The organism is Streptomyces sp. NPDC048696, from assembly GCF_043198895.1.
In the GTDB taxonomy this organism is placed as follows: domain Bacteria; phylum Actinomycetota; class Actinomycetes; order Streptomycetales; family Streptomycetaceae; genus Streptomyces.
On record NZ_JBICVJ010000018.1, the window covers coordinates 57,672 to 114,665 of the forward strand.

The following is a 56,994-nucleotide window of genomic DNA, read 5'->3' on the forward strand; positions in this document are numbered from 1 at the left end:
GAACCGAGCGCGATGATCCTCGAACCGGTGCAGGGCGAGGGCGGGGTGAACCCGGCGCCGGACTCGTGGATGCGCCGGATGCGCGACATCACGGCGGCCCGGTCGATCCCGCTCATCGCCGACGAGGTGCAGACGGGCGTGGGGCGCACCGGGGCCTTCTGGGCCGTCGAGCACAGCGGGATCGTCCCGGACGTGATGGTCCTGTCGAAGGCCATCGGCGGCTCGCTGCCGCTGGCCGTGATCGTCTACCGCGACGACCTCGACGTCTGGCAGCCCGGCGCCCACGCCGGCACCTTCCGGGGCAACCAGCTCGCCATGGCGGCCGGCGCCGCCACTCTCGCGTACGTCCGTGAGAACCGGCTCGCCGAACGCGCGGCGCTGCTCGGCGACCGGATCCTCGACCGGCTCGAAGGCCTCGCGGCGGACCATCCCTGCGTCGGCGACGTACGCGGCCGGGGACTGATGATCGGCGTCGAACTCGTGGACCCCGAGCGCCTGGACGCGGCCAGCGGCGTCCCCGTGGCCGCGCCCGCGCTCGCCACCGCCGTCCAGCGCGAATGCCTGCGGCGCGGCCTCATCGTCGAGATCGGCGGCCGCCACTCCAGTGTCGTGAGGCTGCTGCCGCCGCTCACCCTCACCGACGAACAGGCCGACGCCGTCCTCGACCGGCTGGCCGACGCGCTGGCCGCCGCCGAGCGAGCGACGCACCACCGGACCGATCCCGGGCCGTCCCACTGACCCGGACCACCACACAAGGAAGCCCACCGTGACCCGCATCCCCGCGCCCGAAGCGCCCGACGGCTCCGGCCGTCCCACCGCCCCCTGCGGTCCCCTCGTGGCAGAGGCGGCGACGGTGCCGCGCCAGAAGGCGGGGATCCACGGTGAACGGCTCACGCCTCCCGACGCGCGCGGCGCCGACCTCCTGGACGACCCGGACCCGGCGATGGCCGCCGAAGCCGCCGCCGTGGAGAACCTGCTGCGCTGCTGGGTACGGGAGAACGACCTGGCCGAGCCCGCCGGGGCCGTACTACGCGTCCCGCTCGGCGCCAGCGGCACCGCTCTCCTGGTCCCCGTCCGGTACTGGTCGGCCACCGGATGGCACCGGTTCGGGATGCCGGAGCTCGACGGCGCCCCGGCCGACGCCCCGGCCGTCGACGCCGTCACCGTCGCCGCCCTCATCGGGCGCGAGGCCGGACTGCGCGACAGCGCCGACCTGGTGGGCCGGGTCGCCGACTCGGTCCGCCGCACCGCCCACTTCATCGCCGAGCGGCGCCGCGACCCCGGCCCCGCCGACGCGGCCGACCTCTTCCTCTCCGCCGAGCAGTCCCTCCTCCTCGGCCACCCCCTGCACCCCACCCCGAAGAGCCGCGAGGGGCTGTCCGAGGCCGAAGAGCGGTGCTATTCGCCCGAGTTGCACGGCGCGTTCCCGCTGCACTGGATGGCCGTCGACCGTTCCGTCCTCGCCGCCGACTCGGCCTGGACGGACGAGGGCCGCCCGGTCGCCGCCGATGAACTCACCACCCGGCTCGCCGACGGGCTGAGCGTCCCCGCCAACACCGTCCCACTGCCGCTGCACCCCTGGCAGGCCCGGGAGCTCGCACATCAGCCGGCCGTCGCCGAGCTCCTGGACGCCGGATTCCTGCGCGATCTGGGTCCGCACGGCAGCCCCTGGTACCCCACCTCCTCCGTGCGTACGGTGCACCGGCCCGGCGCCGACGCGATGCTCAAGCTCTCCCTCGGTCTGCGCATCACCAACTCCCGCCGCGAGAACCTGCGCAAGGAGCTGCACCGGGGCGTGGAGGTGCACCGGCTGCTGCGCGCCGGACTCGCCGAGCGGTGGCAGGCCGCGCACCCCGGCTTCGACATCGTCCGCGACCCCGCCTGGCTCGCCGTCGACGCCCTGGACGGCCGGCCGGTGCGCGGGCTCGACGTGATGATCCGGCACAATCCGTTCGGCCCCAGCGACGACGCCGTCTGCATCGCGGCGCTCACCGCACCGCGCCCGCTGCCCGGCCGGCCGGGGCCCGCGATGCACTCGCGCCTCGCCGACATCGTGGCCAGGCTCGCCGCCCGCACCGGCCGCCCCACCCCGGCCGTCGCCGCCGAGTGGTTCCTGCGCTACCTCGACCAGGTCGTCCGCCCCCTGCTCTGGCTGGACGCCACGGCGGGTATCGCGCTCGAAGCCCACCAGCAGAACACCCTGGTGCTGCTCGACCCGGACGGCTGGCCGGTCGGCGGCCGCTACCGCGACAACCAGGGCTACTACTTCCGCGAGTCCCACCGCGCCGCCCTGGAGCGCCTGCTGCCCGGCGTCGGCGCCGACAGCGACACGTTCGTCTCCGACGCCGTCACCGACGAGCGCTTCGCGTACTACCTCGGCATCAACAACGTGCTCGGTCTGGTCGGCGCGTTCGGCGCCCAGCGGCTGGCCGACGAGCGCGTACTGCTCGCCGCCCTGCGGCAGTTCCTCAGCCGGGCGAGCGCGCTCGGCACCCCGCTGCCCGCCCAGCTCCTGGACAGCCCGACCCTGCGCTGCAAGGCGAACCTGATGACCCGGCTGCACGGCCTCGACGAGCTCGTGGGCCCGGTCGACACCCAGTCCGTGTACGTCACGATCGCCAACCCCCTGCACACCAGCGGAACGTGACCTCACGGCCCACAGACGAGAGGAGCGTCGGCGTGCCTTCCACCGATGCGAGCACCGAGGCCGGTACCGGTCCCGTCCCGGAGACCGGCGACGCCGAGGACACCCTGGATCTGCACCTGCCCGATGAACTCCTCTCCGGGGCCGGGCCCGCAGCGGTCCCCGTGAGCATCGCGAAGCCGTCGCCGGAGGCGATCGGCGCATACGGCCCGATCGGCGAGGACCTGCTGGATTCCCCCGGATCCTGGGACCAAGTCAGCACCTCCGTGGGCGACTTCAGGCTCGTGCCGGTACGCGTCGAACGCGACCTCGCCTTGCTGAGCGGCTGGATGAACGATCCCGCCGTCGCCGCCTTCTGGGAGCTGGCCGGGCCGGACTCGGTCACCGCCGCCCATCTGCGCCCCCAGCTCGACGGCGACGGGCGCAGTGTCCCCTGCCTCGGCCTGCTCAACGGCGCCCCGATGAGCTACTGGGAGATCTACCGGGCCGACCTCGACCCGCTGGCCCGCCATTACCCGGCCCGCCCGCACGACACCGGGATCCACCTCCTCATCGGCGCCGTCGCCGACCGGGGGCGCGGCGTCGGCACCACGCTGCTGAGGGCCGTCGCCGACCTCGTCCTCGATCACCGGCCGCACTGCTCCCGGGTCGTCGCCGAGCCCGATCTACGGAACACCCCTTCCGTATCCGCCTTCTTGAGCGCCGGGTTCCGGTTCGCCGCGGAAGTCGAACTCCCCGACAAGCGGGCCGCCTTGATGGTCCGCGACCGCGCGCTCAGGAACCTGCTGTGAACACACCGCCGCTCTCGACGCACCGCGTACACCGCATACACCGCTCGAACCGCTTCGGTTCCACCCCGAGGAGTCGCCTTGCCGAATCCGCTGGTCCCCGATGATTTCGACGAACGGGAGGAACAGGCTCCGCTGCTCGCGCCGCCCGAGCTGAACCGCGAGACGTGGGAACGCGCCGCCCGCCGACTGCTGGCCAAGACGCTCGGCGCCTTCGCGTACGAAGGAATCATCGAGCCGGTCGCGCGGCCGGACGGCAACGGTGACGGCAGGCACTACACGCAGTCCCTCGACGACGGCTCCGCGCTCACCTTCCGCGCCCGGCGCGGCGCGTACGACGACTGGCGCGTCGACGAGGACTCGATCGGCCATCAGGGACGGCCCTTCGGCGACCCCCTCCGGTTCCTCGTCCTCGCCCGCCGCACGCTCGGCCTCGACGGCGCCACCTTCGGCCACCTGGTGCGCGAACTGTCGGCCACCCTCGCCGCCGACACCCGCCTCGACCACACCGCGCTGTCCGCCGCCCGCCTCGCCGACGTCGGGTACGAGGAGCTGGAGGGCCACCAGACCGGCCACCCGTGGCTGGTCCTGAACAAAGGCCGGCTCGGGTTCTCGGCCGCCGAGACCGAGCAGTGGGCCCCCGAGGCCCGCCGGGCCGCCCCGCTGCCGTGGCTCGCGGTCCGCACCGACCTCGCCAGCTACCGGGGTGTGCCGGGGCTCGCCGCCCCCGATCAGCTCTACCGCCGCGAGCTCGACCCGGCGGTCCGCGAGAGCTTCGCCGCCACGCTCCGGGGCCGTGGCCTCGACCCCGCCGACTACCTCTATCTGCCGGTCCACCCCTGGCAGTGGGACGAGGTGGTGCTGCCGCTGTTCGCCCCGGCCGTGGCCGACGACGCGATCGTGCCGCTGCCCGGCGACAGCGATCTGCGCCTTCCGCAGCAGTCCATCCGGACCTTCGTGAACACCTCGCGGCCCGAGCGGCACACGGTGAAGCTGCCGCTGTCGATCCTCAACACGCTCGTCTGGCGCGGCCTGCCCACCGAGCGCACTTTGGCGGCCCCGGCCGTCACCGCCTGGGTGCACTCCCTGCGCGACCGGGACCCCTTCCTGCGGGACGAGTGCGGGGTGATCCTGCTGGGCGAGGTCGCCTCGGTGGCGGTCGAGCACCCCGTGTACGACCACGTCGCCGAGGTTCCGTACCAGTACAAAGAACTCCTCGGGGCGATCTGGCGGGAGCCGCTGCAGAGCAGGCTCGCGCCCGGGGAGCGCGCGCGGACGCTCGCCTCACTGCTCCACACCGATCCGCGCGGGCGCGCCTTCACCGCCGAGCTCGTCGACCGCTCCGGCCTCGCCCCCCACCTCTGGCTGCGCCGGCTGTTCGGCGCGCTGCTGCCGCCGCTGCTGCGCTTCCTGTACCGCTACGGGACCGTCTTCTCCCCGCACGGCGAGAACGCCATCGTCGTCTTCGACGACCGGGACGTCCCCGTACGGCTGGCGATCAAGGACTTCGTGGACGACGTGAACATCAGCGCGGAGCCGCTGCCCGAGCACGACGCGATGCCCGGCGACGTACGCGAGGTGCTGCTCACCGAGCCGCCCTCCTTCCTCACCCAGTTCATCCACTCCGGGCTCTTCGTCGGCGTCTTCCGCTTCCTCGCCCCGCTGTGCGAGGAGCAGCTGGACGTCGCCGAGGACGACTTCTGGGCCCTGGTGCGCGACGAGATCGTGCGGCACCAGGCCAGGTTCCCCGAGCTCAAGGACCGGTACGAGACGTTCGACCTGCTCACCCCACGGATCGAGCGGCTGTGCCTGAACCGGAACCGGCTGCACCTGGACGGCTACCGGGACCGCCCCGAGCGCCCGCACGCGGCCGTCGAGGGGACCGTCCCCAACCCGCTCGCGCCGCCGTCGTGATCGGATTGTCAGTGGGGAGCCGTAGGGTGGACGGGCTATGACGAAGCCATCTCTCCCCGAGCTCCTGCACGCCGCCGTATCCGCCGTCGGCGGTGTGGAGCGGCCCGGCCAGGTCACGATGGCCACGGCCGTCGCCGACGCCATCGACGACGGCTCCCACCTGCTCGTCCAGGCCGGCACCGGCACCGGAAAGTCCCTGGGCTATCTGGTGCCCGCGCTCGCGCACGGCGAGCGTGTCGTGGTGGCCACGGCGACGCTCGCGCTCCAGCGCCAGCTCGTGGAGCGTGACCTTCCGCGTACGGTCGAGGCGCTGCACCCGCAGCTGTGCCGGCGCCCGCAGTTCGCCATGCTCAAGGGCCGCTCCAACTACCTCTGCCTGCACCGCCTGCACGAAGGCGTGCCGCAGGAAGAGGAGGAGGGGCTCTTCGACCAGTTCGAGGCGGCCGCTCCCACCAGCAAGCTCGGCCAGGACCTGCTGCGGATGCGGGACTGGGCGGACGAGACCGAGACCGGGGACCGGGACGACCTCACGCCCGGCGTCTCCGACAAGGCCTGGGGCCAGGTGTCCGTGTCGTCCCGCGAGTGCCTGGGCGCCACGAAGTGCGCGTACGGGGCGGAGTGCTTCGCGGAGTCGGCCCGTGAGCGTGCCAAGCTCGCCGACGTCGTGGTCACCAACCACGCGCTGCTCGCGATCGACGCCATCGAGGGCGCCCCGGTCCTGCCGCAGCACGAGGTGCTGATCGTCGACGAGGCCCATGAGCTGGTCTCCCGGGTCACCGGCGTCGCCACCGGCGAGCTCACGCCCGGGCAGGTCAACCGGGCCGTGCGCCGGGCCGCCAAGCTCGTCAACGAGAAGGCGGCCGACCAGCTCCAGACGGCGGCCGAGGGCTTCGAGCGGCTGATGGAGCTCGCCCTGCCCGGCCGCCTGGAGGAGATCCCGGAGGACCTGGGATACGCGCTGATGGCGCTGCGCGACGCGGCCCGCACGGTGATCTCGGCGATCGGCTCGACCCGCGACAAGTCGGTCCAGGACGAGGACGCGGTGCGCAAGCAGGCGCTCGCCGCGGTCGAGAGCGTCCATGACGTCGCCGAGCGGATCACCAACGGCTCCGAGTGGGACGTCGTCTGGTACGAGCGGCACGACCGGTTCGGCGCCTCCCTGCGGGTCGCTCCGCTCTCGGTCTCCGGGCTGCTGCGCGAGAAGCTGTTCGCCGAGCGCTCGGTGGTGCTCACCTCGGCCACGCTCAAGCTCGGTGGCGACTTCAACGGGGTGGGCGCCTCGCTGGGCCTGGCGCCGGAGGGCACCGAGGGCGAGGACGTGCCGCAGTGGAAGGGCCTGGACGTCGGCTCGCCCTTCGACTACCCGAAGCAGGGCATCCTCTATGTGGCGCGCCATCTGGCCACGCCGGGCCGGGAGGGCTCGCGGGGCGACATGATGGACGAGCTCGCGGAGCTGGTCGAGGCGGCCGGCGGCCGTACGCTCGGTCTCTTCTCCTCGATGCGGGCGGCCCAGGCCGCGGCCGAGGAGCTGCGCGGGCGGCTCGACAAGCCGATCCTGCTCCAGGGCGAGGACACCCTGGGCGAGCTGATCAAGACGTTCGCGGCCGACCCGGAGACATGTCTGTTCGGCACGCTGTCGCTCTGGCAGGGCGTGGACGTGCCGGGCGCGAGCTGCCAGCTGGTGGTCATGGACCGGATTCCGTTCCCGCGCCCGGACGACCCGCTGATGAGCGCACGCCAGAAGGCGGTGGAGGAGGGCGGCGGCAACGGCTTCATGGCGGTCGCCGCTACCCATGCCGCGCTGCTGATGGCGCAGGGCGCGGGCCGACTGGTGCGGGCGACGGGGGACCGGGGTGTGGTTGCCGTCCTGGACCCTCGGCTGGCCAACGCGCGCTACGGCAGCTATCTGCGGGCCTCGCTGCCCGACTTCTGGTACACCACGGACCGCAACCAGGTACGGCGGTCGCTCGCGGCGATTGACGCGGTGGCGAAGGCGGAGGGGAAGTAGGGCGCTGAATGTGACTGCGGGCCGGTGGGGGCTGGTCGCGCAGTTCCCCGCGCCCCTTAAGTACAGCAGGGCCCCGGGACCGGCGCAGTGGGTCCCGGGGCCGGTCCTTGGCGGCCGGTCGGTCAGACCCGCCGCAGCACCGCCACCACCTTGCCGAGGATCGTCGCCTCGTCGCCGGGGATCGGCTGGTAGGCGGCGTTGTGCGGGAGCAGCCAGATGTGGTTGTCCTCGCGCTTGAAGCGCTTCACGGTGGCTTCGCCGTCCAGCATGGCGGCCACGATGTCACCGTTCTCGGCGACCGGCTGGCGGCGCACCGTGACCCAGTCGCCATCGCAGATCGCGGCCTCGATCATCGAGTCACCGACGACCTTCAGGACGAAGAGCTCGCCGTCACCGACCAGCTGGCGGGGGAGAGGGAACACGTCCTCCACCGACTCCTCGGCGAGGATCGGGCCACCGGCGGCGATGCGGCCGACCAGCGGGACGTAGGACGCGGCCGGTTTGCCGGTGGTGTCGGTGGGCTGGGTGCTGGGCTGGTCCGAGCCGCGCACCTCGTACGCGCGCGGCCGGTGCGGGTCGCGGCGCAGGAAGCCCTTGCGCTCCAGGGCCATGAGCTGGTGGGCGACGGACGACGTGCTGGAGAGACCCACCGCCTGACCGATCTCCCGCATCGACGGCGGGTAGCCCCGGCGCTGGACGGAGTCGCGGATGACCTCGATGACCCGTCGCTGGCGGTCCGTGAGACCCGAGCTGTCGGCCCTGATGCCTGGAGGTCGGCCGGGCAGCGAGCGCGCGGGCCGCGCGGCCTCGCCGCCCTCCTGGTTCGTGACTACGTCATTCATGGCATGCACCGGCTCAAGTCGGGTCTGGGAGCGGTCCTGGGCAGTGATGGTGGCACTGTCTGCGGTGGTGGTCACGTCGGCCCCTCTCGAAATGGTCTCCCTAGCTGGACAACGGTAGTTGCTTTCGAAAGGTTGCGCCAAACACACGTTCGAGTGAAAAATCGCAGAAAGCGTGACGCGATTATGGGGCGCGGTGTATGCGAGCCCCCATTGCGGGGGCCGATCGGCAGGCGATTCGGGCGATTGGGTACCCTTTGCTGCCGACACCGCATCCGGAGCCGACCGCCGGGGCGACGCCCCGAAGGCTCCGCCGACGACCGCCGCACCCTGCGTACGTACGACGTGCGTACGACGGCGGCGCGGTGGTCGATACCGGTCGCCCAGTTTGCCATCCGGTCCCGCGAAACCCGATGGGGCGCGCCCGTTCCGCTGTGGCGGTCGTCGGCGGAGCCTTCTTCGCGGTGCCGTGTGCGGCGCCGTTCGGTCGCCCTGTGGCGGCGGGTGAACACGGCCCGGAACCAAGCCGTCCCGAGGTGTTCCGTATGCGACCGCGCCGCGACACGCGGTAGTGGATGGATGGCGGCGAAACCCCAGATGTAGTGGTTGGATGGGCACAGCCACCCAGAAGTTGTGGTCCTTGGTCCTTGGGGACCGTGGCCATCGCCTATGCTTGTGGCTGCTTCGCGGGGCCCAACGGGCCTGGCGGGGCTATTCAGTCGTGCTGTGAAGGAGGGTTGGGATTTATGCACTGCCCCTTCTGCAGGCACCCCGACAGCCGTGTCGTCGACAGCCGCACCACCGACGACGGCACGTCGATCCGCAGGCGCCGTCAGTGCCCCGACTGCTCCCGTCGCTTCACGACGGTGGAGACGGCCTCGCTGATGGTGATCAAGAGGTCGGGCGTCACTGAACCCTTCTCGCGCACCAAGGTCATCTCTGGCGTCCGCAAGGCGTGCCAGGGGCGGCCGGTCACCGAGGACGCCCTCGCCAAGCTCGGCCAGCGGGTCGAGGAGGCGGTGCGCGCCACCGGCAGCGCCGAGCTGACCACCCACGACGTGGGGCTGGCCATACTCGGCCCGTTGCAGGAGCTCGACCTCGTCGCGTACCTGCGCTTCGCGTCCGTGTACCGGGCATTCGACACCCTTGAAGACTTCGAGGCCGCCATCGCGGAACTCCGCGAACAACGGCCTCCCGCGAACCTCGCGGACGCGCGCGTGGCAGGTGTGACCCCCGAGGTCCCCGTGCCCGCCACCGCCGCCGACTGACCGGCGGCCCGGCCGCCGACCGGCGGCAATCCAGGACCTGCAACGGGCGCTCTGCGCGGCGCCCGGGGCACAAGACAGACACCGTGCCACGGGAACATTCGGGCACTTCTGGGCGTTTTCGCCCGCGTATGGGAGGCGGCATGACAGAGACGGCGAGCGGCCCGGCACGAGGATCCCGCACCAAGGGATCCAAGGCGACCAAGGGTCTGCGTATCGAGCGCATTCACACGACCCCCGGCGTGCATCCGTACGACGAGGTGACGTGGGAGCGCCGTGACGTCGTCATGACCAACTGGCGCGACGGCTCGATCAACTTCGAGCAGCGTGGCGTCGAGTTCCCCGACTTCTGGTCGGTGAACGCGGTCAACATCGTCACCAGCAAGTACTTCCGCGGAGCCGTCGGCACCCCGCAGCGCGAGACCGGTCTCAAGCAGCTCATCGACCGCATCGTGAAGACGTACACGAAGGCCGGCGAGGAGTACGGCTACTTCGCCTCGCCCGCCGACGCCGAGATCTTCGAGCACGAGTTGGCGTACGCCCTCCTGCACCAGATCTTCAGCTTCAACTCGCCGGTCTGGTTCAACGTCGGCACGCCCCAGCCGCAGCAGGTCTCCGCCTGCTTCATCCTGTCCGTCGACGACTCCATGGAGTCGATCCTCGACTGGTACAAGGAAGAGGGCATGATCTTCAAGGGCGGCTCCGGCGCCGGCCTGAACCTCTCCCGTATCCGCTCCTCCAAGGAGCTCCTGTCCTCCGGCGGCAACGCCTCGGGTCCGGTCTCCTTCATGCGCGGCGCGGACGCCTCCGCCGGCACCATCAAGTCCGGTGGCGCCACCCGCCGCGCGGCCAAGATGGTCATCCTCGACGTCGACCACCCCGACATCGAGAACTTCATCGAGACCAAGGTGAAGGAGGAGGAGAAGATCCGCGCGCTGCGCGACGCGGGCTTCGACATGGACCTGGGCGGCGACGACATCACGTCCGTCCAGTACCAGAACGCCAACAACTCGGTCCGGGTGAACGACGAGTTCATGAAGGCGGTCGAGACCGGCGGCAAGTTTGGTCTGCGCGCCCGTATGACCGGCGACGTCATCGAAGAGGTCGACGCCAAGTCCCTCTTCCGCAAGATGGCCGAGGCGGCCTGGGCCTGCGCCGACCCGGGCATCCAGTACGACGACACCATCAACCACTGGCACACCTGCCCGGAGTCCGGCCGGATCAACGGCTCGAACCCGTGCAGCGAGTACATGCACCTGGACAACACGTCCTGCAACCTCGCCTCGCTGAACCTCATGAAGTTCCTCAAGGACGACGGCGAGGGTCACCAGTCCTTCGAGGTCGAGCGGTTCGCCAAGGTCGTCGAGCTGGTCATCACCGCGATGGACATCTCGATCTGCTTCGCCGACTTCCCGACCCAGAAGATCGGCGAGAACACCCGCGCCTTCCGCCAGCTCGGCATCGGCTACGCCAACCTCGGCGCCCTGCTGATGGCGACCGGCCACGCGTACGACTCGGACGGCGGCCGCGCGCTCGCCGGTGCCATCACCTCGCTGATGACCGGCACCTCGTACAAGCGCTCCGCGGAGCTCGCCGCGGTCGTCGGCCCGTACGACGGCTACGCCCGCAACGCCGCGCCGCACCAGCGCGTCATGAAGCAGCACGCCGACGAGAACACCAAGGCCGTCCGCATGGACGACCTGGACTCGCCGATCTGGGCCGCCGCCACGGAGGCCTGGCAGGACGTGGTCCGCCTCGGCGAGAAGAACGGCTTCCGTAACGCGCAGGCGTCGGTCATCGCCCCCACCGGCACCATCGGTCTCGCGATGTCCTGCGACACCACCGGTCTTGAGCCCGACCTCGCGCTGGTCAAGTTCAAGAAGCTGGTCGGCGGCGGCTCGATGCAGATCGTCAACGGCACGGTCCCGCAGGCGCTGCGCCGCCTCGGCTACCAGCCGGAGCAGATCGAGGCGATCGTCGCCCACATCGCCGAGCACGGCAACGTGATCGACGCCCCGGGTCTGAAGACCGAGCACTACGAGGTCTTCGACTGCGCCATGGGCGAGCGCTCCATCTCCGCGATGGGCCACGTCCGCATGATGGCCGCCATCCAGCCGTGGATCTCGGGCGCGCTCTCCAAGACGGTCAACCTGCCGGAGACGGCGACCGTCGAGGACGTCGAGGAGGTCTACTTCGAGGCGTGGAAGATGGGCGTCAAGGCGCTCGCGATCTACCGCGACAACTGCAAGGTCGGCCAGCCCCTCTCCGCGAAGACCAAGGAGAAGGAGAAGGCCGAGGTCACCGAGAAGGCCGAGGCGGAGATCCGCAAGGCCGTCGAGAAGGTCGTCGAGTACCGCCCGGTCCGCAAGCGTCTGCCCAAGGGCCGCCCGGGCATCACCACCTCCTTCACGGTCGGTGGCGCCGAGGGGTACATGACCGCCAACTCCTACCCGGACGACGGTCTCGGCGAGGTCTTCCTGAAGATGTCCAAGCAGGGCTCGACCCTCGCGGGCATGATGGACGCCTTCTCGATCGCCGTCTCGGTCGGTCTGCAGTACGGCGTTCCGCTGGAGACGTACGTCTCGAAGTTCACCAACATGCGCTTCGAGCCGGCCGGTATGACGGACGACCCGGACGTGCGGATGGCGCAGTCGATCGTCGACTACATCTTCCGCCGCCTGGCGCTGGACTTCCTGCCGTTCGAGACGCGCTCCGCGCTCGGCATCCACTCCGCCGAGGAGCGCCAGCGTCACCTGGACACCGGTTCGTACGAGCCGACCCTGGAGGACGAGGAGGTGGACGTCGAGGGCCTGGCCCAGTCCGCCCCGCGTCACACGGAGACCCTGAAGGCCGTGGCCGCGCCCAAGCCGGTGGTCGTCGAGGCCCCCAGGGCCGTGCACAACTCGGCCGAGCTCGTCGAGATGCAGCTCGGTGTCAGCGCCGACGCGCCGCTCTGCTTCTCCTGCGGCACGAAGATGCAGCGGGCCGGTTCCTGCTACATCTGCGAGGGCTGCGGCTCGACCAGCGGTTGCAGCTGACCACGAGCGCAGCCGCGTCCGACGCCTCGGTGAGCACCCCTCGCTGAGGCCGTCGGCCCGCACATGAGAGAGGGAGCCGACCCCTGGTCGGCTCCCTCTTCGGCGTTACGCGCCCTCTTCGGCGTTACGCGACCCGCGCGCCCATCGCCACGCTGAACGCGTCCGGGTCCAGGTCGAAGCCCCGCAGGCACGGGTGGAACTCCCAGACGCCGGATTCGGCGCGGACGAACTCGGCGACGACCGCGGCCGTGCTCCCCGCCACGGCCGAGAAGTCGTGCTCGGCGAGCACGGTGTAGCCCTCGCGGATCCGTACGCCGGGGGCCGCGATGTCCGCGAAGACCAGCCTGCCCGCGTGCTGCTGGATCACCACACCGACCACCACGCGCGCGTGGTCGTCCGGCTGGCGGGCGAACTCGATGGTCAGGGCCTCGTCGTAGCCCAGGCCCTGGCCGGTCGTGCTGTCCCGGCTGAGATAGATCGTCCCGTCCGGGGAGCGGCTGTCGAAGTGCACCAGATAGGCGGGCGGCCCGTAAGGAGCCACGGCCGGATAGACGGCGGCGATCACATCGAGGTCGTGGTCGGCCGCCCCGACGGGACTGGGGTCCCAGCGCAGCGCCACCTCGACCTTGTCGAGCCCCTTGCTGATGCTCATCTCCCCATGCTGCCACGCTCCTCGCGCGCGTGGCACGATCATTGTGGTGTGCGGGGGTCACGAAGACCCCTGGTTAACGGGGAGGTTGGAGATGTGGAACGGTGAAGAGGTCGACCTGGACGCGTACTTCGCGCGGATCGGGTACGGGGGCAGCGCGGCGCCGACGCTCGCCACGCTGAGCGCGCTGCACCGGGCGCACACGGTCGCCATACCCTTCGAGAACCTGGACGTGGCGCTCGGCAGGCCCGTGCCGCTGGACGTCAAGAGCATCCAGCGCAAGCTCGTCGGCCAGTCGCGCGGCGGCTACTGCTACGAGCACAACACGCTGTTCGCCGCCGTCGTGGAGCGGCTGGGGTTCGAGGTGGCGGCGCGCGGGGCGCGCAACCGGACGCGCGGTGCCGTACTGACGGCGGTCACGCACGCGTTGCTGCTGGTCACCGTCGAGGGCGAGCGCTGGCTGTGCGACACCGGTTTCGGCAGCCAGGGCCCGCTGGAGCCGGTGCCGCTGCGCCACGGCGCGGTGGTCGAGCAGGGCGGCTGGACGTTCCGGATCACGTCTGAGGCCGAGGGCATCCATGTGCTGAGCTCGCTGCGGCCCGAGGGATGGGTGGGCCTTTACTCCTTCGCCCCGCAGACGCTGTACCCCGCGGACTTCGCGGTCATGAACCACTACAGCTCCTCGCATCCGCTGTCCAAGTTCGTCGGCCAGGTGGTGGCGCAGCGCCGGGCGCCCGGGGTGCGCCGCGCGCTGGTGCGCGACGAGCTCACCACCGTCCGTACGGACGGCTCCAGTGAGCAAGTGACCGTGCCCGCCGAGGAGTTGGGGCGGGTGCTGACGGAGGTGTTCGGGATCGTGCTGGAGGACGACGAGGTCGTACGCCTCGGGGAGCTCGGCCCGGGCGGGTCCGCCGGAGCGTGACCGGGGCCGGGCTCCGCGCCGTACGATGGCGCGGTGCTGGTCAAGTGGATTCGCTGCACCGTCGTCGACCGTCCCGGTTTCGACCGGGGCCAGCGGAAGTGGGCGGGGCTGCTGGGGGAGCCGGGATTCCGGGGCCAGGGCGGCGGGTGGAGCCGGAGGCGGCCGGATGTCGCCCATGTGTTCACGTTCTGGGAGAGTCGGCCGTTCTACGACTCCTTCATGGCGCGTGCGCACGACCGGCTCGCGGCCGCCCAGTCCGGCACCTACCGGGACGCCCGGGCCGCCCTGTTCGCCCACCGCTTCGATGTGAAGACCGGCTTCGAGCCGCGCTTCACGGACGCCGACGTGGTCCGGGTCGCGCACTGCCGGGTGCACGAGGACCGGGTCGTGCACTTCGCGACGGCGCAGGAGAAGATCTGGAACCCGGCGATGGCCGGGTCGCCGGGGATGCTGCGGGGGGTGTTCGCCGAGGCGCCGGGGAACGAGTTCCTGGTGCTCTCCATGTGGCAGTCCGCCGCCGAGCACGGAAAATACCGGGTCGAGCGGGTCGAGCGGCTCTCCTTGCGCGCCGGGACGGAGGCCGATGTGGCGGCGCTGACGGGGGACGTCGTGGACCTGAGTCCCACCTGGACGGTCTGACCGGTTCCCGGCCGCGCGCGGCCCGGCGAGCGGCGCTCGTACGCCGTACGGGCCCGGACGAGTGCTCGAACGCGCGCGCGGCGATCTAGGGTTTGGGCATGGCAAGACCGCGTCGCATCGTCCTCGTCCGGCACGGCGAGTCGGAGGGGAACGCCGATGACACCGTGTACGAGCGCGAGCCGGACCACGCGCTGCGGCTCACCGAGCCCGGACGGCTCCAGGCCCGGGCGACCGGGGAGCGGCTGCGCGAGATATTCGGGCGCGAGCGGGTCAGCGTGTACGTCTCGCCGTACCGCCGCACCCACGAGACGTTCCGGGAGTTCGGGCTCGACCCGGATCTCGTGCGGATCCGCGAGGAGCCGAGGCTGCGCGAGCAGGACTGGGGGAACTGGCAGGACCGGGACGACGTACGGCTGCAGAAGGCCTACCGGGACGCGTACGGGCACTTCTTCTACCGCTTCGCGCAGGGCGAGTCGGGGGCGGACGTGTACGACCGGGTGGGGTCGTTCCTGGAGAGCCTGCACCGCAGCTTCGAGGCGCCGGACCATCCGCCGAACGTCCTGCTCGTCACCCACGGTCTGACCATGCGGCTGTTCTGCATGCGCTGGTTCCACTGGACGGTGGCCGACTTCGAGTCGCTGTCCAACCCCGGGAACGCCGAGACGCGCACGCTCGTTCTCGGTACGGACGGGCGTTACACCCTCGACCGGCCGTTCGCACGCTGGCGCGTCCCCGAGCCGTATGGGATCTCCGGTTAGAGTGGGTGTGCGATGACCGCTGACTCCACACTCGAAGTGCGCTTCGAACGCGCGCTGGCCAGCCTGCGCGGACTGGCCGTGGGAGACGCCCTGGGCTCCCAGTTCTTCGTCCCCGTCAACTATCCCCTGCTCAAGCGCCGCGAGCTGCCCGCCGGCCGCTGGCAGTGGACCGACGACACCGAGATGGCCTGCTCGGTCCTCGCGGTCCTGGCCGCGAGCGGCCGGATCGACCAGGACCTCCTGGCCCGCTCCTTCGCCGAGCACCACGACTTCGACCGGGGGTACGGCCCGGCCGTGAACCGGATGCTGCGGCTGATCCGGGAGGGCGGGGACTGGCGCGAGCTGGCCGCCGCGCTCTTCAACGGCCAGGGCTCCTGGGGCAACGGCTCCGCGATGCGGATCGCGCCGCTGGGCGCCTGGTACGCGGATGACCCGGAGCAGGCCACGCACCAGGCCGAGATCTCCTCGTACACCACCCACCAGCACCGGGAGGCCGTGGTGGGCGCGATGGCGGTGGCCGCGGCCGCGGCCCTCGTGGCCGCTCCGACGGGCCCGCCGACCCCGGCGGACCTCCTTGACGGCGTGGTCGCGCTGGTGCCGCGCAGCGCCGTCGGCGCGGGGCTGCGGCGGGCGCGGGACATGCTCGACTACGGGGACGCGACCACGGTCGCGGCGGTCCTCGGCTGCGGCCGGCGCACCAGCGCGCACGACACCGTGCCGTTCGCGCTCTGGTCGGCGGCGCGCGGGCTCGGGGCGTACGAGAAGGCGTTCTGGACGACCGCGCAGGCCGGTGGCGACATCGACACGACCTGCGCGATCGTCGGCGGTGTGGTCGCCGCCGCCGCGGCCGGGGCGCCCCCGGCCCAGTGGCTGGAGCGGACCGAGGAGCTGCCCGACTGGGTGCCGGCGACCGCGCCGCGCTGATCGTTACCCGGCCGGGGCCCCGGTGCGGCCACTGAGGGCTTCGAGGTCGCTCTTGCGGACCTGGACGACGAAGAGGGCGACCACGGCCGCGACCGCGACCAGGGCCACGGCGGCGATGAAGGCCGTGCCGATGCCATGGGCGAGGACCTCGTCGCTCCACGGGGCGGGCAGCTGACGCGACTTGGCGAAGGCCGCCTTCTGCTCGGGTGAGCCGTGCGCGAGGAAGTCCTTGACCTGGGTCTTGCCCTCGTCGCGGCTCGCGGTGCCGAAGACCGTGGTCAGGATGGAGAGGCCGAGCGCGCCGCCGACCTGCTGGGTGGTGTTGAGCAGGCCGGACGCGGCGCCCGACTCGTGCTCGGCGATGCCGGAGACCGCGGTCAGGGTGAGGGTGACGAAGTTGAGGCCCATGCCGAAGCCGAAGAGCAGCAGCGGGCCGATGATCCCGCCCGCGTAGGTGCTGTCGGGCTTGATCAGGGTCAGCCATGCCATCGCGCCCCCGGTGATCAGGGAGCCGGTGACCACGATCGGCTTGGGGCCGATGCGGGGCAGGAAGGTCGTCGCGAGGCCCGCCGCGAGGACGATGGCCAGGGTCGACGGGAAGAACGCGACGCCCGCCTTGACCGGGCTGTAGTGCAGCACGTTCTGCACGAAGAGCACGATGAAGAAGAACATGCCGAACATGGCCGCGGCGAGGCTCAGCATGATCACGTACGTACCGGAGCGGTTGCGGTCGGCGAACATCCGCAGCGGGGTGATGGGCTGCGCCGAGCGGCGCTCCACCGCGACGAAGGCGAGCAGCAGGACCACGGCGGCGCCGAAGGAGGCCAGCGTTCCGCCGTCGCGCCAGCCGTCGTTCGCGGCCCGGATGAACCCGTAGACCAGCGCGGCCATGCCACCCGTGGAGGTGAACGCGCCGGCCAGGTCGAAGGAGCCGGAGTGGCGCTGCGACTCCCTGATGCAGCGGGGCGCGAGCGCGGCGATGACCAGGCCGATCGGGACGTTCACGAACAGCACCCAGCGCCAGTTCAGCCAGTCCGTGAGCATGCCGCCCGCGATCAGGCCGATGGCGCCGCCGCCCGCCGAGACCGCCGAGAAGACGCCGAACGCCCGGTTGCGCTCGGGCCCTTCGGGGAACGTCGTCGCGATCAGGGCGAGCGAGGTGGGGGAGGCGATGGCGCCGCCGACGCCCTGCAGGGCGCGTGCGGCGAGCAGCTGCCAGGGCTCCTGGGCGAAGCCGCCGAGCAGCGAGGCGAGGGTGAAGAGCAGGATGCCGGTGATGAACATCCGGCGCCGGCCGAGCAGATCGCCGGCCCGCCCGCCGAGCAGCAGCAGTCCGCCGAAGGTCAGCGCGTACGCGTTGATGACCCAGGTCAGATCGCTGGTGGAGAAGCCGAGGGAGGTCTGGATGTGGGGGAGCGCGATGTTCACGATCGTCGCGTCGAGCACCACCATCAGCTGGCACATCGCGATGACGGCGAGGGCTATGCCGGGGCGGTCCACGCGTGGGGGACCGGGCTCGGGTGCCGGGGAGTGGGGCTTCGCGTCTATCTGTTCCGACGTCATATGTCGTCCCCTTGAGGGGTGTTAGGAAACGCCACCGTTCACTATTGATTGACTGTAACGAGCGGAAAACAGTGAACGCAACCGTTCCTTAAGGGTGGTTGGGGCCTGCCTGGTCAAACGGTCGCCGGACGACCACCATGAGGGCGTACCGTCCCCATGGCGCCCCCGCGGGCGTCCCCCAACGGAGAGAAGACGATGGCTACTTCGCGCCGGACCACGGCCGACGAGGCACCGCCGGTCTCACCCGTCTCGCCGCGTCGCCGGGGGCCCGTCCTGGAGCGGGCGATCCTGGACGCGACCCTGGAGCAGCTGAGCACGGTCGGCTGGAACGCCCTGACGATGGAGGGCGTGGCGGCCCGCGCGCAGACCGGGAAGGCCGCCGTGTACCGGCGCTGGTCGTCCAAGGAGGAGCTGGTGGCCGACGCGCTGCGGTCCGGGCTGCCGGACCTGGACCACGCCGACGACCATGGATCGGTGCGCGAGGACCTCTACCGGCTCTGTCTGCGGCTGCGGGACGCGATGTACTCCCGCTCGGGATTCGCGCTCCGGTCGGTGCTTTACGAATGCGACGCGGCCAGCGCCGAGCGATTCCACGGAATGGTGCTGCAACGCATGGTCGCGCCCGCTCAGCGGCTTTTCGCACAGGCGATACGGCAGGGAATCGCGCGGGGCGACGTACGGCCCGACGCCACGGCCGAGGTGATCTTCGATGTGATTCCGGGGTTGATGATGTTCCGCGCGAAAGTGCGCGGAAGCGAATGGCCCGACGAGGCGGTCGCCGAGATGGTCGACCGGGTGCTGGTGCCGCTGCTGCGGCCCGTAACGCGCTGACCGGCCCGATCGCGCGGGGCGGGCGGGCCGGGGTGTCATCGGCGGCCGCGGCGGCGTAACCTTGCTGGCGCCATGCCGTACGAACCACCCACCCACACCGTCGAGCGCTCGATCCGCGCCACCACCGGCTACAAGATCATCGCCGGTGTCGACGAAGTCGGACGCGGGGCGTGGGCCGGTCCCGTCACGGTGTGCGCCGCCATCACGGGGCTGCGCCGACCGCCCGAGGGCCTGACCGACTCCAAGCTGATCAGCCCCAAGCGCCGCCTCGAACTGGCCGGGGAGCTGGAGTCCTGGGTGACCGCGTACGCACTCGGGCACTCCTCGCCCCAGGAGATCGACGAGCTCGGAATGACCGCCGCGCTCCGCCTCGCCGCCGTACGCGCCCTGGACGGGCTTCCGGTGAAACCGGAGGCGGTGATTCTCGACGGGAAGCACGACTATCTCGGCGACCCGTGGTGGGTCCGTACCGTCATCAAGGGGGACCAGTCCTGCGTCGCGGTCGCGGCCGCCTCGGTGATCGCCAAGGTGCGCCGGGACGCGATGATGGCCGAACTGGGGGGAGCGGCGGGGGAGTACGCGGCGTTCGGCTTCGCCGACAACGCCGGATACCCCTCGCCCACGCACAAGACGGCCCTGGTGGAGTGGGGTCCCACCCCGTACCACCGGCTGTCCTGGTCGTATCTCGACGCGCTGCCCCGCTGGCGGCACTTGAAGAAGGTCCGGGTCTCCGCGGCGGCGGCCGCACTGGAAAGCGGGGGCCAGCTCGGCTTCGACTTCTGAAATCCCTGGACTTTCCCCGCGCTTTACGGGGAGACTCCGCCCCGATCGCACTTTTGTGCCCACCCGGTGGTGTTCCCTTCACCGGCGTTTGATAGACATTCACTCATGCCTCTCATCCCCGAGGAGCCTCAGATTCACGAGAGCGCCCAGGGTCCCCGCGTCACTCCGGCCGCCGGCCGCACCGCGCCGACCCCCCGTCCCGTTCCTGGTCCGCGTACCGCGGCCGCACCGCGTCCCGGACGTCCGGGCCCCGGTCCCGCCCGGCCCACGCCTCCCGCGCAGCGCACCCACGGCGGCGCGCCGTCCCAGGCAACCCGCTCGGAGGACACCTCCGGGCCGCAGATCCAGCTGATCCCCGCCCCCGCCGACGGCGCGCTCGACGCCGCCGCCGAGGCGGTGGACCTGCTGCTCGACACCGGCCGCGCGCCGGGCGACATCCTGGTCCTCACCACCGGTGAGCCGCACCCGTGGGCGGCGCACGAGCTGTCCTTCGGCGAGGCGTCGTACTGGGCCCAGCACGACGCGGGCGACGACGTGTTCTACGCGTCCGCCGCCTCGGTCGAGCGGGCCTCGGCCCGGCCCGTGGTGATCGTCGCGGTCGACGGCGGGGACGCGGCGGTCGCGCTGCCGCTGGCCCGCGAGCGGGCCGGGGCGCTGCTGATCGTCTGCGGTGATCCTGAGCGGATCAACGCGGCGCTCAGCGCGGGCGTCTGAGGGTCGTCAGCGTCCGCTCCGCGTGAGTTTGGTACGAGGGGGCGGCTTCGTGCTGCCTGGCGTGGGCCGGGCGGGGTCTGTTCTTCGGCTGCGGCTCGGCGGGGGCTGAGCGCGCAGTTCCCCGCGCCCCTGAGAGGGCCCTCCAGGCCCATCTCCAGGAGGGCCCGAAGGGCCCGTCAAGGGGCGCGGGGAACCGCGCGCTCAGCCACGCACGGTCCGCAGTCGAATAACCGCCCTCGCCGAGCGCTCAGCGGGCCGCCACCTTCCGCAACGGCTCCGTCGCGCCGCCCGCTGTGCGCAGCGGGAGCGGGGACGGGGGCGCGGCGGCTTCCGCCAGGGTGAGCGGGGGGCTCGTGGAGCTCGGGCGGCGGCCGCCGCGGCCTTCGCCCAGGACCTGCCAGCCCGCCCGCGTCAGCGTGATGTACGCGCCGCAGCGCAGCCCGTGCAGGGTGCAGGCGTCCCGCAGGCCCCACATCCACGCGCCGTCCTCCTCCGTCCAACGCTCGTCGCCGTCACGGCAGTAGAGCAGTACGGCGGTGCGCACGGGGGTGCGCCGGCGCAGGTCGTGCGGGATGACCCGGCGCAGATGCGCGAGCAGCGCGTTGCGCAGCTCCCAGCCGTCGGCCGGGATCGCGCGCCGCGCGAACGACGCGCTGGCGGCGAGCCGTTCCTCGTGGTCGAGGACGGCGACGACGGCGGTCGACGGGGTCGGATGGTGCCGCGCGTGCAGTCCGCTCACCACCTCGCGCGGGTTGCGCAGCAGCGGGATCCCCGCCGAGGCCCACTCGGCGGGTTCCAGGGTGCGGCCCAGGCGGTTGGCGGAGCCGGCGGAGGCGAGCGACGACGAGGCCGCCGAGGCTGCGGACGGAGCGAATCCGAAGGTCACGGTCCTCCCTTCCGGATACGCGCCCACAGTGCGGGCAGGGTCGGGTGAGGGCGCAGCACGGCAGGGCCCGAGCGGACACCGGGCGAAGCGTGAAGGCGCGCCTCCAATTCTCGCTGGCGCGCTGGCGCGCGGCAACGAGCAAATGGCGCCGCTGACTGGAATCGGAGGGTATGACGTTGATATCCCTGCCCAGCCGCACCCGCGGCCACGCCCTGGGCGCCCCGGCCGTCCCCTGCGTACGGCGAGGACCAGCACAAACACGCCTTGGCCTGATCTTCGCGGCGGGGGATTGGGCCGTTGTCAGTGGTGTGCGGTTGCATGGGGGGCATGAGCAACCAGGAGCTGCGTGCCGAAGCCGACGCCATCCTCGCCGAGCTGGTCGGCGATCCGGGGGGTTCCGCGCGGCTGCGCGAGGACCAGTGGCAGGCGGTGGCGGCCCTGGTGCGGGAGCGACGGCGCGCTCTGGTGGTGCAGCGCACCGGCTGGGGCAAGTCGGCGGTGTACTTCGTGGCCACCGCGCTGCTGCGGCGGCGCGGCGCCGGTCCCACGGTGATCATCTCGCCGCTGCTGGCGCTGATGCGCAACCAGGTCGAGTCGGCGGCGCGGGCGGGTATCCGCGCGCACACGATCAACTCGGCCAACCCCGAGGAGTGGGACGCCATTTACGGGGAGGTCGAGCGCGGCGAGACCGATGTTCTCCTGGTGAGTCCGGAACGTCTCAATTCCGTGGACTTCCGCGACCAGGTGCTGCCCAAGCTCGCGGCCACCACCGGTCTGCTGGTGGTGGACGAGGCGCACTGCATCTCCGACTGGGGGCACGACTTCCGGCCGGACTACCGGCGGTTGCGGGCGATGCTGACCGAGCTGCCCGCCGGGGTGCCGGTGCTGGCCACCACCGCGACCGCGAACGCCCGGGTCACCGCCGACGTGGCCGAACAGCTGGGTACCGGGGCCGGTGAGGCGCTGGTGCTGCGCGGCCCGCTGGAGCGCGAGAGCCTGCGCCTGGGCGTGGTCCGGCTGCCGGACGCCCCACACCGCCTGGCCTGGCTCGCCGAGCACCTCGACGAGCTTCAGGGCTCCGGGATCATCTACACCCTCACCGTGGCCGCGGCCGAGGAGGCCACCGCCTTCCTGCGCCAGCGCGGCTTCAAGGTGTCCTCGTACACGGGGCGCACGGAGAACGCCGACCGTCTGCAGGCGGAGACCGACCTCCAGGAGAACCAGGTCAAGGCGCTGGTGGCGACCTCCGCGCTCGGCATGGGCTTCGACAAGCCGGACCTCGGCTTCGTGATCCACCTCGGCTCGCCGTCCTCGCCGATCGCCTACTACCAGCAGGTCGGGCGCGCCGGGCGCGGGGTCGAGCACGCCGACGTCCTGCTGCTGCCGGGCAAGGAGGACGAAGCCATCTGGCGCTACTTCGCCGACACGGCCTTCCCGCCCGAGGTCCAGGTCCGCCAGACCCTGTCGGCCCTCGCCGACGCGGGACGGCCGCTGTCCGTACCGGCCCTGGAGGCGGCGGTCGACCTCCGGCGCAGCAGGCTGGAGACGATGCTGAAGGTGCTGGACGTCGACGGCGCCGTGAAGCGGGTGAAGGGCGGCTGGACGGCCACGGGGGCGGACTGGGTGTACGACGCCGAGCGCTACGCCTGGGTGGCCCGGCAGCGGGCGGCCGAGCAGCAGGCCATGCGCGATTACGTGAGCACGACGCGGTGCCGGATGGAGTTCCTGCGCCGGCAGCTGGACGACGAGGGGGCGGCCCCGTGCGGCCGCTGCGACAACTGCGCGGGAGCGTGGGCCGATTCCGCCGTGTCGGCGGAGACGGTGACGGGGGCGGCGAAGGAACTGGACCGCCCGGGGGTGGAGGTCGAGCCGCGCCGGATGTGGCCGACGGGGATGGCCGCGCTGGGCATCGACCTCAAGGGGCGCATCCCGGCCAAGGAGCAGTGCTCCACCGGACGCGCCCTGGGGCGCCTGTCGGACATCGGCTGGGGCAACCGGCTGCGCCCGCTGCTGGCCGAGAACGCGCCGGACGGACCCGTCCCGGACGACGTCCTGCGGGCCGCGGTCGCGGTCCTCGCCGACTGGGCGCGCTCGCCGGGCGGCTGGGCGCCCGACGTCCCGGACGCCGTCGCCCGTCCGGTGGGAGTCGTCGCGATGCCGTCCCTGGCCCGCCCCCGACTGGTCGCCTCCCTCGCCGAGGGGATCGCGACGGTCGGCCGCCTGCCCTTCCTGGGCACCCTGACGTACACGGGCCCCGACGACGCGCACGCGGCGCGGCGCAGCAACTCCGCGCAACGCCTGCGGACGCTGTCGGGTGCCTTCACCGTCTCCGAGGACCTGGCCACCGCGCTGGCCGCCGCCCCCGGCCCCGTCCTGCTGGTGGACGACTACACCGACTCCGGCTGGACCCTGGCGGTAGCCGCCCGCCTACTGCGCCGCGCGGGCAGCGACCAGGTCCTCCCCCTGGTCCTGGCGGCTACGGGCTGAGCTTGGCCGCTGGGGCGGGACCGTCGTCTAGGATCACGGGAACTCGGCCCGCAGGCGGGCCACTTAGCAGAGGATCACCGGTGCCGAGCCACATACGCTCCTTCTGGGTCACCTCTCCGGGACACGGTGAGATCGTGACCTCGGCCCGCCTGCCCGCCTGCCCGCCTGCCCGCCTGCCCGCCTGCTAATGATGAGGCCGTAGTCCGGACGCTGTATTCCGGCGTCAGCCGTGGCACGGAATCGCTCGTTTTCCACGGCCGGGTCCCCGTCAGTCAGTACGCCGTCATGCGTGCCCCCTTTCAGGAAGGCGACTTTCCCGGACCCGTCAAGTACGGGTATCTCAATGTCGGCCGGGTGGAGGAGGGGCCGGCGGAGCTCGTGGGCCGGGTCGTGTTCAGTCTGTATCCGCACCAGACCCGTTACCGCGTCCCGGCCGACGCCCTCGCGGTGGTGCCCGACGGCGTGCCGCCGGAGCGTGCCGTGCTGGCCGGGGCCGTCGAGACCGCGCTCAACGCGCTGTGGGACGCGCCCCCGCGGATCGGTGACCGGATCGCGGTGGTGGGCGCGGGCATGGTCGGCTCCTGTGTGGCCGCGCTCCTGGCTCGGTTCCCCGGTGTCCGCGTGCAGCTCGTCGACGTCGAACCGGCCCGCCAGGCGGTCGCCGCGCGGCTCGGCGTCGCCTTCGCCCCGCCCGAGCGGGCCACCGACGACTGCGATCTCGTCTTCCACGCCAGCGCCACCGAGGCGGGGCTGAGGCGCTCCCTCGAACTGCTCGCTCCCGAGGGCTGTGCGGTCGATCTGAGCTGGTACGGCGACCGGCCGGTGACGCTGCCGCTGGGGGAGTTCTTCCACTCCCGGCGGCTGTCGCTGCGCGGCAGCCAGGTCGGCGCCATCGCGCCGGAGCGCCGCGCACGCCACACGAGGGCCGATCGGCTCGGCATGGCGCTCGACCTCCTGCGGGACCCGGTCTTCGACGTACTGATCACCGGCGAGTCCGATTTCGACGACCTTCCGCAGGTCATGGCCGAGATCGCCACCGGCGCCCGGCCCGGGCTCTGCCACCGCATCCGCTACGGCCCCGGCTGACCGCCGCAGCACAGCCGCCCGCCGCCACCATCCTTTCGGAGAAGCCATGTTCAGCGTCACCGTCCGCGATCACCTCATGATCGCCCACAGCTTCAGCGGCGAGGTCTTCGGCCCCGCGCAGCGCCTGCACGGAGCGACATACCTGGTCGACGCGACCTTCCAGCGACCGGAGCTGGACGACGACAACATCGTCATCGACATGGGCCTGGCAGGCAGGGAAGTGCGCGGGATCGTCGCGGCGCTCTCGTACCGCAACCTCGACGAGGACCCCGGCTTCGCCGGAACCAACACCACCACGGAGTTCCTGGCCAAGGTCATCGCCGACCGCCTCGCCGCCCGGATACACGACGGCGCCCTCGGCCCCGGCGCCCAGGGCCTGACCGGACTCACCGTACGGCTCCATGAATCGCACATCGCGTGGGCCGACTACCACCGCACGCTCTGACCGCCCGGTCATGGCCATACGCCCGTACGTCGTGCTGTCCGCGGCCGTCTCCCTGGACGGCCGGCTCGACGACACCTCGCGCGACCGGCTCGTACTCTCCAACCGGCGCGACCTCGACCGTGTCGACCAGGAACGTGCCGCCGCGGACGCCATCCTGGTCGGCGCCACCACCCTGCGCAGGGACAACCCGCGCCTGCTGGTGGCGAGCGCCGATCGGCGGGCCCGGCGCGTCGCCCTCGGCAGGCCGGAGCATCCGCTGAAGGTCACGGTCACCGGGTCCGCCGAGGTGAACACGTCGTACGCGTTCTGGCACTGCGGCGGCGAGAAGCTGGTGTTCACGGTGGACGGAGCGCTCCTGCGGGCCCGTCGCACCGTAGGCGACCTCGCCGACGTCGTCAGCACCGGCCCCGCTCTCGACTGGCACCTCCTCCTCGACGAACTCGGGCGACGTGGGGTGGAACGCCTTCTGGTCGAAGGCGGCGGGACGGTGCACACCCAGCTGCTGGCCCAGGACCTGGCCGATGAACTCCACCTCGTCGTCGCCCCGTTGCTGGTGGGCGAGGCCGGTGCGCCGGTGTTCCTGGGCCCGGCGTCGTACCCGGGTGGTCCCGCGGCCCGTATGACGCTGCTCGAAGCACGCCCCGTCGGTGATGTCGTGCTGCTGCGCTACGCCCCGAAACTCCGATCCTGAGACGGTGAGCCCGCACAAGTCGGCCAGTGCCGAGCCGAGTTGACGTTCCGTCGGTATGCTCCTCGGGCGCGTGGCCGGACGGTGTGCGGACGAGACGGGGGCGAGTGTGGACGACGCGGTGGAACTGGCGGAGATGATCGGCCAGTTGCGGAGCGAGCTGAGCCGGGCCATGGCGGACGGGGCCGCGGGCGGCGGGCTGCGGTTCCAGGCGGAGAAACTGGAGCTCGAACTCACCGTGGGCGTGGAGCGGAGCCGGGAGCCGGGTGCGAAGGTGCGGTTCTGGGTGCTCGACGTCCACGGCTCCGCCCGCTCCGCGCGGACCGCCACGCAGCGGATCAAGCTCACCCTGCAACCGGTGCTCGGCGACGCACCCGACAGCCCCGCGCTGATCTCGGGCGCGGAGCTGCCCGATGAGAGCTGAACCGTCGGCCGACGGGCTCGACCCGCACCGGATCGCCGAGATCATCGTCGAGAGCCCCGAGGGCAGAAGGCGCGGTTCCGGCTACCGGATCTCCACCACGACGGTCCTCACCGCCGCCCATGTGGTCGCCGACGCGACCCGCACGCTCGTACGGTGCGACGCCGACCAGCCCGCGGAGTGGTCGGCTCCGGCCATGGTGACCTGGGCGGATGCGGGCAGCGACCTCGCCGTGCTGAGCGTCGGGGCACCTGCGGCCGCCCCCGTGGTCACCGCACCCGCCCGCTTCGCGCGCATCGCCGACGACCGGCACGGGGTGATCGGGGTGCATGCCGCCGGGTTTCCGCTGTGGAAACGCCGACGCCGGTCCGACGGCGCGTACTTCCGCGAACTGCACCAGGCGGACGGCACGGTGGCGGCGCTCTCCAATCTGCGGACCGGCACGCTGGAGATGACCGTGGCACCGGCCGGAACCGACCCCGACCCGGCGGCCTCGCCGTGGGCGGGCATGTCGGGCGCGGCGGTGTGGGCCGGCAGCCGCATCATCGGCGTGGTCGCCGAGCACCACCGCTACGAGGGCCCCGGACGGCTCACCGCGGTCCGCCTCGACCACGCGCTGCGCGGGCTCGGCGCCGCGAGACGGGCGGAGCTGGCCCGGTTGCTCGCGCTGCCCGAGACCGCGGATCTGCCCCTCGCCGTCCCCGGGCAACCGCACGACGACCGCGCCCCGGGGGTGCGGGTGGTCGGCGTCCCCGTCGCGCACGGCATCGAGCTGTTCAAGAACCGCACCCGCGAAAGCGACCTGATCGCCCGTCACCTGAGCGATCCGGCCATCCGTATGGTGTCCGTCGTCGGACGGCGCGGCATCGGCAAGAGCGCGCTCGCCGCGAAGGTCATGGACCTCCTCGACCGGGGCGAATGGCCCGGCGCCGCCACCGGACCTCGCCCGTCCGGCCTCGTCAACCTCTCCACCCGTACCTCCGGCATCTCCCTGGAGCGGCTCTACTTCGACTGCGTCCGGCTGCTCGGCCCCGAGCACGAGGAGCGGCTGCGCGGGGTCTGGGCGGGCGGCGGCAGCGCGCAGGACCGCCTCGCCGCACTCTTCGACGCCATGGGCGGGCGGCTGATCGTCATCCTCATGGACAACCTGGAGGAACTGCTCGGCGACGACGGCGGCATCGAGGACGAGGAGCTGGCCCTCTTCCTGGACTGGCTGTTCCGGGCCCGCACCACCCCACGTCTGCTCGTCACCAGCCAGGTGCCGGTGCGTCTCGCGCCCGAACTGCGCCGCTTCGCCGCCGAGGTGCCGCTCTCCGAGGGGCTGCGCCCCACCGAGGCCGCGGCCCTGCTGCGCGAACTCGACCGGGACGGCAGCCTCGGCATCGCCGACCTGTCCGACGGCGAACTCCTCGACGCCGCGGTCCGGGTGCACGGCGTCCCGCGCGCGCTCGAACTCCTCGTCGGCGCGGTCGCCGAGGAGACGGTGCTGCTGCCCAGCCTGAAAGACGTACTGGAGGACTTCACCCGCCGCCACGACGTCGTCGCGGACCTCGCCCAGGACCGCTACCGTCGCCTCGACGAGCCGGCGCGTGCCGTCCTCGGTGTGCTCGCCGCCCTGCGCACCCCCGTGGAGCAGGGCGCGGTGGCGCAGATCGCGGGCGGGCTCGATCCGGACCTGCGGGTGGTCCCCGTCCTCACGGCGCTCGTCCGGGTCCGCCTGGTCTCCGTGGACCGGGCCAGCCGGACGGTCGCCCTGCACCCGTTGGACGCGGACATCGCCCGTGACCAGATGCCGTGGGACGGACCTTTCGGGAGGCAAGCGGTGGAACGGCAGATCGCAGCCTGGTACGCGCGGCGGGCGAAGCCGCGCGGCGCCTGGCGGACGCTGGAGGACGTCGAGCCGCAGCGGCGGCAGTTCGACCACCTGGTCGGCGCGGGCGACCACGACGCGGCCGCGCGGGTGCTGGCCGAGATCAGCGAATGGCTCGTCTGGCACGGCTCGGTGCTCGCCGCGGTCACGATGCACCTGGCGGTCGACGGACACCTCCGCGACGAGCGGGTACGCCTCGCCCACACCGTCGCGTACGGGCACGCCCGGCTCAGCGCGGGTCCCATGGAGCAGGCGGTCGAGCTGTTCACCGAGGCCGCGGCCCTCGCCGAACGCCTCGGCGACCGGCCCGCGCTGCAGAACGCGCTGTTCGGCCTGGGCGACGCCCACCGGCAGCTGGGCGATCAGGGCGCTACCGTCGAACCGCTCGCCCGCGCCGCCGAGTTGGCGCGTGAACTGGGCGACACCGAGCGCGAGGCGCACGCGCTGCTCTCCCTCAGCCTCGCGCACAGCTACCTCGGCGACGGCGAGCGCGCGCTGGAGGGGGCCGACCGGCTGGCCGCGCTCGCCGAGGCGGGCGGCGACCCGCTCGCGCTCGCCCGCGCCGGCAACGCGCGCACCATCGCGCTGCTCACCCTGGGCCGCTGGCAGGAGACCGCCGAGGCGGGCGCCGAGACGGCCCGCGCCTATCGCGCCGCCGGCAGTCAGGAAGCGGTCGCGTACGCGCTGAACGCGCAGGGCCTGGCCCTGCTGGCCCTGGCCGACCCGGCGCGGGCGGCCGCGGTGCTCGAAGAGGCCCGCCACGAGGCCTCACTGATGGAGAGCCCCCGGGCCGAGGGCGTCTGCCTGCTCAACCTGTCCTGGGCGTACTGGTGCGACGGCCGCCGGGACGAGTGCGCGGCCACCGCCGAACGCGCCTCGACCGCCCTCCAGATCGCCGGAGCGACCCAGGCGGCGGCGGCCCGTTCGCTGGCCGAGGCCGCCCGCGTCCTGCCCGGCGACCCTGGGGCCGCCGCCGACGCCCTGATCCGCGCGGCGGCCGCGCTGGACGGCAACGCCGAGGTCATCGCCCCCGCCCGGCTCACCGCCGAGGCACGCCGACTGCTGGACTGACCCGCTGGGGTGCGCCGCTAGGACGTGGCGCGGTCGGAGCGCAATCCGTCGAGCACGATGTCGATGTAGCGCCGCCAGTCGCCGCTGCGCCGGTGCACGATCGAGGTGAGACCGCAGGTCAGCGCGAGGATGTCGGCGCCCGCGATATCGGTGCGGATGGAGCCGGCCGCCTGGCCCTTGCCGACCAGGTCCACCAGCTCGTCCTCCAGGTCGGCCCGCATGGTGCTGGGCGGCCCCTCGGAGCCGAGCGTCCCGCCGACGACGCTGGCGAAGCCGCGGTCCCGGGCCTCCACCTCGCCGACCCGGGTGAGCAGCATCTGGAGTGCTTCCAGCGGCTCGGCCGACTCCCGGCAGACCGTGCGGTAGTACGTGAGGATCTCGCCGAAGCGCTGCTGGGAGGCCGCGACGACCATGGCTTCCTTGGTGGGGAAGTGGCGGTAGAGCGTCCCCACGCCGACCTCGGCGCGGCGGGCCACCTCGTCCATGGACACGTTGGCGCCGCGTTCCGCGAAGAGCTCCCTGGCCGCGTTCAGCACCCGGGCCCGGTTGCGCTCCGCGTCGGCCCGGAGCCGGCGGGGACCGTTCTCGGTGACTGGCGTTGACGTAGGCATACGGAACCTCCCTCCGTTTGACTCTACTATGCCCTGCCGTTACCTACTGAACCAGCCCTGACTTCGCGCCAGTTGGGGTATGCGGTTCGCAGTTGCCCAGTCGGTTACGCGGTGCGGCCCGGGGTGTTGACAATGGCCTGGTCGTACAGTGAAACGGAAGGACGAACACGATGTCGTTGCCCCTGGGGCGTACGAGTGCGCCGGAGGTGTCGGCGTCGGTGGAGGCATTCCTGACCCAGACGCCGCACATCGGCGTGCTGACCACCATCCGGCCCGACGGGTCCCCGCATGTGGCGCCGGTGCGGTTCACCTGGGACGCGGAGGCGGGTCTCGCCCGGGTGATGACGGTGTCCTCGTCCCGCAAGGCGCGCAATCTGATCGCCGCGCCCGGCAGCCGGGTCGCCATATGCCAGGTGGCCGGGTTCGCCTGGGTCACCCTCGAAGGCTCCGCCGTGGTGGCCGACGACCCGGTGCGGGTCACCGAGGGAGCGCGCCGCTACACCCGCCGCTACCGCTCCGGGCCGCCCAACCCGCCCGGCCGGGTGGTCGTGGAGATCTCGGTCGACCGGGTCATGAGCCTCAACGTCTGAACCGGGTTCCGCACCGAGTTCCGCGCAAAGGCGGAACAAGGGCGGAACAACGGCAGAGCGCGGTGGTACGGGGAGCGTCCTCCCCGTACCACCGCGCTCTTTTCGTGCTGTCCCGGCGGTCGCCCGCGTCAGCCCTTGCGGGGCGCGGTGCCGGTCACCCAGATCATGCGCAGGGACAGCAGGCTGAGCCGCCAGCCCTCCGGGGTGCGGCGGGCCTCGGCGGTCACCAGGCTTCCGTTGGCGAATATCGGATCGCGGTCGGCGTCCTCCGGATGGTCGGACGGGTGGTGCACATGGGTGGAGACGATGTTGCACCGCAAAGAGGCCCGGTCGCCGTCGATTTCCACGACGGCGGGCGAACCGATGTGCTGCGTGCGCGCGAAGGCCGCGAGCGCCGTGCTGTGGTACTCGGCGAGTCCGGCGATCCCCTCGTGCCGGCTCATCGGGAACTCGACGACCGCGTCCTCGGTGAACAGCCCCCGGGCCCAGGCGTCGTCGAGCTTGTCGTCGTCCAGATTGATCAGGTAACGGTCCAGAAGTCCCGCGACATCGGCGGTGGATTGGCTTGAGGTCATGGTTGAGGATGCTCCGGAACAAGCCGCTGACCAAGACTCCTTGTAGCAGACCTGACGTACTTGTCAGAGGTCTGTACTAGCGGCTATTTACGCCCGCTGGACCCCTCGGGATACTGGTGAAACGCCAGTCGGAAGAGGGTAGATGGATAACTTTGACGCGGACGTAATTATCGCGGGAGCCGGCCCCACTGGACTCATGCTCGCAGGCGAACTGCGCCTGAACGGCGTGTCCGTGATTGTCGTCGATCGCCTTGCCGAGCCGATACAGCAGTCGCGTGCGCTGGGATTTTCGGCCCGTACCATCGAGGAATTCGGCCAGCGCGGACTGCTGTCCCGTTTCGGTGAAGTCGACGTCATTCCGGTCGGTCATTTCGGCGGAGTGTCCATCGATTACCGTCTGGTCGAGGGCGGTTCGTACGGAGCGCGCGGCATTCCCCAGTCGCGCACCGAGGGCGTGCTGGCGGGCTGGGCCGGACAGCTCGGCGCCGAGGTGCGGCGCGGGGTCGAGGTCACGGGCCTGGACAACGGCGCCGACGGCGTGAGCGTGGAGGTCAGCACCGCCGAGGGGCCCGCCACGCTGCGCGGCCGCTACCTGGTGGGCGCGGACGGCGCCCGCAGTGCGGTGCGCAAGCTCGCGGGCATCGACTTCCCGGGCACCGACCCGGCCATCGAGCTCCGGTTCGCCGACATCAGCGGGGTGCCGTTGCGCCCGCGCTTCAGCGGCGAGCGGGTGCCCGGCGGCATGGTCATGGTGCTGCCGCTCGGCCCGGAGCGCTGCCGGATCGTCTACTTCGACCGCAGCGAGCCGTTGCGCAAGAGCCCGGACCCGATCACCTTCGACGAGGTGGCCGAGGCGTTCAAGCGGCTGTCCGGCGAGGACATCAGCGGCGCCACCGTGCACTGGGTCTCCACCACCACCGATGTGAGCCGGCAGGCCGCCGAGTACCGCAGGGGCCGGGTCTTCCTGGCCGGCGACGCCGCCCACATCCATCTGCCCATCGGCGCCCAGGGAATGAGCGCCGGCGTGCAGGACGCGGTCAACCTCGGCTGGAAGCTCGCCCTGGAGATCAAGGGCCAGGCTCCCGAGGGCCTGCTCGACACGTACCACTCCGAGCGGCACCCGGTCGGCGCGCGGGTCCTCACCAACACGCTCGCCCAGCGGATCCTCTACCTCGGCGGCGACGAGATCACCCCGCTGCTCGATGTGTTCACCGAGCTCACCGGGTTCGAGGACGTCCAGAAGACGCTGATCGGCATGGTCACCGGCCTGGACATCCGCCATGACGTGGGCGAGGGCGAGCATCCGCTCCTCGGCCGCCGTCTCAAGGACGAGGAGCTGGTGGTCGACGGCAAGAAGACCACCAACTTCGAACTCCTCGCGGCCGGCAAGGCCGTTCTGTTCAACCTTACCGATGACCCCCACCTGCGGGAGCTCGCCGCGGGCTGGGCCGACCGTGTCACCACGGTCACCGCCGAGCAGCACGACTGCGACAACGGTCTGGACGCCTTCCTGGTCCGTCCCGACGGCTATGTCGCCTGGGTCGCCCCTTCCGCGTCGCGCACGGAGGGGCTCGCCGAAGCACTCAACCGATGGTTCGGCCGGCCCAACTGAGCCGGGCCTGACTCCCTTTCACATCCGTAGACCCGAAGGAAGCGAAGAACATGCCCAAGATTTCCTCTGATGACAAGCACCTGACCGTCCTCAACCTGTTCTCCACGGACGCCCCGGAGAAGCAGGAGGGTCTGCTCGGCGCGATGCGCGAGATCGTCGACGCGGCCGCCTACCCGGGCTGGATGTCGTCCACCGTGCACGCCGGCGTGGACAAGCCGGGCACGGCCAACTTCATCCAGTGGCGCAGCCGCGCGGACCTTGAGGACCGCTACGACGGCGAGGAGTTCAAGCACCGCACGCTCCCCCTCTTCGGCGAGCTGACCACCTCGATCCGGCTGCTCCAGAACGAGGTCGCGTACTCGCAGACCAAGTCGGGCGACAGCGTCGAGATCTCCCCGGCCCGCACCGACTTCACCGTCATCGCGGTCTTCGGTGTCGAGGAGAAGAACCAGGACGACCTGGTCGACGCGCTCGGCCCGTCGATGAAGTTCCTCAGCGACGTTCCCGGCTACGTCTCGCACACCGTCCTGAAGGGCATCGCGGCCCGCGGCCTTGAGGGCTCCTTCGTGGTCTCCTACTCGCAGTGGGAGAGCCAGGAGGCCTTCGTCGCCTACCAGGCCGTCGCGCAGGCCGACAAGCCCGCCGCCCGCCAGGACGCGGAGAAGCGCACCGGCTCGCTCCTGACGTCGGTGGACTCCAACACCTACCGCGTGGTCCACACCCGCGCGGCCGGCGAGTAACGAGACGGAGCGTTCCGCTCCAGCACGACACGTACGCACGGACGCCCGACTCCCCTCGCGGAGCCGGGCGTTCCGGCGTTTTGGGGCCCGGTCGCGCCCCTTTCCGCCGCCAAGACGGTCCGGTTCGCAACCTGACGGCACCTGACGCCGACGTGACAATTCCGCGCCGACTCGCTGCTCTTCGCTGCGAGTTCTCTGACATGGCTGCGGGACATTTGCGGAACCTGACCGAACCGGACGTAGACCTGAACCGGGGCGCCTTGAAAGGACATGCCCGCTCAGCGGACCCTTGAATGCATGATCCGGGGCGTGGTTCGCCACCGCTGATCCTCTCGCTCAACTCCCGCTCATGGCCCTCGCATTCGGGCGCGTCCGACGTCGTACGCGCAAGAGGCGGAGCCAGTGCCGGATCAACCGCAACCGCTGAGGAGCGAATACGTATGCACAGCACGCTCATCGTCGCCCGCATGGAACCCGGTTCGAGCACCGACGTCGCCAAGCTCTTCGCCGAGTTCGACGCGACGGAGATGCCGCACCGGATGGGAACGCTGCGCCGCCAGCTGTTCTCCTACCGGGGCCTCTACTTCCACCTGCAGGACTTCGACGCGGACAACGGCGGTGAGCTGATCGAGGCCGCGAAGAACGACCCGCGGTTCATCGGGATCAGCAACGACCTGAAGCCGTTCATCCAGGCGTACGACCCGGCCACCTGGCGCTCGCCCGCCGACGCCATGGCCACGCGCTTCTACAACTGGGAGGGGCGCGCGTGACAACGCCTCGCAGGGTGGTCATCACCGGGATGGAGGTCCTCGCCCCCGGTGGCATCGGCACCAAGAACTTCTGGAGCCTCCTCAGCGAGGGCCGCACGGCGACCCGGGGGATCACGTTCTTCGACCCCACGCCGTTCCGCTCGCGGGTGGCCGCCGAGATCGACTTCGACCCGTACGAGCACGGTCTGAGCCCGCAGGAGGTCCGCCGCATGGACCGGGCCGGCCAGTTCGCGGTCGTCGCCTCGCGCGGCGCGGTCGCCGACAGCGGTCTGGAGCTCGCCGGCCTCGACCCGTACCGGGTCGGTGTCACGGTCGGCAGCGCGGTCGGCGCCACCATGGGCCTGGACGAGGAGTACCGGGTCGTCAGCGACGGCGGCCGGCTCGACCTCGTGGACCACCAGTACGCGGCCCCGCACCTCTACAACCACCTGGTGCCGAGCTCGTTCGCGGCCGAGGTGGCCTGGGCGGTCGGCGCCGAGGGCCCCAGCACCGTGGTCTCCACGGGCTGCACCTCCGGCATCGACTCGGTCGGCTACGCCGTCGAGCTGATCCGCGAGGGCTCCGCCGACGTCATGATCGCCGGATCCTCGGACGCGCCGATCTCGCCGATCACCATGGCGTGCTTCGACGCGATCAAGGCCACGACGAACCGTTACGACGAGCCCGAGACGGCCTCGCGGCCGTTCGACAACTCGCGCAACGGCTTCGTCCTGGGCGAGGGCACCGCGTTCTTCGTCCTGGAGGAGCTGGAGAGCGCCGTCAAGCGAGGCGCCCACATCTACGCGGAGATCGCCGGCTACGCCACGCGCTCCAACGCGTACCACATGACCGGACTGCGCCCCGACGGCGCGGAGATGGCCGAGGCGATCCGCGTGGCGCTGGACGAGGCGCGGATGAACGGCGACGAGATCGACTACATCAACGCCCACGGCTCCGGCACCAAGCAGAACGACCGCCACGAGACGGCGGCGGTCAAGCGGATCCTCGGTGACCACGCCTACCGGACGCCGATGAGCTCCATCAAGTCGATGGTGGGGCACTCGCTCGGCGCGATCGGCTCCATCGAGATCGCCGCGTCCGCGCTCGCCATGGAGTACAACGTCGTACCGCCCACGGCCAACCTGCACACGCCCGACCCCGAGTGCGACCTGGACTACGTCCCGTTGACCGCCCGCGACCGCAAGACCGACGCGGTCCTCTCGGTCGGCAGCGGCTTCGGTGGATTCCAGAGTGCCGTGGTGCTCGCCCGTCCCGAGAGGAAGCTCGCATGACGTCGTCCGTGGTGGTCACCGGCCTGGGGGTGGCGTCCCCCAACGGACTCGGCATCCAGGACTACTGGGCGGCGACCGTCGGTGGCAAGAGCGGCATCGGCCGTATCACCCGCTTCGACCCGTCGTCCTACCCGGCCAAGCTGGCCGGCGAGGTCCCGGGCTTCGTCGCGGAGGACCTGCTGCCCAGCCGCCTGCTCCCGCAGACCGACCGGGTCACCCGGCTGGCGCTCGTCGCCGCCGACTGGGCGCTCGCCGACGCGGGCATCACCCCCTCCGAACTCGGCGAGTTCGACATGGGCGTGGTGACCGCGAGCGCGGCCGGCGGCTTCGAGTTCGGCCAGGGCGAGCTCCAGGCGCTGTGGTCCAAGGGCAGCCAGTACGTCTCGGCGTACCAGTCCTTCGCCTGGTTCTACGCGGTCAACAGCGGCCAGATCTCCATCCGCAACGGGATGAAGGGCCCCAGCGGCGTGGTCGTCAGCGACCAGGCCGGCGGGCTCGACGCGGTGGCGCAGGCCCGGCGGCAGATCCGCAAGGGCACCAGCGTGATCGTGTCCGGCGCCATCGACGCCTCGGTCTGCCCGTGGGGCTGGGTGGCGCAGCTGGCCAGCGACCGGCTCTCCACCAGCGACGAGCCGACCCGCGCCTATCTGCCGTTCGACCGCGACGCCTCGGGCTATGTGGCGGGCGAGGGCGGCGCGATCCTGATCATGGAGGACGCCGAGTCGGCCCGCGCCCGTGGCGCCCGTGTCTACGGCGAGATCTCCGGCTACGGCTCGACCATCGACCCGAAGGCCGGCTCCGGCCGCCCGCCGGGGCTGCGCAAGGCCATCGAACTCGCCCTGGCGGACGCGGGGGTCGCCCCGGGTGAGGTGGACGTGGTCTTCGCCGACGCGGCCGCCGACCCCGAGCTCGACCGGCAGGAGGCCGAGGCCATCAACGCCGTGTTCGGCACCCGCGGCGTGCCGGTCACCGCTCCCAAGACGATGACCGGACGGCTCTACTCGGGCGCCGCCCCGCTGGACCTGGCCGCCGCCTTCCTCGCCATGAAGGACGGTCTGATCCCGCCGACCGTGCACATCGATCCGGCCGCCGAGTACGACCTGGATCTGGTCACCGGCGAGCCGCGCACCGCCGAGGTGCGCACCGCGCTGGTCGTGGCCCGCGGCTACGGCGGGTTCAACTCCGCGGTGGTCGTGCGCGCCGCGTAGCGCTCCGCGGGAGTGCGTTGTTCGACTGCAGGCCGTCTGTGGCTGGTCGCGCAGTTCCCCGCGCCCCTTCGGGGCGCGGTACTTACCTAGGAAAGGGAAATCCCATGGCCACCACGTTCACCCTCGACGACCTCAAGCGCATCCTCCTTGAGGCAGCCGGCGCCGACGAGGGCGTCGACCTGGACGGCGACATTCTGGACACCGAGTTCGAGGTCCTGGGATACGAGTCGCTCGCCCTGCTGGAGACCGGCGGCCGCATCGAGCGCGAGTACGGCATCTCGCTGGACGACGACGCGCTGACCGACGCGGTCACCCCGCGCGCCCTCATCGAGGTCGTCAACGCCCAGCTGTCCGCCGCGTCCGCCGCCTGAGCCGCTCGAACAAGGAAGAGGAATCATGACCGAGAACACCGCACGGGTCGCGCTGGTCACGGGTGCCACGAGCGGCATCGGGCTCTCCGTCGCCCGGCTGCTCGGCTCGCAGGGCCACAAGGTCTTCATCGGCGCGCGCAACGCTGACAACGTCGCCGAGACGGTCAAGCAGCTCCAGGGCGAGGGCCTGGAGGCCGACGGCTCGGCGCTCGACGTCACCGACGCCGCCAGCGTCAAGGCCTTCGTCCAGGCGGCCGTCGACCGCTTCGGCACCGTCGACGTGCTGGTGAACAACGCCGGCCGCTCCGGTGGCGGCGTCACCGCCGACATCGAGGACGAGCTGTGGGACGCCGTCATCGACACCAACCTGAACAGCGTCTTCCGGGTCACCCGTGAGGTCCTGAACACCGGTGGCATGCGCCACAAGGACCGCGGCCGGATCATCAACATCGCCTCCACCGCGGGCAAGCAGGGCGTGGTGCTCGGCGCCCCGTACTCGGCCTCCAAGCACGGTGTGGTCGGCTTCACCAAGGCCCTGGGCAACGAGCTCGCGCCCACCGGCATCACGGTCAACGCCGTCTGCCCCGGCTACGTCGAGACGCCGATGGCGCAGCGCGTGCGCCAGGGCTACGCGGCCGCGTACTCCACCTCCGAGGACGCGATCCTGGAGAAGTTCCAGTCCAAGATCCCGCTCGGCCGCTACTCCACCCCGGACGAGGTCGCCGGTCTGGTCGGCTACCTCGCCTCGGACACGGCCGCGTCCATCACCGCGCAGGCGCTCAACGTCTGCGGCGGCCTCGGCAACTTCTAGCCCACGTACCCGAAGGAGCAGCGGATATGACGACCCGCGAGGTCGAGCACGAGATCACCATCGAGGCCCCCGCCGCCGCCGTGTACCGGCTGCTGGCGGAGGTCACCAACTGGCCGCGGATCTTCCCGCCGACGATCTACGTCGACCAGGTGGGCGAGCACGACAACCACGAGCGCATCCGGATCTGGGCCACCGCCAACGGCGAGGCCAAGAACTGGACCTCGCACCGTGAGCTCGACCCCGAGGCGCTGCGGATCACCTTCCGCCAGGAGGTCACCACGCCGCCGGTCGCCGCGATGGGCGGCACCTGGATCATCGAGACCCTGGGCGAGACCACCTCGCGGGTCCGGCTGCTCCACGACTACCGGGCGATCGACGACGACCCCGAGGGGCTGGCCTGGATCGACGAGGCGGTCGACAAGAACAGCCGCTCGGAGCTGGCCGCGCTGAAGCAGAACGTCGAACTGGCCCACGCGACCGAGGAGGTGACGTTCTCGTTCACCGACACCGTCATCGTCCAGGGCTCGCCCAAGGACCTGTACGACTTCATCAACGAGGCGAACCTGTGGTCCGAGCGGCTGCCGCACGTGGCCGTCGTCCGGCTCACCGAGGACACCCCGGGGCTGCAGACCCTGGAGATGGACACCCGCGCCAAGGACGGCTCGGTGCACACCACCAAGTCGTACCGGGTGACCTTCCCGCACCACAAGATCGCGTACAAGCAGGTCACGCTGCCCGCGCTGATGACCCTGCACACCGGGATCTGGACGTTCGAGGAGACGCCCGAGGGCACGGCCGCCTCCTCGCAGCACACCGTCACGCTCAACACGGACAACATCGCGAAGATCCTCGGCCCCGAGGCCACCGTCGCGGACGCCCGTGAGTACGTGCACACCGCGCTGTCCACCAACAGCACGGCGACGCTCAACCACGCCAAGACGTACGCCGAGTCGAAGGGCTGAGCCACAGATGACCCCGGACCGCCTGGACACACAGGTCATCGTCGTCGGCGCCGGCCCCGTCGGGCTTCTGCTCGCCGGTGAGCTGCGTCTTGGCGGCGCCGACGTGGTCGTACTGGAACAACGGGCCACGCCCACCACGGAGTCGAGGGCCTCCACGCTGCACGCCCGCACCATGGAGCTCCTTGACAGCCGCGGCCTGCTCGACCTGTTCGGGACGCCGCCGAACGAGCCGCGCGGCCACTTCGGCGGCATCCCGATGGACCTCACGCTGCCCAGCCCCTTCCCGGGGCAGTGGAAGATGCCCCAGACCCGGACCGAGGCGCTGCTCCAGGAGTGGGCGCTGTCGCTGGGCGCGGACATCCGGCGCGGCCACGAGCTGGTCGCCGTGTCCGACGAGGGCGACTTCGTCGAGGCCCGGGCGGCCGGGCCGGAGGGCACGGTCGTGGTGCGCGGGCGGTTCCTCGTCGGGTGCGACGGCGAGGAGTCGGCCGTGCGCCGCCTGACGGGCGCCGAGTTCCCGGGCAACGACGCCGGCCGCGAGCTGCTGCGCGCGGACGTGGCCGGTGTCACCATCCCGGGCCGCCGCTTCGAGCGGCTGCCCGCCGGGCTCGCCATCGCGGCGACCCGCGACGGGGTGACCCGGGTGATGGTGCACGAGTTCGGCTCCCGGGCCGAACCCCGCACCGGCGACCCGGAGTTCGGCGAGATCGCGGCGGTCTGGAAGCGCGTCACCGGCGAGGACATCAGCGGCGGAACCCCGCTGTGGGCGAACTCGTTCGGCGACGCCAACCGCCAGCTCACGCACTACCGCGACGGCCGGATCCTGTTCGCCGGCGACGCGGCCCACCGGCAGATGCCGATCGGCGGCCAGGCCCTCAACCTGGGCCTCCAGGACGCCTTCAACCTGGGCTGGAAGCTGGCTCTGCACCTCGGCGAGTCGGCCCCCGAGGGCCTGCTCGACACGTACCACAGCGAGCGGCACGAGGTCGGCCGGCGGGTGCTTTCCAACATCAGGGCACAGGCCATGCTGCTGCTCGGCGGCCAGGAGGTCGAGCCGCTGCGCGCGGTGCTGACCGAGCTCCTGCCGTACGACGACGTCCGGGCGCACCTCGCCGGGATGATCAGCGGCCTCGACATCCGTTACGACGTGGGCGGCCCCGAGCACCCGCTGCTCGGCGCACGGCTGCCGGACGCCGGTCTCACCACCGGCGAAGGCCCGCTGAGCACCGCCCAGTTGCTGCGCACCGCACGCGGTGTGCTCCTCGACCTGTCCGGTGGCAGTGCGGTGCTGTCGGACGCCGCCGGCTGGGCGGACCGGGTCACCGCTCTGCCCGCCGTGCCGGAGAAGGGCGGCGCCCTCGACTCGGTGGGCGCCGTCCTGGTCCGGCCCGACGGCCATGTGGCCTGGGCCGGCGCCCCGGACACCGACGGCGCCGGGCTGCGGGAGGCCCTGGAGCGCTGGTTCGGCCCCTCGCACTGAGCTCCCGTACCGCGAGAAACCCCCCACCCCCGCGCACGACCGTACGACTCCACCTCACAGCACGACAGGGCACGTCCAGGAAAGGGAACACTATGGAGGGGACAGCCGTGGACACCGATGTGATCATCGTCGGCGCGGGTCCGACCGGCCTCATGCTCGCCGGGGAACTGCGCCTCGGCGGGGCGGACGTCGTCGTCGTCGAACGGCTGACGAAGCCCACCGGCCAGTCCCGGGGCCTGGGCTTCACCGCCCGCGCCATGGAGATCTTCGACCAGCGCGGGCTGCTGCCCCGGTTCGGCCAGGGCGAGACGCTGGAGATCAGCCCGCTCGGTCACTTCGGCGGTGTGCAGTTCGACTACACCGTCCTGGAGGGCGCCCACTTCGGGGCGCGCGGCATTCCCCAGAACATCACCGAGACGGTCCTTGAGGAGTGGGCGACCGAGCTCGGCGTGGACATCCGGCGCGGCTGGGACTTCCTGGAGATAGCCGACGGCTACCTGGACGGCGACAGCGTCGAGATCAAGGTGCAGACGCCCAACTCGGTACGGAAGCTGCGCGCTTCCTACCTCGTGGGCGCCGACGGCGGCCGCAGCGTGGTGCGCGAGGCGGCCGGGTTCGACTTCCCGGGCACCTCGGCCACCCGGGCGATGTTCCTGGCCGATGTGACCGGCTGCAACCTCAAGCCGCGCTTCCTCGGTGAGCGGCTGAACAACGGCATGGTGATGGCGGCCCCGCTCGCCGAGGGCGTCGACCGCATCATCGTCTGCCCGGACGGCACGCCCGCGCGCGCCAGCGGCGACACGGTCAGCTTCGAGGAGGTCGCCGCCGCCTGGCAGTCGATCACCGGCGAGGACATCTCGCACGGCGGCGCCGAGTGGGTCAGCTTCTTCAGCGACGCCACCCGCCAGGCCTCCGAGTACCGGCGCGGCCGGGTCCTGCTGGTCGGCGACGCCGCCCACATCCACCTCCCGGCCGGCGGCCAGGGCCTGAGCACCGGCGTCCAGGACGCGGCCAACCTCGGCTGGAAGCTGGCCGCGGCGGTCGCCGGGACCGCGCCCGAGGGGCTGCTCGACACGTACCACGGCGAGCGCCACCCCGTGGGTGCCCGGCTGCTGATGAACACCCGCGCCCAGGGCATGGTGTTCCTCGGCGGACCCGAGGCCGAGCCGCTGCGCCAGCTCTTCGGCGAGCTCATCCAGTACGACGACGTGAAGCGCCATCTCGCCGGGATCGTCAGTGGTCTGGACATCCGGTACGAGCTGGGTGACGCGCACCCGCTGGTGGGGCGCCGGATTCCGCCTCGGCGGCTGGTGGGGGCGGCGGGGGAGACCAGCACCGTCGCGCTGCTGCACGCGGCGCGGGGTGTGCTGCTCGACTTCGCCGACGACGCGGCGGTGCGGGACGCGGCCGCCGGGTGGTCGGGGCGCGTCGACGTCGTCACGGCGGCGCCGAAGCCGGTCGACGGCGGTACCGATCCGCTCGCGGGTGCGGCTGCCGTGCTCGTACGGCCCGATGGATATGTGGCGTGGGCCGCGGACACGGCCGAAGGCCTTGCTCCGGCTCTTGAGCGCTGGTTCGGTCCGGCCGGGGTGTGACGCCCACTCACTCGGTCCCGAAGGCGGTTTCGCGTCTGCGAGCCGTCCCGGGTTGCTCGCGCCCACGCGGCGAAGCCGCACATGTCACAGCCCCGCGCCCCTTCGGGCGCGGGGCAGGCGGCCCACTCAACAGTCAACGCAAACGGGGGCATTGATGGAAAGCACGCTCGCACCGGGCGCGGTCTCCCAGGGCGTTCGCAGGATCACCCTGGACGCCGGGGGAGTCACGCTGTCCGCGCTGCTGTGCGAGCCGGAAGGGACCCCCCGCGCCACCGTCGTCGCCGTGCACGGCGGCGGGATGAGCGCCGGGTACTTCGACGGTCAGGCGCACCCCGAGCTGTCCCTGCTCACCCTCGGCGCCCGGCTCGGCTACACCGTGCTCGCGGTGGACCGGCCCGGCTACGGCCGTTCCGCCGCCCAGCTGCCGGACGGGCTCACCGTCGCCGAGCAGACCGAGGTGCTGCGGGCCGGGATCGACGACTTCACCTCCAAGTACCCGACGGGCGCGGGGGTGTTGCTGGTCGCCCACTCCTTCGGCGGCAAGCTCGCCCTGTCGGCCGCCGCGCACTGCACCGGCGACGGCCTGCTCGGCATCGACATCTCCGGCTGCGGCCACCGCTACGCCGTCACCCCGGGCGTGCTGCGCAAGGGCCTCAAGCACATCGCCCGGCACTGGGGCCCGCTGCGGCTCTACCCGCCGGACACCTTCCGCAGCAGCGGCTCCCTGGTGGCGCCGATGCCGGAGCGCGAGGCGAGTGAACTCAAGCGCTGGCCCGAGCTGTTCGCGGCCCTCGCGCCGCGCGTGCGGATCCCGGTCCGGCTCACCTTCGCCGAGCACGAGGGCTGGTGGCTGCACGGCGAGCAGGACCTCGCCGACCTCGCCGCCCAGCTGACCGCCTCGCCCCGTATCGTCGTCGACCGCCAGCCGGACGCCGGTCACAACATCAGCCTCGGCTGGGCGGCCCGCTCCTACCACCTGCGCACCCTCGCGTTCCTGGAGGACTGCATCACGCGGGCGGGACGCGATGGGTGATCCGAGCCTATGACCAGCACTCTGGCAACCCCTTTCCGTTCCCTGTCCGTACGGAACTTCCGGCTGTTCGCGGCCGGGCAGGTGGTCTCCGTCGCGGGCACCTGGATGATGGTCGTGGCCCAGGACTGGATCGTCCTGAGCCTGGCCGACAACTCCGGTACGGCGCTGGGCGTGGTGACCGCGCTGCAGTTCACCCCGCTGCTGCTGCTCACCCTGTACGGCGGGCGCCTCGCCGACCGCTACGACAAGCGCTTCCTGCTGACCTGTGCCAATCTCGCGTCCGGCGCGCTGGCTCTGGTGCTCGCGCTGCTCGCGTTCGCGGACGCGGTGCAGCTGTGGCACATCTGGCTGTGCGCGTTCGGCCTCGGGATGGTGAACGCCGTCGAGGTGCCGACCCGGATGGCGTTCGTCAGCGAGCTGGTCGGCCCCGAACTGCTGCCCAACGCCTCCGCATTGAGCGCCGCGTACTTCAACACCGCCCGGGTCGTCGGCCCGGCGCTGGCCGGGCTGCTCATCACCGGCTTCGGCACCGGCTGGGTCATGCTGTTCAACTCCGTCAGCTATCTGGCCACGGTGGCCGGGCTGCGGATGATGCGGCCGGACGAACTGCTGCGCGGCGCACGGCAGGACACCCGTCCCCGGGTGATCGACGGGCTGCGGTACATCCGCAGCCGGCCCGATCTGAAGCTGCCGCTCGCCCTGATCGGGGTGATCTCGCTCGTCGGGCTCAACTTCCAGCTGACGCTGCCGCTGTATGCCAAAACGGTTTTCCACGCCGACGCGGCCTCGTTCGGGCTGCTGACCACCGGCTTCGCGGCGGGCTCCCTGGTCGCCGCGTTCATCACCACGGCGCGCCGCGGCCGCCCCTCCAGCCGTCTGGTGGTCGCCTCGGCGATCGCGTTCGCGGCCTTGGAGACGGTGGCGGGCTGGGCGCCCAACTTCGTCTCGGCGATCGTGCTGCTCTCGCTCACCGGCGGGGCGACCATCTACTTCGTCCAGGCGGCCAACCACCGCGTCCAGCTCGGCAGCGACCCGCAGTACCGGGGCCGGGTGATGGCGCTCTACACGCTCATCGTCCAGGGCTCCACCCCGCTGGGATCGCTCCTCATCGGCTGGCTCGCCGAACACCTGGGCGCCCGCTCGGGGTTCTACGTGGGCGGCCTGGTCTCGCTGGCGGCCGCCCTGACGGCGCTGGCCTTCGACCGGCGTACGGGACAGGAGGCGTCCGACGACGTGACGACGGCGAAGAAGGCCGCGCCCGAGGGCGAGCCCGAGGCGGTGAGCCGGTGAACGCGACCGTGACACCGGTGAACGCCACCGTGACGCCGCTGAAGGCGCCGCCCGGAGCGGGCCTGCTGCATCTGGTCGTCTTCCGGCCGCCCGTCGAGGACGCGGCGCCGGTGTGCCCGCTGATGCAGGCCCTGGACGAGCTGGAGGCGGCCCGCGCGGCCACCTTCGTCCACGACAGGGACCGCCGCCAGTACGTGGCGGCGCACGCCACCCTGCGGCGCGTGCTCGCCGAGTACACCGGGCACGAGCCCAGCCGGGTGCCGCTCGGCCGGGCCGAAGGGCCCTACGGGAAGCCGCAGTTGATCGGTTCGCCGGTCCCGCTGCACTTCAACCTCTCGCACAGCCACGGCCTGATCGCCATCGGGGTCGCGGCGGACCCGGTGGGCGTCGACGTCCAGCGCGTCCCGTCGCCCGAGGCGGTCGAGGTGGTCCTGCCCAGGCTGCATCCGCGCGAGCGCGAGGAACTGCGCGCTCTGCCCGCATCGGAGCGCCCGGAGGCGTTCGCGCGGCTGTGGACCCGCAAGGAGGCCTACCTCAAGGGCCTGGGCACCGGCCTCACCCGCTCGCCCGCGGCGGACTATCTGGGCGAGACGGCCGCGGCCCGCCCGGCCGGCTGGACGGTGCGCAACGTGCCGGTACAGCCGGGCTACGCGGCCGCGGCCGCGCTCCGCCACCACCCGACCTGATCGAGAAGGCAGTCGATTCCGCTCCAGGATTCCGCAACCACACAGGGGGAAAACGAACCATGCCGACCACGCCGACCACACAGTCCTCCGCCGAGGTCTCCGACCGGCTGGACGAACTCAGCGAACGCAAGGAACAGGCCGTACGCGGTCCCAGCGACAAGGCGACCGAGGCGCAGCACGCCAAGGGCAAGCTGACCGCACGCGAGCGGATCGAACTCCTCCTGGACAAGGGCAGCTTCACCGAGGTCGAGCAGCTGCGGCGGCACCGCGCCACCGGGTTCGGCCTGGAGGCCAAGAAGCCGTACACGGACGGTGTCATCACCGGCTGGGGCACGGTCGAGGGCCGTACGGTCTTCGTCTACGCCCATGACTTCCGGATCTTCGGCGGCGCGCTCGGCGAGGCCCACGCCGCCAAGATCCACAAGATCATGGACATGGCGCTGGCGGCGGGCGCGCCGCTGGTCTCGCTGAACGACGGCGCGGGCGCCCGGATCCAGGAGGGCGTCAGCGCGCTCGCGGGCTACGGCGGCATCTTCCAGCGCAACACGCGGGCCTCGGGTGTCATCCCGCAGATCTCCGTGATGCTCGGCCCGTGCGCGGGCGGCGCGGCGTACTCGCCCGCGCTGACCGACTTCGTGTTCATGGTCCGCGAGACCTCGCAGATGTTCATCACCGGCCCGGACGTCGTCCAGGCCGTGACGGGCGAGGAGATCAGCCAGAACGGACTCGGCGGCGCCGATGTGCACGCCGGGACCTCGGGCGTGGCGCACTTCGCGTACGACGACGAGGAGAGCTGCCTCGCCGAGGTGCGCTATCTGCTCTCCCTGCTGCCGTCCAACAACCGGGAGATGCCGCCGCTGGCGCAGACCTCGGACCCGGTGGACCGCGAGGGCACCGCCCTGCTCGATCTGGTGCCGGCCGACGGCAACCGCTCGTACGACGTGCGCGGGGTGATCGAGGAGCTCGTCGACGACGGCGAGTACATGGAGATCCACGCCAACTGGGCGCCCAACCTGGTGGTGGCCCTGGCCCGGCTGGACGGCCATGTCGTCGGCGTCGTCGCCAACCAGCCGTCCGCCATGGCCGGTGTCCTGGACATCAAGGCGAGCGAGAAGGGCGCCCGGTTCGTCCAGTTCTGCGACTCCTTCAGCATCCCGCTGATCACCCTCGTCGACGTGCCCGGGTTCCTGCCGGGCGTCGACCAGGAGCACGACGGCATCATCCGGCGCGGCGCGAAGCTGCTCTACGCCTACTGCAACGCGACCGTGCCTCGTATCTCGGTGGTGCTGCGCAAGGCGTACGGCGGTGCCTACATCGTGATGGACTCGCGTTCCATCGGAGCCGACCTGTCGTTCGCCTGGCCCACCAACGAGATCGCGGTGATGGGCGCCGAGGGCGCGGCGAACGTGGTGTTCCGGCGGGAGATCGCCGCGGCCGAGGACCCGGACGCGATGCGCAAGCAGAAGATCGACGAGTACAAGAACGAGCTGGTACACCCCTACTTCGCGGCCGAGCGCGGTCTGGTCGACGACGTCATCGACCCGCGCGAGACCCGCTCGGTGCTGTGCCGCTCGGTCACGATGCTCATCGCCAAGGACGCCGAGCTGCCCCGCCGCAAGCACGGCAACCCGCCCCAGTAGACCCGACGACCACAGAGAGGTGCACGACATGAGCGAGATGACCCAGTTCACCGAGCCCGCCGAGCCCGCCGCCGAGTCCGCCGGGATGACCCTGGAGCACTGCCGCGAGCTGTTGCGGGTCGAGCGGGGCAACCCCGATCCGGAGGAACTCGCGGCGCTGGCGGCGCTGTTCTTCGCCCACTTCTCCGCGATCGAGGCGCGGCGGGAGGCCGCCCGTGTCCTGATCCCGCGGCAGCGGCGCTCCGCGAGCTGGCGCCGCACCGAGCGGGCACCCGGCTTCGACGGCCCGCGCACCTGGCGCGCGGGCGGTCCCGCACTCGTTTGACGATGCGTCAATTGCCGTAGGAATACGGCGATTTACCCACCACGACAGTAAGCGCGCACCCCGTGCGGGCCGCCCCGGCAGGGCGGCACCGCCCGGGGTGCGCCCCTGTTCGGGCCCTGCGGGCTTTACTTGACACGCGCTCGGCCGGACGACCATTCTGTGCGGTGAATGGGGGTCTTCGTCATGCAGGTGTTGCCGTACTGCAAGCTACTGCCCGATCACACGGAGCGCCGGGGCGCTCCGGCGGCGCCCGACTGAGGCGCAGGCAGGCGAAATTCAGCCAACGGCCATCATGGCGCCACTTGGACACCCGTTATTTAACACGCCGTCAGCAGACCCGCCGGAATTCTGTATACGGGCAGGCCGATGTGGCGAACGTCATGTCATGACTCTGCCAACATCAGAGCTGCGCCAAGATGGCCGGTTTATGCGAGTCACGGCGAGTTACGCTTGGTTGAATCGTCAGTTGTGCCGGTCTTCCGCTTCCGCATGGCGGGGACTGGTTGACGAGGGCTCCTGATCGTGATCACGTATGGAAACGAGCAGGCAGCCTGTCCGATCCCGCTCAATAACCGACACAGTTTATTTGTTATTTGCTCGAACCTCTTTGAATTCCGTAGCAGCGGTCTGTAGGTTCGTCGGTGAGATCTGGATCGGATCTCATATTGGACTCACTCAGATGGGGGAGGGACATGACTCGCGGGGGAGGCATGACTCAGAGTTCGTCAGAGGCAGTGCTGGAGCCTCATATACCTGTCCAGCGTGGTCCCGGTGGACCACACCTGATCGAAGAGGGCGTGTCGGAAGCGGTGCGCAGGGTGGCCGGCCTCTCGCGGGGCCGGCGGATCCTCGTGGTCGACAGCGACGTCGACGGCGCGGAGTCCCTGGTGTGCCGGCTGCGCAGGCACGGCCACGAGGCCATCGGCGTGAAGAGCGGTAGCACCGCGCTGCAGGCGTACGAGGACGTGGACCTTGTCCTCCTCGACCTCGAACTCCCGGACCTGGACGGGCTGGAGGTGTGCCGGGCCATCCGCTCCGTGAGCGGCATCCCTGTGATCATCGTCACTGCCCGGGGCTCCGAGCTCGACTGTGTGCTCGGCCTACAGGCCGGTGCAGACGACTATGTGGTCAAGCCCTATGGCTTCCGGGAATTAATGGCACGGATCGAAGCCGTCATGCGTCGCGCCAGGTTCCAACCGCCTGTTGCCAGAGAGATCTTGCACGGGCGGTTGCGCATTGACGTGAGCTCCCGCGAGGTGAGCCTGGACGGCCGCGAGGTGGGGCTGACCCGCAAGGAATTCGATCTGCTCTGCCTGCTCGCGTCCCATCCGGACACGGTCATTCCGCGAAAGCGCCTGCTCCAGCAGGTCTGGGGGGACTCCTGGTCCCGCCGTACTGTCGACACCCATGTCAGCAGCCTTCGGGGAAAACTCGGCGACAGCGGCTGGATCATTACTGTGCGCGGGGTCGGTTTCAAGCTGGGCAACGGGTGAATTTCCGTCTTTCCGCCCGGTGTGCGCAACGGAAAAACAAGTTGAACAACCGTCTTATATCCGAAGAATTCTTTGGTGCCGCAGCCGGTAAATGATTGCCGAGTGTGAGACGGGTTTTCGGGCGGGGTCCCGGGGGTATTGTTTCTCCCCTGGGGTCCCGCCTTCTTTATCAGTAACCGCAGTAAATATCAATTCCGTGCAACATGCCGTCTCGCACACCTTGGCAGGCCCCTGAACAACACACTGAACACAGCGAAAAGGCCCCCGCGGCCGGCCGGGAAGCCGGGCCGCGGGGGCCTTTTCGTGAACTGCCGTCGTCGCCCTACGGGTTGAGCACCCAGGCGGAGTTGTGCTGGGTGAAGCCGATGTGCGGGTAGTACTCCACCGCCGCCGGCGCCGACAGGAGAATGATCTTCGCCTGCGGGGCCTCCTTCTGCGTGGCGTCGATGAGCGCGCGGCCGATGCCCGAGCGCTGGTAGTCGCCGCTCACCGCGATGTCCGAGAGGTACGTCGCGTAGGAGAAGTCGGAGATGCTGCGGGCGATGCCGATGAGCCTGCCCTCCGCGTCCCGCGCCACCACCACGAGGTTGGCGTTGCGGACCATGGCGGCGAACCGCTCCACGTCCTCGATGGGACGGCGCTCGCCGAGCCCGGAGCTGCGGTAGACGTCGAGGACCGCCTCCAGGTCCAGGTCGGCGCCCTCCACCCGCTCAGTCGTCCAGGTCACGAAGCTGCTCCAATCGCTTGAGAATCACACCGTGGTTGACGAGGAAACGCTCCGGGCGGAGCTGGCCGATGTCCATGCCCTCCTGCCGCAGCGTGTCCCCGAAGTGCTCGCCGGTCGCGATGGTGCGGTTGGCGGCGGACTGGACGGCCCGGTAGGCCTTCTCCCGCTCCACCCCGTCGGCCAGCAGATCGGCGAGTACGGCAGAGCTGAACACAAGACCGTCGGTCTGGTCGATCCCCGCCCGCATCCGCTCCGGGAACACCTTGAGGTTACGGACCAGGTCGGCCGCCATCGTGGCCTGGAAGTGCCCCACCGACAGCGCGTCCGGCAGGATCACCCGCTCCACCGACTGGTGGGCCAGATCCCGCTCGTGCCACAGCGCCACGTTCTCCAGGGCCGTGGTCGCGTAACCGCGCAGCAGCCGGGCCAGACCCGTCAGACGCTCGCTGGTGGTCGGGTTGCGCTTGTGGGGCATGGCGCTGGAGCCCTGGTACGCCGAGGTGCGCTGCTCCTCGACCTCGCGGACCTCGGTGCGCTGCAGCAGCCGCAGCTCCAGGGCGATCTGCTCGACGCTCGCGCCGAGCACGGCGACGGCCTGGATCAGCTGGGCGTGCCGGTCGCGGGCGACGACCTGGCTCGGGGCCGGCTCCACCCCCAGGTCCAGCTCCTCGCAGACGTACGCCTCGACGGAGGGGTCGATCAGCGCGTACGTGCCGACCGAGCCGGAGATCGTGCCCACCGCCACGGCCTTGCGCGCCGCGCGCAGCCGGGTGATCGAGCGGTCCACCGCGAACGCGAACTGCGCCAGCTTGTGGCCGAAGGACGTCGGCTCGGCGTGGACGCCGTGGGTGCGGCCGACGATGACCGTCTCCCAGTGCTCCAGGGCCCGTTCGACCAGGACCTTGCGCAGCTCGACCGCGGCCGCGATCACCAGGTCGGTGGCGCGGGCCAGGTTGTAGCCCAGCGAGGTGTCGACGAGGTCGTAGCTGGTCATGCCGAGGTGGACCCAGCGGGCCGACTCGTCCGGGATGTCCTCGCAGTACGCGGCGAGGAACGAGAGCACTTCGTGGTCGCGCTCGCGCTCGATCTCCTGCACCCGCTCGGGCGTCGGGACCTTGGCCCGCCGCATGTCCTCGACCGCGTCCTCGGGCACCCGTCCCAGGCGCGCCTGCGCCTCGGAAGCCAGGATCTCCACCCGGACCCAGGTCGCGTACCGCGCCTGGTCCGAGAAGATGTCCGCCATCGCGGGCAGGGTATAGCGGGGAATCATGTGGGCCAGCACCCCCAGGGTGAGCTTGTCGACAAATGGATCGGACGGACCGCCAGCGGTGCGTGGGCCGTCGTGAGGGGACGGGCCGTCATCAGAAGGCCTCGAAGTATTCGCGCTGCTCCCACTCGGTGACCTGGCCGTCGGCGGGCCGCTCGGCCGCGCGCCAGGCCTCGTAGCGGGACAGCTCGCTCTCCTTCAGCTTGGCCAGGGTGGCGGCCAGCGGCTTGCCGAGCAGTTCGGCGGCCTGACCGGCCCGGAAGGCCTCCAGCGCCTCGCCGAGGTCCTGCGGCAGCGTCTCGTACGACTCCTCGCCGCTCTCCCGCGTGCTCGCGCCGACCTCGGTGGCCATGCCGTCGAACCCGGCGGAGAGCTGGGCGGCGATGTTGAGGTACGGGTTGGCGGTGGGCTCGCCCACCCGGTTCTCGATGTGCGTGCCGGCGCCGCCGCCGACCACCCGGATCATCGCGCTGCGGTCCTCGTAGCTCCAGCCGAGACGGGTCGGCGAGAGCGAGAAGTCGGCGCCCATGCGGCGGTAGCCGTTGACGGTGGGGACCGAGAGCAGGCACAGGTCGCGGGCGCGGGAGAGCAGCCCGTCGATGTACGCCTTGCCCTGGTCCGAGATGCCGCCGCCGTCGGCCGCGAAGAGGTTGCGCCCGTTCGTGCTGTCCATCACCGACTGGTGCAGATGCCAGCCGCACGGGTCGAAGCTGTCGACGCGGGGCAGCGCCATGAAGGAGGCGTGGTAGCCCTGGCGCGCGGCGGTCTGCTTGACCACGGTGCGGAACAGGAGCATCGCGTCGGCGGTGTCCAGCGCGTGCATCGGGTTGAAGGTCGTCTCGATCTGGCCCGGGCCCGACTCGTGCTCGATCGAGCGCAGCGGCAGGCCGAGTTCGAGCAGCTTCATCGCCAGCGGGCTGGTGAAGTGGGCCACCGAGTCGTAGTTGGCGTCCAGGTTGAACTGGTAGCCCGAGTTCATCGCCTCGACCTTGGGGGCCGCGCCCTGGAGGCCGAAGCCGTTGCCCGCGTTCCCGGGCGGACCCGCGAGCTTGCGGGTCAGGTACCACTCGACCTCCAGGCCGAGCACCGGGGTGAGGTCGCGGGCCGCGTACCGGGCGACGACCTGGCGCAGCACGTTCCGCGCGGAGAGCGGGTGCGGGGAGCCGTCGCGCAGATACTCGTCACCGAGCACCCACGCGGTGCGCGGTCCCTCGTGGGGGAGCACCTGGAACGTCAGCGGGTCCGGGACCAGCACGAAGCTGCCCGCGCCCGCGATCTCGTCGACGCCGACGCCCGGGTCGGCGAGGAAGTCCAGGGCGGCCGCGTGGCCGGTGTCGAAGATGAACGGGCCCGAGCTGAAGTCCATGCCGTTGCGCAGGACCGAGCGGAACGCGTCCACGGTCAGCGTCTTGGAGCGGGCCAGCCCGTGCGGGTCGGCGAAGGCGAGGCGGACCAGGTCGATCTCGTCGAGCGAGGCCTCGATCTGCTCGGCCGCAGCGGCCTGTTCGTCGGTCCACAGGCCGAACTCGGTGACGAACGCGGGACGTCCTGTGCCGCCCGCCTCGGAGAAGGGGCTGGACCACGACCGGGAGTACATGGGTTACAGGATCCTTTCGGTTACTCGGTCCGGTGCGGCCGGCAGCGGCCCGAGGTCCGCCTCCAGACGGCGTGCGGCGGACAGGACCAGATCGTCCGCGCCGAAGGGGCCCACGAGTTGGAGCCCCACCGGGAGACCGGCGCGGGTGAGTCCGGCCGGGAGCGAAACGGCCGGCTGGCCAGTCATATTGAAGGGATACGCGGCGGGTGTCCACGCCAGCCAGAGCAGGTCCTCCGGACGGCTGGCCCAGTCAGGGCCGATCGCGTGGGGATCGATCGGCTCGATGGGCACGGTGGCCATCGCGAGCAGGTCGTACCGGTCGAAGATCTGGTGCAGTGTGGTGCGCAGCCCCAGACGCACCTCCTCGGCCCGCATCACGGTGGCCGCGCTGAGCGTGCGGCCGTGCCGCACGATCGCGAGGCGGCCCGGGTCGCACCACTCCTCGTCGGCGGGCGAGGTGCCCGCCGCGTCGCTCGCGGCGAGGATGTCGACGAGCGCCGGATACGGGTCGCGGAACGGCACCTCGATCCGCTCGACGCGGTGCCCCTGCGCGGCGAGCGCGTCCAGACCCTGCTCGCTGACCCGGCGGACCTCCGGCGAGGTGCCCGGGAACTCGATCCAGCCGATGCGCAACCGCCGCCGCTGGCGGGGCAGTTCATGCACGCCGAGCATCGAGTCCGGGTCCTGCGGATGCCCGCCGGTGATCACCGAGGCGAGCTCGATGACGTCCGGCACGGTGCGCGCGATCGGCCCCTGGTGGGAGAGCCGGTCGGCGCAGGCGGGAACATACGGCACCTTGGCGAACGACGGCTTGTAGCCGACCACACCGCAGAACGCCGACGGGATACGGATCGAGCCCGCGCCGTCGGTGCCGAGCGCCCCCGAGCCGAGCCCCGCCGCGACCGCGGCCGCGGCGCCGCCGCTGGAGCCGCCGGCGGAGAGTTCCAGATCCCACGGGTTACGGGTGGGCGGGGCCACCCGGCTCACCGTGGAGGCGCTCCACCCGTACTCCGACGTCGTGGTCTTGCCGATGACGATGGCCCCGGCGGCCCGCAGCCGCGCGACCGAGGGCGCGTCGGCCCGGGGCCGCCGGTTCTCCAGGAGGGACCCACGGGCAGTGGGCAGGTCCCCGGTCTGGATGAGGTCCTTCACCGAGACCGTGATCCCGAGCAGCGGCTGCCGGTCGAAGACGGCCGGGCCCTCCTCGCGGATCCGGGCGTCGGCCAGTTCGGCCTCCCGCACGGCCTCGTCGCCCGCGACCGAGACGAAGGCGCCGAGCTCGATGTCGGTCTTCTGGATCGCGGTGAGGACCGACTGCACATGGTCGGCGGCGGACAGCTCTCCCCGGGCGAGGAGGTCGCGTATGTCGCCAATGGACGCTGAGGTCAACGGAGCAGCTCCTCGTCAGAACGGGGTGGGCCGCCGGTCACGAGACCTGCTGCGGCTGCTTGGCGCGCGCCGCCGCGGCCTGGACCGACTTGAGGTGCCACTCGGAGTCGAAGGCGGTGACCTCGATCTCCTCGCCCGCGGCCACCAGCGCGGCGGCGGCGCTCATGGCGCCGGCGATGAACCCCGAGGTGCGGTGCGCGGCGAGCAGGTCGGACTCGTCGAACGGGGTGCCGTCGCAGCGCAGCAGACGCAGGTCCATGAACCCGTTGAACCTCTGGCCCAGCACCTCGACCGACTGCGGGCTGCGGATGCTGAACCGCACCTTCGACGCCACATGGCCGTGGTGGTGCTGGTCGGAGTAGAAGGCGACGTCGGGGATGGTCGGCGGGATGAAGTGGTCGCGCTCCACCACGGCGGGCACCTTGGGCAGGTTCCCGGCGATGAAGTGCCAGGAGTTGTACTGCATGCGGGACGACATCGCCCAGGCGTTGTCGGCCAGTTGCAGCACCGAGTCCTCGTAGTGGCGCTTGGCCGACGGGGCGGGCACCACGCAGCAGAAGAAGTCGGTGATGTCCCACTTGGTGATCTCGGCGTAGCTCTGCTCCCGCAGGGCGCGCATCAGTTCGGGGATCGAACGCATGCCCCGGCTCATGGCGAAGTCGGCCTCGAAGACCTCCGTCGCCCCGGCCACCGTCTCGTACACCAGGGCCTCAAGTCCGGTACCGAACTCGCCGTACGGCCGGGCGAGCCAGGAGGGGGACGCGGCCAGGCTCGCGCGGAGCTCGGCGAAGGTGGCGCCGGTGACCGGGAGACGCTCGCTCAGCAGGGCGGCGAGCTCCGCCTCGCGCTGCTGCGACTTCTCCCCGTACGGACCGGCCAGGCGCTCGATCTTGTGCATCAGCGCGCCGTGGATCTCGCGGTAGAGCTGGGCGTTGGGGATGACATGGCCCATCCGGCGCTCGCGCAGCGCCACGGCGAGGGCGTTCAGCGCCTCGACGCGGTGCGTGGGAGCGGGCGGGACGAGCTCCCCGCCGGGGACCGCGTTGTAGTTGCCGCGGGTGCGCTCCAGCATGTACGCGATGTGATCCAGCGTCAGCTGGGTGCCGTTGGCCTCCTCGATGCGCCCGGCGCCCGCGGAGCGCACCAGCAGCGTGAGGCAGACGACCATCACCGCGTCGTGGTCCGACCACTGCTCCATGGAGACGCCCATCAGACGGCTGAACGTCTCGTTGGGGTGGCCCGCCCACAGCGTCTTGCCGATGACGTTGTTGGTCTCGCGGAAGTTGGTGTAGAGCTTCCCCTCCTGGTGCAGCACGAAGGGGGCGGTCCGCAGCGCGGACTCCCGCAGCATCTCCAGGAGTTCGTCACGGGCCTGGGTGCCGAGCGCCGCCAGCCACTGGCGGCAGTCGACGACCTGGTCGGCGAAGCGGGCGGCCGCGCGGTCGACCTCGCTCTCGTAGTCGAGCAGGTCCTGCGCCGACCACGGCACGCTCATGACGCCCTCGACCAGCTTCTCCTCGTCCTCCAACGGCCCCTGCGAGGGCACGCGGACGACGATGCGGCCGGTCGTGGTCAGGCCCAGCTCGCCGAGGAACGCGGGGCGCTCCTTGACGTCGCGCACGGGCGTCGGCAGGTTCTCCTCGCGCCACGAGATGCCGCAGAGCACCTTGAGCGCGGCCTCGTCGGCGGTGCGCAGGGCGCGCAGCTGGACCTCGGCGGGGACGTGGCCGTCCAGGGTGAGCAGGGCGTTCACCGCGCCGCGCAGGTCCGGGGCCGCGGTCGCGCGCTCCCAGGCGCGCTTGAGCAGAGTGGGGAAACCGGCCTCCTCGTCTTTGAGGCGGTCCGGCTTCGGCGTGGCCCCGGCCACCGCGCCCTGGCGGCTCGGCCGGCGGCTCTGCCGCTTTTTGGCGTTGATGGCCCGGCGGGAGGTGCCGTTGCGCTCGGCGGAACTTGTCATGACACACCCTCAGCGGTAAGCCCGATGTGCTTCCACATCTCGTCGGTCGTGGGCGTCCAGTCCTCGTCGACGTAGATGCAGTCGACCGGGCACTCCAGGACGCACTTGGGGCAGCCGGAGCACAGTTCGGGGATGATGACGACGTCGAGTCCGTTGTCGAAGATCGCGTTGAACTCGGGCGGGCAGGCACGCAGGCAGGTGTCGCAGGTGATGCACTCCGCGCGCTCGATACGGCGTGGCGGCTTCTTCCACGTTTCGCTGCGGGTCCGCTCGGCGATCAGCTTGTCGCGCCCGGACACCGAGCCTTCCACTGTCTCGTCCAGCGAGTCGTCCGAAGTGTTCGTGGGCATTCGGCCCCCCTCTTGTCCTGTTTCGCTCGTGCCACGGTAAGAGAGCATTAATAACTGCGCCGCAGTGCGGCGACGACGGCCAGAATTACACGCGGCCCCGCTCCATGGGAACGGCGGACGAGCGGTGTGCAGACGCGGATTTCATGGCTGCGGTGGATTCCTGCTAGAGGGAATCTTGAACCCGCGGGCTTCTGATAATCCACCGTTCCGCAAGGGGACGCAATATGCTCAAGTCACCGCGCCGACGTCCGTCACAAGACGGCGCGGGGGATCCGTGTCGGTTTCGTTGAGACCCGCTCTGACCTGCTGCGATTGGGTGATCCGGGCTTCGGCTTCGCCCCTGCGGGCCGGACCGGGGCGGGCCCCGTCGGGCGACGGTATACGCGAACGGCGGCCGTGCAACCGCGGAACTCACGCAGTCGAACACCGCGACCGGGTGCACTCCGGTTTGTCAACTCCGTGCACGGAAACCCACTGGAGTCACCCTACCGTTTTACTGGTGTTGTGTCCGTCATCGGATACGCGTGTATATCGCACGCGGTGAATGCTCCCTAAACGGAGATATCCGCGTTATGGCCGGGGGAAAGGGAATCCATTGTGCGGGAACAGCAGCAGTGCGCCGCCGGGCCAAATACCCGGCGGCGCACTGGTGTTGGGGACGCGTCACCTCAAGTTCCGTCGCCGTAAGCCCAGTTCATGAGGGGGACTGGGGGAGTCATGGCGCGGAAGGGGGCACACGCGGGCCGCTCGGCGGCCGGCCCTCAGTCGTTCAGGATCGTCAGATCGAGCCGGTCCAGCCGCTCGGGCGCGGCCCGCATGTCGATCCCGGTGATCTTCTCGTCCACGACGGTGAACCCGAAGACGACCCTCGGCCGCCCGCGCGGCGCCCACACCGCCCCGACGACGCCGTCGACCAGCGCCAGCTTGGCGTACTTGGCGCGCCCCGAGAACGCGTCCGCCACCGAGCCCGCGCCCCGCACCTCCGTCGGCGCCCCCACCGCCACCGCCTCCGGGTCGGCGCGGAGCACCACGTCCGGGGCGAGCAGCGCGGTCAGGGTGGCGAAGTCGCCGCCGCGCGAGGCGGTCAGGAACGCGTCGACGATCCGGCGCAGCCGCGTCGTACCGTCGTCCGGCAGCGGATCGACCCGCCGCACCCGCGCCCGGGCCCGGTCGGCCAGCTCGCACGCCTCCTCGGCGCCGGTCCCCACGATCGGCGCCACCTCGTCATAGGGGAGGCCGAACAGATCGTGCAGGACGAACGCCATCCGCTCGGCCGGGTCCAGCGTCTCCAGGACGACAAGGAGGGCGAGGCCCACCGAGTCCGCCAGCACCTCCTCGTGCGCGGGGCCCATCGAGGCGAGTTTGGCGGCCAGTTCGGCCGGGACCGGGTCGGCCAGATCGTCCGGCGCCC

The 56,994-nt window shown here is 71.3% G+C and carries 50 protein-coding genes (2 of these 50 running past the window's edge); 37 read left to right on the top strand and 13 right to left on the bottom strand.

What is annotated here, in order from left to right:
* From ACGFRG_RS30455 to ACGFRG_RS30475, 5 genes are all read left to right on the top strand, one after another.
* Window positions 1-738, top strand: partial view of a diaminobutyrate--2-oxoglutarate transaminase family protein gene (locus ACGFRG_RS30455; protein WP_393269089.1) — the 3' portion only. The gene continues 693 nt to the left of window position 1, outside the view; 738 of the gene's 1,431 nt are visible here — the last part of the coding sequence; the start codon falls outside the window, past its left edge; its stop codon occupies window positions 736-738.
* Between the two features lie 28 nt (window positions 739-766).
* The gene (locus ACGFRG_RS30460) at window positions 767-2,647 is read left to right on the top strand and encodes an IucA/IucC family protein (RefSeq protein WP_361429874.1); all 1,881 of its coding nucleotides are present in this window, start codon (window positions 767-769) and stop codon (window positions 2,645-2,647) included.
* Between the two features lie 32 nt (window positions 2,648-2,679).
* Complete coding sequence (locus ACGFRG_RS30465) at window positions 2,680-3,435, top strand: GNAT family N-acetyltransferase (RefSeq protein WP_361429876.1); 756 nt, start codon at window positions 2,680-2,682, stop codon at window positions 3,433-3,435.
* A 78-nt stretch (window positions 3,436-3,513) separates the two neighbouring features.
* Window positions 3,514-5,346: an IucA/IucC family protein gene (locus ACGFRG_RS30470; RefSeq protein WP_393269094.1), complete on the top strand. Its 1,833-nt coding sequence runs from the start codon at window positions 3,514-3,516 to the stop codon at window positions 5,344-5,346.
* A gap of 37 nt (window positions 5,347-5,383) precedes the next feature.
* The gene (locus ACGFRG_RS30475) at window positions 5,384-7,354 is read left to right on the top strand and encodes an ATP-dependent DNA helicase (RefSeq protein WP_393269096.1); all 1,971 of its coding nucleotides are present in this window, start codon (window positions 5,384-5,386) and stop codon (window positions 7,352-7,354) included.
* A 122-nt stretch (window positions 7,355-7,476) separates the two neighbouring features.
* On the opposite strand, the gene lexA is transcribed toward ACGFRG_RS30475, so the two are convergent.
* Window positions 7,477-8,271 (bottom strand): transcriptional repressor LexA, encoded by a 795-nt coding sequence (gene lexA, locus ACGFRG_RS30480; protein ID WP_361429882.1) that lies wholly within the window; start codon window positions 8,269-8,271, stop codon window positions 7,477-7,479.
* 668 nt (window positions 8,272-8,939) lie between these two features.
* Here lexA and nrdR point away from each other — a divergent pair.
* Together nrdR and ACGFRG_RS30490 are read left to right on the top strand one after the other, a co-directional pair.
* Complete coding sequence (gene nrdR, locus ACGFRG_RS30485; RefSeq protein ID WP_188275511.1) at window positions 8,940-9,461, top strand: transcriptional regulator NrdR; 522 nt, start codon at window positions 8,940-8,942, stop codon at window positions 9,459-9,461.
* 140 nt (window positions 9,462-9,601) lie between these two features.
* Window positions 9,602-12,496, top strand: coding sequence for a vitamin B12-dependent ribonucleotide reductase (locus ACGFRG_RS30490; protein ID WP_361429884.1), 2,895 nt, complete (start codon window positions 9,602-9,604; stop codon window positions 12,494-12,496).
* A gap of 124 nt (window positions 12,497-12,620) precedes the next feature.
* On the opposite strand, the gene ACGFRG_RS30495 is transcribed toward ACGFRG_RS30490, so the two are convergent.
* On the bottom strand, window positions 12,621-13,148 hold the full coding sequence (locus tag ACGFRG_RS30495; protein ID WP_393269101.1) for a TerD family protein: 528 nt from the start codon (window positions 13,146-13,148) through the stop codon (window positions 12,621-12,623).
* Between the two features lie 91 nt (window positions 13,149-13,239).
* Here ACGFRG_RS30495 and ACGFRG_RS30500 point away from each other — a divergent pair, with 91 nt between their 5' ends.
* From ACGFRG_RS30500 to ACGFRG_RS30515, 4 genes are all read left to right on the top strand, one after another.
* Window positions 13,240-14,067, top strand: coding sequence for an arylamine N-acetyltransferase (locus tag ACGFRG_RS30500; RefSeq protein WP_393269104.1), 828 nt, complete (start codon window positions 13,240-13,242; stop codon window positions 14,065-14,067).
* Between the two features lie 33 nt (window positions 14,068-14,100).
* Window positions 14,101-14,706, top strand: a complete 606-nt coding sequence (locus ACGFRG_RS30505; protein ID WP_393269106.1) for a YdbC family protein — start codon at window positions 14,101-14,103, stop codon at window positions 14,704-14,706.
* 98 nt (window positions 14,707-14,804) lie between these two features.
* Entirely contained in the window at window positions 14,805-15,464 is a 660-nt protein-coding gene (locus ACGFRG_RS30510; protein WP_361429892.1) for a histidine phosphatase family protein, read from the top strand.
* Window positions 15,465-15,476: 12 nt separating this feature from the next.
* Window positions 15,477-16,388, top strand: a complete 912-nt coding sequence (locus tag ACGFRG_RS30515; RefSeq protein WP_393269109.1) for an ADP-ribosylglycohydrolase family protein — start codon at window positions 15,477-15,479, stop codon at window positions 16,386-16,388.
* Window positions 16,389-16,391: 3 nt separating this feature from the next.
* Here ACGFRG_RS30515 and ACGFRG_RS30520 read toward each other — a convergent pair whose 3' ends face one another.
* Window positions 16,392-17,951 (bottom strand): MFS transporter, encoded by a 1,560-nt coding sequence (locus ACGFRG_RS30520; protein WP_393269112.1) that lies wholly within the window; start codon window positions 17,949-17,951, stop codon window positions 16,392-16,394.
* A 195-nt stretch (window positions 17,952-18,146) separates the two neighbouring features.
* Here ACGFRG_RS30520 and ACGFRG_RS30525 point away from each other — a divergent pair, with 195 nt between their 5' ends.
* From ACGFRG_RS30525 to ACGFRG_RS30535, 3 genes are all read left to right on the top strand, one after another.
* Window positions 18,147-18,782: a TetR/AcrR family transcriptional regulator gene (locus ACGFRG_RS30525; RefSeq protein WP_361429898.1), complete on the top strand. Its 636-nt coding sequence runs from the start codon at window positions 18,147-18,149 to the stop codon at window positions 18,780-18,782.
* A 72-nt stretch (window positions 18,783-18,854) separates the two neighbouring features.
* Window positions 18,855-19,565: a ribonuclease HII gene (locus ACGFRG_RS30530; RefSeq protein ID WP_361429900.1), complete on the top strand. Its 711-nt coding sequence runs from the start codon at window positions 18,855-18,857 to the stop codon at window positions 19,563-19,565.
* 105 nt (window positions 19,566-19,670) lie between these two features.
* A complete protein-coding gene (locus ACGFRG_RS30535) occupies window positions 19,671-20,279 on the top strand; it encodes a hypothetical protein (RefSeq protein WP_361429902.1) in 609 nt (202 codons plus the stop codon).
* Window positions 20,280-20,526: 247 nt separating this feature from the next.
* Here ACGFRG_RS30535 and ACGFRG_RS30540 read toward each other — a convergent pair whose 3' ends face one another.
* Window positions 20,527-21,165, bottom strand: a complete 639-nt coding sequence (locus ACGFRG_RS30540) for a hypothetical protein (RefSeq protein WP_361429904.1) — start codon at window positions 21,163-21,165, stop codon at window positions 20,527-20,529.
* A gap of 327 nt (window positions 21,166-21,492) precedes the next feature.
* Between ACGFRG_RS30540 and ACGFRG_RS30545 the strand changes: the two genes are divergently transcribed.
* The 6 genes from ACGFRG_RS30545 (at window position 21,493) to ACGFRG_RS30570 (ending at window position 29,233) form a co-directional block, all read left to right on the top strand.
* On the top strand, window positions 21,493-23,652 hold the full coding sequence (locus tag ACGFRG_RS30545) for a RecQ family ATP-dependent DNA helicase (RefSeq protein ID WP_393269117.1): 2,160 nt from the start codon (window positions 21,493-21,495) through the stop codon (window positions 23,650-23,652).
* Between the two features lie 285 nt (window positions 23,653-23,937).
* A complete protein-coding gene (locus ACGFRG_RS30550; RefSeq protein WP_393269119.1) occupies window positions 23,938-24,738 on the top strand; it encodes a zinc-binding alcohol dehydrogenase in 801 nt (266 codons plus the stop codon).
* A gap of 46 nt (window positions 24,739-24,784) precedes the next feature.
* The gene (locus ACGFRG_RS30555; protein WP_393269120.1) at window positions 24,785-25,183 is read left to right on the top strand and encodes a 6-pyruvoyl tetrahydropterin synthase family protein; all 399 of its coding nucleotides are present in this window, start codon (window positions 24,785-24,787) and stop codon (window positions 25,181-25,183) included.
* A 10-nt stretch (window positions 25,184-25,193) separates the two neighbouring features.
* On the top strand, window positions 25,194-25,874 hold the full coding sequence (locus ACGFRG_RS30560; protein ID WP_361429910.1) for a RibD family protein: 681 nt from the start codon (window positions 25,194-25,196) through the stop codon (window positions 25,872-25,874).
* Between the two features lie 55 nt (window positions 25,875-25,929).
* Complete coding sequence (locus tag ACGFRG_RS30565; protein ID WP_393269124.1) at window positions 25,930-26,295, top strand: trypco2 family protein; 366 nt, start codon at window positions 25,930-25,932, stop codon at window positions 26,293-26,295.
* Window positions 26,285-29,233: a trypsin-like peptidase domain-containing protein gene (locus tag ACGFRG_RS30570; RefSeq protein WP_393269127.1), complete on the top strand. Its 2,949-nt coding sequence runs from the start codon at window positions 26,285-26,287 to the stop codon at window positions 29,231-29,233. The genes ACGFRG_RS30565 and ACGFRG_RS30570 overlap by 11 nt, the downstream gene beginning before the upstream one ends.
* Before the next feature lie 17 nt (window positions 29,234-29,250).
* Here the strand turns inward: ACGFRG_RS30570 and ACGFRG_RS30575 are convergent, their stop codons facing one another.
* Window positions 29,251-29,844: a TetR/AcrR family transcriptional regulator gene (locus tag ACGFRG_RS30575; RefSeq protein ID WP_361429916.1), complete on the bottom strand. Its 594-nt coding sequence runs from the start codon at window positions 29,842-29,844 to the stop codon at window positions 29,251-29,253.
* Window positions 29,845-30,014: 170 nt separating this feature from the next.
* On the opposite strand from ACGFRG_RS30575, the gene ACGFRG_RS30580 reads away from it, so the two are divergent.
* Window positions 30,015-30,434, top strand: coding sequence for a pyridoxamine 5'-phosphate oxidase family protein (locus ACGFRG_RS30580; protein ID WP_361429918.1), 420 nt, complete (start codon window positions 30,015-30,017; stop codon window positions 30,432-30,434).
* Between the two features lie 128 nt (window positions 30,435-30,562).
* On the opposite strand, the gene ACGFRG_RS30585 is transcribed toward ACGFRG_RS30580, so the two are convergent.
* Entirely contained in the window at window positions 30,563-31,009 is a 447-nt protein-coding gene (locus ACGFRG_RS30585) for a nuclear transport factor 2 family protein (RefSeq protein ID WP_393269132.1), read from the bottom strand.
* A gap of 196 nt (window positions 31,010-31,205) precedes the next feature.
* Between ACGFRG_RS30585 and ACGFRG_RS30590 the strand changes: the two genes are divergently transcribed.
* From ACGFRG_RS30590 to ACGFRG_RS30665, 16 genes are all read left to right on the top strand, one after another.
* Window positions 31,206-32,621, top strand: a complete 1,416-nt coding sequence (locus tag ACGFRG_RS30590; protein WP_361429922.1) for an FAD-dependent monooxygenase — start codon at window positions 31,206-31,208, stop codon at window positions 32,619-32,621.
* Between the two features lie 50 nt (window positions 32,622-32,671).
* Complete coding sequence (locus ACGFRG_RS30595; RefSeq protein ID WP_361429924.1) at window positions 32,672-33,361, top strand: antibiotic biosynthesis monooxygenase; 690 nt, start codon at window positions 32,672-32,674, stop codon at window positions 33,359-33,361.
* Between the two features lie 440 nt (window positions 33,362-33,801).
* On the top strand, window positions 33,802-34,131 hold the full coding sequence (locus ACGFRG_RS30600) for a TcmI family type II polyketide cyclase (RefSeq protein WP_188275490.1): 330 nt from the start codon (window positions 33,802-33,804) through the stop codon (window positions 34,129-34,131).
* Window positions 34,128-35,402, top strand: a complete 1,275-nt coding sequence (locus ACGFRG_RS30605) for a beta-ketoacyl synthase (RefSeq protein WP_361429926.1) — start codon at window positions 34,128-34,130, stop codon at window positions 35,400-35,402. The genes ACGFRG_RS30600 and ACGFRG_RS30605 overlap by 4 nt, the downstream gene beginning before the upstream one ends.
* Complete coding sequence (locus ACGFRG_RS30610) at window positions 35,399-36,610, top strand: ketosynthase chain-length factor (protein WP_393269137.1); 1,212 nt, start codon at window positions 35,399-35,401, stop codon at window positions 36,608-36,610. The genes ACGFRG_RS30605 and ACGFRG_RS30610 overlap by 4 nt, the downstream gene beginning before the upstream one ends.
* A 104-nt stretch (window positions 36,611-36,714) precedes the next feature.
* Window positions 36,715-36,981, top strand: coding sequence for an acyl carrier protein (locus tag ACGFRG_RS30615; RefSeq protein ID WP_361429930.1), 267 nt, complete (start codon window positions 36,715-36,717; stop codon window positions 36,979-36,981).
* A 25-nt stretch (window positions 36,982-37,006) separates the two neighbouring features.
* Window positions 37,007-37,792 (top strand): 3-oxoacyl-ACP reductase FabG, encoded by a 786-nt coding sequence (gene fabG, locus ACGFRG_RS30620; RefSeq protein ID WP_361429932.1) that lies wholly within the window; start codon window positions 37,007-37,009, stop codon window positions 37,790-37,792.
* Between the two features lie 26 nt (window positions 37,793-37,818).
* Window positions 37,819-38,754: an aromatase/cyclase gene (locus ACGFRG_RS30625; protein ID WP_361429934.1), complete on the top strand. Its 936-nt coding sequence runs from the start codon at window positions 37,819-37,821 to the stop codon at window positions 38,752-38,754.
* A gap of 7 nt (window positions 38,755-38,761) precedes the next feature.
* Entirely contained in the window at window positions 38,762-40,234 is a 1,473-nt protein-coding gene (locus tag ACGFRG_RS30630) for an FAD-dependent monooxygenase (protein WP_393269142.1), read from the top strand.
* Window positions 40,235-40,326: 92 nt separating this feature from the next.
* Window positions 40,327-41,829: an FAD-dependent monooxygenase gene (locus ACGFRG_RS30635; RefSeq protein ID WP_361429937.1), complete on the top strand. Its 1,503-nt coding sequence runs from the start codon at window positions 40,327-40,329 to the stop codon at window positions 41,827-41,829.
* Window positions 41,830-41,983: 154 nt separating this feature from the next.
* Entirely contained in the window at window positions 41,984-42,862 is an 879-nt protein-coding gene (locus tag ACGFRG_RS30640) for an alpha/beta hydrolase (RefSeq protein ID WP_361429938.1), read from the top strand.
* Between the two features lie 9 nt (window positions 42,863-42,871).
* The gene (locus tag ACGFRG_RS30645) at window positions 42,872-44,152 is read left to right on the top strand and encodes an MFS transporter (protein ID WP_361429939.1); all 1,281 of its coding nucleotides are present in this window, start codon (window positions 42,872-42,874) and stop codon (window positions 44,150-44,152) included.
* Between the two features lie 17 nt (window positions 44,153-44,169).
* Window positions 44,170-44,838: a 4'-phosphopantetheinyl transferase superfamily protein gene (locus ACGFRG_RS30650; protein ID WP_361429940.1), complete on the top strand. Its 669-nt coding sequence runs from the start codon at window positions 44,170-44,172 to the stop codon at window positions 44,836-44,838.
* A 59-nt stretch (window positions 44,839-44,897) separates the two neighbouring features.
* On the top strand, window positions 44,898-46,478 hold the full coding sequence (locus ACGFRG_RS30655; RefSeq protein WP_393269147.1) for an acyl-CoA carboxylase subunit beta: 1,581 nt from the start codon (window positions 44,898-44,900) through the stop codon (window positions 46,476-46,478).
* Window positions 46,479-46,506: 28 nt separating this feature from the next.
* A complete protein-coding gene (locus ACGFRG_RS30660) occupies window positions 46,507-46,803 on the top strand; it encodes an acyl-CoA carboxylase epsilon subunit (RefSeq protein WP_393269150.1) in 297 nt (98 codons plus the stop codon).
* A 692-nt stretch (window positions 46,804-47,495) separates the two neighbouring features.
* Complete coding sequence (locus ACGFRG_RS30665; protein ID WP_371655131.1) at window positions 47,496-48,296, top strand: response regulator transcription factor; 801 nt, start codon at window positions 47,496-47,498, stop codon at window positions 48,294-48,296.
* A 322-nt stretch (window positions 48,297-48,618) separates the two neighbouring features.
* Here ACGFRG_RS30665 and ACGFRG_RS30670 read toward each other — a convergent pair whose 3' ends face one another.
* The 7 genes from ACGFRG_RS30670 to ACGFRG_RS30700 form a co-directional block, all read right to left on the bottom strand.
* Complete coding sequence (locus tag ACGFRG_RS30670; protein WP_361425979.1) at window positions 48,619-49,023, bottom strand: GNAT family N-acetyltransferase; 405 nt, start codon at window positions 49,021-49,023, stop codon at window positions 48,619-48,621.
* Window positions 49,007-50,293 carry an adenylosuccinate lyase gene (purB, locus tag ACGFRG_RS30675; RefSeq protein WP_361425982.1) on the bottom strand — a complete coding sequence of 429 codons (1,287 nt, stop codon included), beginning with the start codon at window positions 50,291-50,293 and terminating at the stop codon, window positions 49,007-49,009. The genes ACGFRG_RS30670 and purB overlap by 17 nt, the downstream gene beginning before the upstream one ends.
* Window positions 50,294-50,384: 91 nt before the next feature.
* Window positions 50,385-51,887, bottom strand: coding sequence for a glutamine synthetase family protein (locus tag ACGFRG_RS30680; RefSeq protein ID WP_361425985.1), 1,503 nt, complete (start codon window positions 51,885-51,887; stop codon window positions 50,385-50,387).
* A 3-nt stretch (window positions 51,888-51,890) separates the two neighbouring features.
* Window positions 51,891-53,276, bottom strand: a complete 1,386-nt coding sequence (locus ACGFRG_RS30685) for an amidase (RefSeq protein ID WP_393269156.1) — start codon at window positions 53,274-53,276, stop codon at window positions 51,891-51,893.
* Window positions 53,277-53,313: 37 nt separating this feature from the next.
* Window positions 53,314-55,233: a hypothetical protein gene (locus ACGFRG_RS30690; RefSeq protein ID WP_393269159.1), complete on the bottom strand. Its 1,920-nt coding sequence runs from the start codon at window positions 55,231-55,233 to the stop codon at window positions 53,314-53,316.
* Window positions 55,230-55,583 carry a 4Fe-4S dicluster-binding protein gene (locus ACGFRG_RS30695; RefSeq protein WP_361425994.1) on the bottom strand — a complete coding sequence of 118 codons (354 nt, stop codon included), beginning with the start codon at window positions 55,581-55,583 and terminating at the stop codon, window positions 55,230-55,232. Before ACGFRG_RS30695 ends, ACGFRG_RS30690 begins: the two co-directional genes overlap by 4 nt.
* Before the next feature lie 761 nt (window positions 55,584-56,344).
* Window positions 56,345-56,994 carry the 3' portion of a sigma-70 family RNA polymerase sigma factor gene (locus ACGFRG_RS30700; RefSeq protein WP_361425997.1) on the bottom strand. Its footprint extends 280 nt past the window's final position, so only the last 650 of its 930 coding nucleotides appear in the window; its start codon lies beyond the right edge, outside the window — the gene reads right to left on this strand; it ends in the stop codon at window positions 56,345-56,347.

Excerpts from the sequence above, each read along its gene's own strand:
- ACGFRG_RS30500 (WP_393269104.1), top strand. The coding sequence starts at position 13,240 with ATGTGGAACGGTGAAGAGGTCGACCTGGACGCGTACTTCGCGCGGATC.
- ACGFRG_RS30530 (WP_361429900.1), top strand. The coding sequence starts at position 18,855 with ATGCCGTACGAACCACCCACCCACACCGTCGAGCGCTCGATCCGCGCC.
- ACGFRG_RS30690 (WP_393269159.1), bottom strand. The coding sequence starts at position 55,233 with ATGACAAGTTCCGCCGAGCGCAACGGCACCTCCCGCCGGGCCATCAAC.
- ACGFRG_RS30595 (WP_361429924.1), top strand. The coding sequence starts at position 32,672 with ATGCCCAAGATTTCCTCTGATGACAAGCACCTGACCGTCCTCAACCTG.
- ACGFRG_RS30655 (WP_393269147.1), top strand. The coding sequence starts at position 44,898 with ATGCCGACCACGCCGACCACACAGTCCTCCGCCGAGGTCTCCGACCGG.
- ACGFRG_RS30555 (WP_393269120.1), top strand. The coding sequence starts at position 24,785 with ATGTTCAGCGTCACCGTCCGCGATCACCTCATGATCGCCCACAGCTTC.
- ACGFRG_RS30545 (WP_393269117.1), top strand. The coding sequence starts at position 21,493 with ATGAGCAACCAGGAGCTGCGTGCCGAAGCCGACGCCATCCTCGCCGAG.
- ACGFRG_RS30535 (WP_361429902.1), top strand. The coding sequence starts at position 19,671 with ATGCCTCTCATCCCCGAGGAGCCTCAGATTCACGAGAGCGCCCAGGGT.
- ACGFRG_RS30575 (WP_361429916.1), bottom strand. The coding sequence starts at position 29,844 with ATGCCTACGTCAACGCCAGTCACCGAGAACGGTCCCCGCCGGCTCCGG.
- ACGFRG_RS30680 (WP_361425985.1), bottom strand. The coding sequence starts at position 51,887 with ATGTACTCCCGGTCGTGGTCCAGCCCCTTCTCCGAGGCGGGCGGCACA.
- fabG (WP_361429932.1), top strand. The coding sequence starts at position 37,007 with ATGACCGAGAACACCGCACGGGTCGCGCTGGTCACGGGTGCCACGAGC.
- ACGFRG_RS30495 (WP_393269101.1), bottom strand. The coding sequence starts at position 13,148 with ATGAGCATCAGCAAGGGGCTCGACAAGGTCGAGGTGGCGCTGCGCTGG.
- ACGFRG_RS30525 (WP_361429898.1), top strand. The coding sequence starts at position 18,147 with ATGGCTACTTCGCGCCGGACCACGGCCGACGAGGCACCGCCGGTCTCA.
- ACGFRG_RS30490 (WP_361429884.1), top strand. The coding sequence starts at position 9,602 with ATGACAGAGACGGCGAGCGGCCCGGCACGAGGATCCCGCACCAAGGGA.
- ACGFRG_RS30645 (WP_361429939.1), top strand. The coding sequence starts at position 42,872 with ATGACCAGCACTCTGGCAACCCCTTTCCGTTCCCTGTCCGTACGGAAC.
- ACGFRG_RS30560 (WP_361429910.1), top strand. The coding sequence starts at position 25,194 with ATGGCCATACGCCCGTACGTCGTGCTGTCCGCGGCCGTCTCCCTGGAC.
- ACGFRG_RS30550 (WP_393269119.1), top strand. The coding sequence starts at position 23,938 with ATGCGTGCCCCCTTTCAGGAAGGCGACTTTCCCGGACCCGTCAAGTAC.
- ACGFRG_RS30665 (WP_371655131.1), top strand. The coding sequence starts at position 47,496 with ATGACTCGCGGGGGAGGCATGACTCAGAGTTCGTCAGAGGCAGTGCTG.
- ACGFRG_RS30585 (WP_393269132.1), bottom strand. The coding sequence starts at position 31,009 with ATGACCTCAAGCCAATCCACCGCCGATGTCGCGGGACTTCTGGACCGT.
- ACGFRG_RS30520 (WP_393269112.1), bottom strand. The coding sequence starts at position 17,951 with ATGACGTCGGAACAGATAGACGCGAAGCCCCACTCCCCGGCACCCGAG.
- ACGFRG_RS30660 (WP_393269150.1), top strand. The coding sequence starts at position 46,507 with ATGAGCGAGATGACCCAGTTCACCGAGCCCGCCGAGCCCGCCGCCGAG.
- ACGFRG_RS30570 (WP_393269127.1), top strand. The coding sequence starts at position 26,285 with ATGAGAGCTGAACCGTCGGCCGACGGGCTCGACCCGCACCGGATCGCC.
- ACGFRG_RS30565 (WP_393269124.1), top strand. The coding sequence starts at position 25,930 with ATGCTCCTCGGGCGCGTGGCCGGACGGTGTGCGGACGAGACGGGGGCG.
- ACGFRG_RS30625 (WP_361429934.1), top strand. The coding sequence starts at position 37,819 with ATGACGACCCGCGAGGTCGAGCACGAGATCACCATCGAGGCCCCCGCC.
- purB (WP_361425982.1), bottom strand. The coding sequence starts at position 50,293 with ATGATTCCCCGCTATACCCTGCCCGCGATGGCGGACATCTTCTCGGAC.
- ACGFRG_RS30640 (WP_361429938.1), top strand. The coding sequence starts at position 41,984 with ATGGAAAGCACGCTCGCACCGGGCGCGGTCTCCCAGGGCGTTCGCAGG.
- ACGFRG_RS30695 (WP_361425994.1), bottom strand. The coding sequence starts at position 55,583 with ATGCCCACGAACACTTCGGACGACTCGCTGGACGAGACAGTGGAAGGC.
- ACGFRG_RS30580 (WP_361429918.1), top strand. The coding sequence starts at position 30,015 with ATGTCGTTGCCCCTGGGGCGTACGAGTGCGCCGGAGGTGTCGGCGTCG.
- nrdR (WP_188275511.1), top strand. The coding sequence starts at position 8,940 with ATGCACTGCCCCTTCTGCAGGCACCCCGACAGCCGTGTCGTCGACAGC.
- ACGFRG_RS30515 (WP_393269109.1), top strand. The coding sequence starts at position 15,477 with ATGACCGCTGACTCCACACTCGAAGTGCGCTTCGAACGCGCGCTGGCC.
- ACGFRG_RS30635 (WP_361429937.1), top strand. The coding sequence starts at position 40,327 with ATGGAGGGGACAGCCGTGGACACCGATGTGATCATCGTCGGCGCGGGT.
- ACGFRG_RS30600 (WP_188275490.1), top strand. The coding sequence starts at position 33,802 with ATGCACAGCACGCTCATCGTCGCCCGCATGGAACCCGGTTCGAGCACC.
- ACGFRG_RS30510 (WP_361429892.1), top strand. The coding sequence starts at position 14,805 with ATGGCAAGACCGCGTCGCATCGTCCTCGTCCGGCACGGCGAGTCGGAG.
- ACGFRG_RS30590 (WP_361429922.1), top strand. The coding sequence starts at position 31,206 with ATGCTCGCAGGCGAACTGCGCCTGAACGGCGTGTCCGTGATTGTCGTC.
- ACGFRG_RS30630 (WP_393269142.1), top strand. The coding sequence starts at position 38,762 with ATGACCCCGGACCGCCTGGACACACAGGTCATCGTCGTCGGCGCCGGC.
- ACGFRG_RS30475 (WP_393269096.1), top strand. The coding sequence starts at position 5,384 with ATGACGAAGCCATCTCTCCCCGAGCTCCTGCACGCCGCCGTATCCGCC.
- ACGFRG_RS30615 (WP_361429930.1), top strand. The coding sequence starts at position 36,715 with ATGGCCACCACGTTCACCCTCGACGACCTCAAGCGCATCCTCCTTGAG.
- ACGFRG_RS30610 (WP_393269137.1), top strand. The coding sequence starts at position 35,399 with ATGACGTCGTCCGTGGTGGTCACCGGCCTGGGGGTGGCGTCCCCCAAC.